This window comes from uncultured Dechloromonas sp., from assembly GCF_945957265.1.
Taxonomy (GTDB): domain Bacteria; phylum Pseudomonadota; class Gammaproteobacteria; order Burkholderiales; family Rhodocyclaceae; genus Azonexus.
In genome coordinates, this window is the sequence record NZ_CAMFKO010000030.1 from 1 (window position 1) to 51,656 (window position 51,656).

Annotated in this window: 45 protein-coding genes; 23 read left to right on the plus strand and 22 right to left on the minus strand. The window is 64.1% G+C overall.

Annotated elements, in window-relative coordinates; all coding sequences use genetic code 11:
• Window positions 1–723: DUF6538 domain-containing protein (locus tag Q0P59_RS14675; RefSeq protein WP_295007562.1), on the minus strand; the 723-nt coding region annotated here is incomplete at its 3' end.
• 754 nt (window positions 724–1,477) lie between these two features.
• Between Q0P59_RS14675 and Q0P59_RS14680 the strand changes: the two genes are divergently transcribed.
• Complete coding sequence (locus Q0P59_RS14680) at window positions 1,478–1,681, plus strand: hypothetical protein (protein ID WP_295007564.1); 204 nt, start codon at window positions 1,478–1,480, stop codon at window positions 1,679–1,681.
• Between the two features lie 92 nt (window positions 1,682–1,773).
• On the opposite strand, the gene Q0P59_RS14685 is transcribed toward Q0P59_RS14680, so the two are convergent.
• Window positions 1,774–2,577: an inositol monophosphatase family protein gene (locus Q0P59_RS14685; RefSeq protein ID WP_295007566.1), complete on the minus strand. Its 804-nt coding sequence runs from the start codon at window positions 2,575–2,577 to the stop codon at window positions 1,774–1,776.
• 65 nt (window positions 2,578–2,642) lie between these two features.
• Here Q0P59_RS14685 and Q0P59_RS14690 point away from each other — a divergent pair, with 65 nt between their 5' ends.
• Entirely contained in the window at window positions 2,643–3,401 is a 759-nt protein-coding gene (locus Q0P59_RS14690) for an RNA methyltransferase (RefSeq protein ID WP_295007568.1), read from the plus strand.
• A gap of 6 nt (window positions 3,402–3,407) precedes the next feature.
• Here the strand turns inward: Q0P59_RS14690 and Q0P59_RS14695 are convergent, their stop codons facing one another.
• The 12 genes from Q0P59_RS14695 to Q0P59_RS14750 form a co-directional block, all read right to left on the minus strand.
• Window positions 3,408–4,286, minus strand: coding sequence for an HDOD domain-containing protein (locus Q0P59_RS14695; RefSeq protein ID WP_295007570.1), 879 nt, complete (start codon window positions 4,284–4,286; stop codon window positions 3,408–3,410).
• Between the two features lie 114 nt (window positions 4,287–4,400).
• On the minus strand, window positions 4,401–6,536 hold the full coding sequence (locus Q0P59_RS14700; protein ID WP_295007572.1) for a TonB-dependent siderophore receptor: 2,136 nt from the start codon (window positions 6,534–6,536) through the stop codon (window positions 4,401–4,403).
• Window positions 6,537–6,701: 165 nt separating this feature from the next.
• A complete protein-coding gene (bioB, locus tag Q0P59_RS14705; RefSeq protein WP_295007574.1) occupies window positions 6,702–7,676 on the minus strand; it encodes a biotin synthase BioB in 975 nt (324 codons plus the stop codon).
• A gap of 114 nt (window positions 7,677–7,790) precedes the next feature.
• Window positions 7,791–8,153 (minus strand): metalloregulator ArsR/SmtB family transcription factor, encoded by a 363-nt coding sequence (locus tag Q0P59_RS14710; RefSeq protein ID WP_295007576.1) that lies wholly within the window; start codon window positions 8,151–8,153, stop codon window positions 7,791–7,793.
• The gene (locus Q0P59_RS14715) at window positions 8,153–8,455 is read right to left on the minus strand and encodes a hypothetical protein (protein ID WP_295007578.1); all 303 of its coding nucleotides are present in this window, start codon (window positions 8,453–8,455) and stop codon (window positions 8,153–8,155) included. The genes Q0P59_RS14710 and Q0P59_RS14715 overlap by 1 nt, the downstream gene beginning before the upstream one ends.
• Entirely contained in the window at window positions 8,455–8,880 is a 426-nt protein-coding gene (locus Q0P59_RS14720; protein ID WP_295007580.1) for a hemerythrin family protein, read from the minus strand. Before Q0P59_RS14720 ends, Q0P59_RS14715 begins: the two co-directional genes overlap by 1 nt.
• Window positions 8,881–8,889: 9 nt before the next feature.
• Complete coding sequence (locus Q0P59_RS14725; protein WP_295007582.1) at window positions 8,890–9,135, minus strand: hypothetical protein; 246 nt, start codon at window positions 9,133–9,135, stop codon at window positions 8,890–8,892.
• Between the two features lie 67 nt (window positions 9,136–9,202).
• Complete coding sequence (locus tag Q0P59_RS14730) at window positions 9,203–9,994, minus strand: cytochrome b/b6 domain-containing protein (RefSeq protein ID WP_295007584.1); 792 nt, start codon at window positions 9,992–9,994, stop codon at window positions 9,203–9,205.
• Window positions 9,995–10,006: 12 nt separating this feature from the next.
• Window positions 10,007–11,650, minus strand: a complete 1,644-nt coding sequence (locus tag Q0P59_RS14735; RefSeq protein ID WP_295007586.1) for a methyl-accepting chemotaxis protein — start codon at window positions 11,648–11,650, stop codon at window positions 10,007–10,009.
• Window positions 11,651–11,672: 22 nt separating this feature from the next.
• Window positions 11,673–13,823 (minus strand): MtrB/PioB family decaheme-associated outer membrane protein, encoded by a 2,151-nt coding sequence (locus tag Q0P59_RS14740; protein WP_295007588.1) that lies wholly within the window; start codon window positions 13,821–13,823, stop codon window positions 11,673–11,675.
• 13 nt (window positions 13,824–13,836) lie between these two features.
• Window positions 13,837–14,745, minus strand: a complete 909-nt coding sequence (locus Q0P59_RS14745; protein ID WP_295007590.1) for a DmsE family decaheme c-type cytochrome — start codon at window positions 14,743–14,745, stop codon at window positions 13,837–13,839.
• Window positions 14,746–14,871: 126 nt separating this feature from the next.
• Entirely contained in the window at window positions 14,872–15,198 is a 327-nt protein-coding gene (locus Q0P59_RS14750) for a c-type cytochrome (protein ID WP_295007592.1), read from the minus strand.
• Between the two features lie 212 nt (window positions 15,199–15,410).
• On the opposite strand from Q0P59_RS14750, the gene Q0P59_RS14755 reads away from it, so the two are divergent.
• Window positions 15,411–17,294 (plus strand): ATP-binding protein, encoded by a 1,884-nt coding sequence (locus Q0P59_RS14755; protein ID WP_295007594.1) that lies wholly within the window; start codon window positions 15,411–15,413, stop codon window positions 17,292–17,294.
• Window positions 17,295–17,336: 42 nt separating this feature from the next.
• On the opposite strand, the gene Q0P59_RS14760 is transcribed toward Q0P59_RS14755, so the two are convergent.
• Both Q0P59_RS14760 and Q0P59_RS14765 read right to left on the minus strand, forming a co-directional pair.
• Window positions 17,337–18,833, minus strand: a complete 1,497-nt coding sequence (locus Q0P59_RS14760) for a hypothetical protein (protein WP_295007596.1) — start codon at window positions 18,831–18,833, stop codon at window positions 17,337–17,339.
• A gap of 244 nt (window positions 18,834–19,077) precedes the next feature.
• Entirely contained in the window at window positions 19,078–19,320 is a 243-nt protein-coding gene (locus tag Q0P59_RS14765) for a high-potential iron-sulfur protein (RefSeq protein WP_295007598.1), read from the minus strand.
• A 239-nt stretch (window positions 19,321–19,559) separates the two neighbouring features.
• Here Q0P59_RS14765 and Q0P59_RS14770 point away from each other — a divergent pair, with 239 nt between their 5' ends.
• Window positions 19,560–21,974, plus strand: a complete 2,415-nt coding sequence (locus tag Q0P59_RS14770) for an EAL domain-containing protein (protein ID WP_295007600.1) — start codon at window positions 19,560–19,562, stop codon at window positions 21,972–21,974.
• A gap of 45 nt (window positions 21,975–22,019) precedes the next feature.
• Here Q0P59_RS14770 and Q0P59_RS14775 read toward each other — a convergent pair whose 3' ends face one another.
• The 3 genes from Q0P59_RS14775 to Q0P59_RS14785 are packed head-to-tail and all read right to left on the minus strand — an operon-like array spanning window position 22,020 to window position 25,221.
• The gene (locus tag Q0P59_RS14775; RefSeq protein ID WP_295007602.1) at window positions 22,020–22,649 is read right to left on the minus strand and encodes a c(7)-type cytochrome triheme domain-containing protein; all 630 of its coding nucleotides are present in this window, start codon (window positions 22,647–22,649) and stop codon (window positions 22,020–22,022) included.
• Window positions 22,646–23,668: a response regulator gene (locus Q0P59_RS14780; protein WP_295007604.1), complete on the minus strand. Its 1,023-nt coding sequence runs from the start codon at window positions 23,666–23,668 to the stop codon at window positions 22,646–22,648. Before Q0P59_RS14780 ends, Q0P59_RS14775 begins: the two co-directional genes overlap by 4 nt.
• Before the next feature lie 17 nt (window positions 23,669–23,685).
• On the minus strand, window positions 23,686–25,221 hold the full coding sequence (locus Q0P59_RS14785; RefSeq protein ID WP_295007606.1) for a HAMP domain-containing sensor histidine kinase: 1,536 nt from the start codon (window positions 25,219–25,221) through the stop codon (window positions 23,686–23,688).
• A gap of 143 nt (window positions 25,222–25,364) precedes the next feature.
• Between Q0P59_RS14785 and Q0P59_RS14790 the strand changes: the two genes are divergently transcribed.
• Entirely contained in the window at window positions 25,365–26,219 is an 855-nt protein-coding gene (locus Q0P59_RS14790) for a CHASE domain-containing protein (RefSeq protein ID WP_295007608.1), read from the plus strand.
• Window positions 26,220–26,222: 3 nt separating this feature from the next.
• On the opposite strand, the gene Q0P59_RS14795 is transcribed toward Q0P59_RS14790, so the two are convergent.
• The 3 genes from Q0P59_RS14795 to Q0P59_RS14805 form a co-directional block, all read right to left on the minus strand.
• Window positions 26,223–30,158: an EAL domain-containing protein gene (locus tag Q0P59_RS14795; RefSeq protein ID WP_295007610.1), complete on the minus strand. Its 3,936-nt coding sequence runs from the start codon at window positions 30,156–30,158 to the stop codon at window positions 26,223–26,225.
• Between the two features lie 98 nt (window positions 30,159–30,256).
• Window positions 30,257–31,255, minus strand: coding sequence for a c-type cytochrome (locus Q0P59_RS14800; protein WP_295007612.1), 999 nt, complete (start codon window positions 31,253–31,255; stop codon window positions 30,257–30,259).
• A gap of 3 nt (window positions 31,256–31,258) precedes the next feature.
• Window positions 31,259–32,290, minus strand: coding sequence for a c-type cytochrome (locus tag Q0P59_RS14805; RefSeq protein WP_295007614.1), 1,032 nt, complete (start codon window positions 32,288–32,290; stop codon window positions 31,259–31,261).
• A 154-nt stretch (window positions 32,291–32,444) separates the two neighbouring features.
• Here Q0P59_RS14805 and Q0P59_RS14810 point away from each other — a divergent pair, with 154 nt between their 5' ends.
• From Q0P59_RS14810 to Q0P59_RS14895, 18 genes are all read left to right on the plus strand, one after another.
• On the plus strand, window positions 32,445–32,783 hold the full coding sequence (locus tag Q0P59_RS14810) for a c-type cytochrome (protein WP_295007616.1): 339 nt from the start codon (window positions 32,445–32,447) through the stop codon (window positions 32,781–32,783).
• Between the two features lie 150 nt (window positions 32,784–32,933).
• Window positions 32,934–33,632, plus strand: coding sequence for a cytochrome c3 family protein (locus tag Q0P59_RS14815; protein WP_295007649.1), 699 nt, complete (start codon window positions 32,934–32,936; stop codon window positions 33,630–33,632).
• Window positions 33,633–33,650: 18 nt separating this feature from the next.
• Entirely contained in the window at window positions 33,651–34,763 is a 1,113-nt protein-coding gene (locus tag Q0P59_RS14820; RefSeq protein ID WP_295007618.1) for a 6-bladed beta-propeller, read from the plus strand.
• Window positions 34,764–35,009: 246 nt separating this feature from the next.
• Window positions 35,010–35,888, plus strand: coding sequence for a cytochrome c3 family protein (locus Q0P59_RS14825; protein WP_295007620.1), 879 nt, complete (start codon window positions 35,010–35,012; stop codon window positions 35,886–35,888).
• 85 nt (window positions 35,889–35,973) lie between these two features.
• Window positions 35,974–37,023 (plus strand): peptidyl-prolyl cis-trans isomerase, encoded by a 1,050-nt coding sequence (locus Q0P59_RS14830; protein ID WP_295007621.1) that lies wholly within the window; start codon window positions 35,974–35,976, stop codon window positions 37,021–37,023.
• A gap of 98 nt (window positions 37,024–37,121) precedes the next feature.
• Window positions 37,122–39,440 (plus strand): hypothetical protein, encoded by a 2,319-nt coding sequence (locus Q0P59_RS14835; protein ID WP_295007623.1) that lies wholly within the window; start codon window positions 37,122–37,124, stop codon window positions 39,438–39,440.
• A gap of 53 nt (window positions 39,441–39,493) precedes the next feature.
• On the plus strand, window positions 39,494–39,910 hold the full coding sequence (locus tag Q0P59_RS14840; RefSeq protein WP_295007625.1) for a c(7)-type cytochrome triheme domain-containing protein: 417 nt from the start codon (window positions 39,494–39,496) through the stop codon (window positions 39,908–39,910).
• 11 nt (window positions 39,911–39,921) lie between these two features.
• On the plus strand, window positions 39,922–40,947 hold the full coding sequence (locus Q0P59_RS14845) for a c(7)-type cytochrome triheme domain-containing protein (protein ID WP_295007627.1): 1,026 nt from the start codon (window positions 39,922–39,924) through the stop codon (window positions 40,945–40,947).
• A gap of 51 nt (window positions 40,948–40,998) precedes the next feature.
• Entirely contained in the window at window positions 40,999–41,916 is a 918-nt protein-coding gene (locus Q0P59_RS14850; RefSeq protein WP_295007629.1) for a hypothetical protein, read from the plus strand.
• A 76-nt stretch (window positions 41,917–41,992) separates the two neighbouring features.
• Window positions 41,993–42,523, plus strand: a complete 531-nt coding sequence (locus tag Q0P59_RS14855) for a c(7)-type cytochrome triheme domain-containing protein (protein ID WP_295007631.1) — start codon at window positions 41,993–41,995, stop codon at window positions 42,521–42,523.
• The gene (locus tag Q0P59_RS14860; RefSeq protein WP_295007633.1) at window positions 42,520–42,918 is read left to right on the plus strand and encodes a c(7)-type cytochrome triheme domain-containing protein; all 399 of its coding nucleotides are present in this window, start codon (window positions 42,520–42,522) and stop codon (window positions 42,916–42,918) included. The genes Q0P59_RS14855 and Q0P59_RS14860 overlap by 4 nt, the downstream gene beginning before the upstream one ends.
• The gene (locus tag Q0P59_RS14865) at window positions 42,884–43,870 is read left to right on the plus strand and encodes a hypothetical protein (protein ID WP_295007635.1); all 987 of its coding nucleotides are present in this window, start codon (window positions 42,884–42,886) and stop codon (window positions 43,868–43,870) included. Before Q0P59_RS14860 ends, Q0P59_RS14865 begins: the two co-directional genes overlap by 35 nt.
• Window positions 43,867–44,949, plus strand: a complete 1,083-nt coding sequence (locus Q0P59_RS14870) for a 6-bladed beta-propeller (protein ID WP_295007637.1) — start codon at window positions 43,867–43,869, stop codon at window positions 44,947–44,949. The genes Q0P59_RS14865 and Q0P59_RS14870 overlap by 4 nt, the downstream gene beginning before the upstream one ends.
• A complete protein-coding gene (locus Q0P59_RS14875) occupies window positions 44,936–47,713 on the plus strand; it encodes a cytochrome c3 family protein (RefSeq protein WP_295007639.1) in 2,778 nt (925 codons plus the stop codon). Before Q0P59_RS14870 ends, Q0P59_RS14875 begins: the two co-directional genes overlap by 14 nt.
• Window positions 47,692–48,693, plus strand: a complete 1,002-nt coding sequence (locus Q0P59_RS14880) for a hypothetical protein (protein ID WP_295007641.1) — start codon at window positions 47,692–47,694, stop codon at window positions 48,691–48,693. Before Q0P59_RS14875 ends, Q0P59_RS14880 begins: the two co-directional genes overlap by 22 nt.
• Window positions 48,694–48,772: 79 nt before the next feature.
• Window positions 48,773–49,591 carry a cytochrome c biogenesis protein CcsA gene (gene ccsA, locus Q0P59_RS14885; RefSeq protein ID WP_295007643.1) on the plus strand — a complete coding sequence of 273 codons (819 nt, stop codon included), beginning with the start codon at window positions 48,773–48,775 and terminating at the stop codon, window positions 49,589–49,591.
• 4 nt (window positions 49,592–49,595) lie between these two features.
• Window positions 49,596–50,978: a cbb3-type cytochrome c oxidase subunit I gene (locus Q0P59_RS14890; RefSeq protein ID WP_295007645.1), complete on the plus strand. Its 1,383-nt coding sequence runs from the start codon at window positions 49,596–49,598 to the stop codon at window positions 50,976–50,978.
• Window positions 50,979–51,593, plus strand: coding sequence for a tetratricopeptide repeat protein (locus Q0P59_RS14895; RefSeq protein ID WP_295007647.1), 615 nt, complete (start codon window positions 50,979–50,981; stop codon window positions 51,591–51,593).
• The last annotated feature ends 63 nt before the right edge of the window (window positions 51,594–51,656 follow it).

Here is a 51,656-nt window from a genome sequence, read left to right on the forward strand (position 1 = left end):
ATTTACTTGAGTGCCGCCAGCCGTGTTCACGGGGCGGTATTTCAGCAGCCTGTTAAAGGCTTCAGAGCGTGCTTCTCGTTCTTCTAACGCGCACATGCCGATGGACTCCTTTTCTACAGCGTCGTATCGCTTCACATACTTCCAGTAGTTGCGACAGAAGGAGAGGATGCGGCGGATTGATGCGTCCCCTTTGCCATTCTCTTGTAGCTTATCAATCCAGCGTCTTGCTGAGGCCTTATGAATTGACTGGAGGGTGGAAAACTCGCCTATCAGAAGACCGACATCTTTAACCATCTGGTCCTTGGTCTTAGCAACCAGCTTGATCTGGTCCTTCCAACTTTCAAAGTATTGATTGCTAGGCGTAGATATACCTGCTGCTAGGTCACGAAATTCCTGCGCAGCTTCATAGCCCTTGGCCTCTGCTATTGCTTCTACCTTGTCCCCCAGGACCTGTTCCCAGGTATCCAGCGTGTCCTCATCAGGGGCCTGCCTAAGGGCCTGTTTCCAGCGCAAAGCCTCGTTTGCTACTGCATTGGTAGAGCCTCTGGCTTGCTTTATCTGGGCCTTCCAGTGGGCCACAATGGGGGCAGCTAGGTGGATGGCTTCCCGCCTGTTAGCTGTCCCAAGAGACTGCTTGAAGCGAGTCTTGCCAAGGGACTCCCGAACGTCTTTGGGGACAAGCAAAGAGGCATGCCAGATGCGACCAATAAGCTCTATATTCATGGTGGAAAATCGCGGGTTCGAATACTATTAACCCATAGATTAACCCAATAATTAACCCAACTACAATGCCTTGTAAGTGCCGTGTTTCAATGATTTCAGTGGCTTATGCTGCATTTGGCGGAATGTCCCGCCCTCTCCGCCAGGATTCACTAAAAAAGCGCCCTCCGGGGCGCTTTTTTGTTGCTGTCGTTCCTGAAAATACCTTGTCAGGGAGCCCCATGAGAAGCATGGCCTTGATGGCGCTATTGGCCATGGCGGGATGTTCGCTTCTCCAGCCCGCCTGGCATTGGTCGAGGTCGATGGCACGGCGACCTATGCCAGCGTGCGTCGCGTCCATGGGTGCATGGAACGCCGTGGCTGGCGCAAGGTCCAAAATGAGTGACGAAAAGGGCAAACGAGGTGCTATCTCGGACGACGGATCGTGCCCGTATGCGTGGATGCCGCTTGCGTTTGTCATGTCGAGGCGCTAAGGTCGCGTTGTGTCATGACGCATGGGTTTTTTATGAATAAGGATCGTAGAGTACGCGTTGATCGCCGGTTGAGGGACGTTGGCCCTCCCGGCGGGTGTTGCGAGCGGCGTCGGCGTGCCGAGCGGCGTCTTGCATATGTCGAGGATGCGGCGCTTTCCGAGGATGAGTTTGCGAGTTATTTCGGCTCGCTTGCCCGGGATGGCAGCCAATCGAGTCAATTTGACGAAGCGTCCGAGGTTTTGGCCAGGGCGCGCGACCGCTATTGACGGATGTTGGGGTGAGCGATGACCGATAGCCAGATTCGGGAGTTCATCAGGTCGGGATGGCCGTTTTTTGGTGTGACGTCGAAGGGCGATGTCATGGCCCGGTATGTTGTCTACGGTCCGGTGTTCCGGTGGCAGCGCAATCAGATGGTCCCCATGCCCTTGCAGGCGGGCGATTTGCTGTGGTGGCTGCAGGCGTCGGACGAAGATGACGACGAGGGTTAGTCGTTGCGCCGGCCCTGGCTAGGGATGGTGTGTTTGCTGGAGCCAACAAAAAAGCGCCTGTAGGCGCTTTTTTGTTTTGCCGGGCGCTGTGTTCAGCCGCGAACCGTGTCGGGCAGGTGCCCGTCGATCAGCTTCAGCAAGGGAGCGAATACCTTGGGGGTGCCGGCGATCAGGTTGCCGGTTTCCAGGTAGTTGGCATCGCCACGCAGGTCGCTGACCAGGCCGCCGGCTTCCGAGATGAGCAGGGCGCCTGCCGCCATGTCCCACGGGGAGAGGCCGAATTCCCAGAAGCCGTCGTAACGGCCGCAGGCGACATAGGCGAGGTCGAGCGAGGCGGCGCCGGGGCGGCGCTGGCCGGCCGTCTTTTCGGCCAGTTCCTTGAAGATGGCCAGGTAGAGGTCGATCTTGTCGAACATGCGATAGGGGAAGCCGGTGCCGAGCAGTGCTTCGCCGAGGCGGGTGCGACGGGAGACGCGGATGCGCCGTTCGTTGAGGAATGCGCCGGCGCCCTTGCTGGCGGTAAACAGTTCGTTGCGATTCGGGTCGAAAACGACGGCTTGCTCGACGATGCCGGATTTGGCGAGGGCGATGGAGACGGCATACTGCGGCATGCCGTGGATGAAGTTGGTCGTCCCGTCGAGCGGGTCGATGATCCATTGGTACTCGGAGTCCTGGCCCGCGGAGATGCCGGACTCCTCTGCTAGAATGCCGTACCCCGGGTATGCCTCCTGCAGTGTTTCGATGATGGCCTTCTCGGCGGCTTTGTCGACTTCGGTGACGAAGTCGTTGGGCTGCTTCGAGGCGACCTTGAGCAGGTCGATGTCGTTCGACGCACGATTGATGATCTGGCCGGCGCGGCGCGCCGCCTTGATAGCGATATTCAGGGCTGGATGCATGGGCTTAAAGAGCTAACGGGCAGCCAAGGCCACCCGATATATTTTGAAAGTACGAATTTTACACCATGAACCCGGAAGTCCTGCTTTCCCGCATCAGAGTCGTGCTTTGTCGTCCCAGCCATCCCGGAAACATCGGTGCTGCCGCGCGGGCGATGAAGACCATGGGGCTGTCGCGTCTTTACCTGGTCGAGCCGAAGCAGTTTCCCGACCCCGAGGCGGATACGCGGGCGACCGGCGCCGTGGATGTGCTGGCCAATGCCAGGGTGGTTGGTAGTCTTGGCGAGGCGCTGGCCGGGGCGTCGTTTGCTGTCGCGCTCTCGGCACGCCAACGCGATATCGGACCGGTGCTCGGTGCTCCTCGCGAGACGGTGGCGCGCCTGATGGCCGAGGCCGCAGAGGGTGAAGTGGCCTTGGTGTTCGGTAACGAAACGGTCGGTTTGAGCAACGAGGAAATCCTGCATTGCCAGGCGGCGGTGACAATACCGACCAATCCGGATTTCAGTTCGCTGAACCTGGGTTCGGCGGTGCAGGTACTGTGCTACGAGTGCCGCATGACGGCCTTTGCCGGCCAGCCTCCGGCGGCGCAGGTGGCCACGCCGTTTGCCTCTCCTGCTGCAACGAACGACGAGGTGGAGGGCTTGTATGCCCATCTTGAGCACGTCATGACCGAGACCGGCTTCTTCAATCCAGAACAACCGGGGCGGCTTCTACCCAAATTGCGTCGCTTGTTCGGCCGGGTTCGGCTGGAGCGGGACGAAATCAACATCCTGCGCGGCATCCTGGCGTCGACCCAGGTCAGGACCGGCCACGGGCGGAAGGGCTGAACCCGCTTACTTGAGGTTGCCGCGCAACTCGGCGGTCAGGGCATCGATGGCCGGTCTGAGGTGGCCGTACTGTTGTTCGAGCTGGGCGATGGCGTCGGTCATCCCGGGTTGGTCCTGCATCACCCATTCGATATGGCCGCCGCTCAGCATGTTGGCGACGTAGATGATGTCCGAAAGGCTGCGGATGGTCGATGGCTGGCCGCGCAGGTGGTCGTGGTCTATCGTCGCCTCGACGATCTCTTCCGGCAGGCCCAGCGCGTTGAGCAGCGAAACGCCGATGCTTTCGTGCCATTGCACGATCAGATACCGGATCGTGTCGGGGCGGTGGCGCAGTTCCTCGTACTGGGATGCGCGATACAGCATGTAGAACGCGCCCAGGTCGTGGATCAGCCCGGCCAGCATGGCTTCGTCCTTGTTGATCCGGCTGCTCTCCCCGGCCAGCACATGGGCGGCGGCGGAGGTCTGTATCGAATGCTCCCACAGCGCATGGGTGGTGTCGGCGAACTCGGCCATGCCCTTGGCACGCATCAGCTGGGTCATGACGATGGCGAGTGCCGCCGTATGGACGACGCTCAGGCCGAGGCGGACGATGGCCGACTTGAGATCGACGATATCCTTGCCTTCGGGGTTGTAGGCGACCGAATTGGCGAGGTGGAGCAGCTTGGCTGAAATCAGCGGTTCGGCCGAGACGGCGTGCGCGATGTTGGCGATGCTCTGGTTGGGGTCGTTCAAGACCTTGCGCAGGCGCAGGACGGCGTCGAAATAGGTCGGGAATACGACCTCGCCGGAAAATTCCCTGGCGATATCCTCCAGCATCTGGAAGCGCTGGGCCTTGAGTTCGTTTCCGGTCTTGTCCGGGTCGATGGAGGCGACTGAGGTGCTCATGACATTATTATCAAGCAAAACCCCGCCGGGTGGGCGGGGTTCCGTGTTTTCCCCAGGGGGGAAACCGCTTCGAATGAAGCGGCTGTCGAGCGCAGACCTTGAAATGACGGCGGTTTAGAAACTGGTGTTCAAGGTCAGGCGAACGGTGCGCGGGGCGCCCGGGGAGATGTTGTTGTCGCCGTCGGCGGTGGGGTAGTAGTTCTTGTCGAACAGGTTCTCCACGTTGAGCGCGAGGCGGCTCTTCAGTTCCTTGATGGTGTAGTACAGCGCGCCATCGAAGCGGGTGAAGCCGGGCAGCTTGACGCTGTTGCTGATCGACGCGTACGACGACGACTGGTGGATGACGCCCAGGCCGGCACCCCACTGTTCGCTCAGATTGACGCGGTTCCACAGCGAGAACATGTTCTCGGGGACGAGGCCGATCTTGCGGCCGACGGGAATGGCGGCGGCGCTGGCGTCGGTGCCGGTGCTCAGTGCCTTGCTGACGCGGGCGTTGAGGTTGGCGTAACCGGCATAAACCTGCCAGTTTCGGGTCACCTCGCCCTGCACGCCGACTTCGACGCCGGTCGTCCGCTGCTGGCCGGTCTTCACGAAGAGGCCGCTGCCGGACGGGTCTTTGGACCGGACGTCATCCTTGTCGAGCTGGAAGGCGGCCAGCGACATCGACAGCCTCGGCAGCAGGTCCCAGCGGGCGCCGAGTTCGTAATTGGTCGATTTTTCCGGAGCCAGGTCGGCGGTCGAGGTGGCGAGGCCCAACTGTTCGCCGGACGGGAGGAAGGCGTAGCTGTAGCTGGCGTAGTAGGTCGACCCGGCGGTCGGGCTCCAGATCAGGCCGAGGCGGGGGCTGAACTGCTTGTCGGTGCGTTGCAGGTCGGTCTGGGTCGTGGTGGTGCGACGGTCGTCGAAGCCCACCTTGAAGTAGTCGTAGCGCAGGCCGGCGAGCACCTTCCAGTTGGCGGAGAGGCTGACCTGGTCCTGAACGTAGAGTGCCGCGGTATCCGAGCTGACGTAGTTGTTGGCATCGGTGGTGCGGAAATCGAAGCGGGTGGCCGTTGCGGTCGGGTTGGCCGCGGAGATGCTGCCGATGGTGCTTGCCGTGGCACCGAAGTAGCCGGTCTTGCGCTGGTTCCAGCTATCCTGGTGGCCAACCTCCAGGCCGGTGAGCAGGGTGTGCTGCAGGCCGCCGGTGGTGAAGCTGGTCGTCAGGTCGGTCTGGTTGAAGATGTTGGTCCGGTCGTTCGCATTGTTGTAGGCCGAAATCGACATCGTGTTGCTGCCGCTGACGGCGCTGCCCGGATAGATGTTCTGGTAGAACTTGTCGTAATGGGTGACGCGGAAGCTGTTCCTGAGCTGGGCGCCGTTGCCCAGGTTGTGTTCCAGCGTGGCGGCGAAACTGTCTACCGTTGCGCGTGCATTGCTCTGGTCGGCGTTGCCGAAGAAGCGGGCGTTATCGGTCTGGTAGGGCCGGCCGAACTGGGAGGGCAGGCCGCGATCGGCCGTGCGATCGTCCTTCACGTGTTCGTAGGAGAGGGTCAGCGACGTGGCTGGCCCGAGGAGCAGGGTGACCGTGGGGTTGATCGCGTAGCGGCGCAGCTCGACGTCGCGGCGGAAGCTGTCGGCCTCTTCGAACATCGCGTTCATGCGGACGGCAACGCCGTCGGCCACTTTCTCGCCGACATCCAGGGCGGTGCGGCGCTGGTTGTAGCTGCCCAGCGTCAGGGCGAACTCGCCGATGTGGCCGAATACCGGTTTCTTGGTGACGCGGTTGACGACGCCACCGGCGCCGCCGCGGCCGAAGGTCATGCCGCCCGGCCCCTTGAGGATTTCGACGCGCTCGAGGTTGTAGAGGTCGCGGAAGATCTGGGCATCGTCGCGGATGCCGTCGATGAAGAAATCGGCGGTCGTGCTGTTGCCGCGCAGCACGACCTGGTCGCGGTTGCCTTCGCCCTGATGGGCGCTGGCGCCGGGAACGTAGCGCAGCACGTCGGCCATGCTCTGCATCGCCTGGTCCTTGATCAGGTCGGCGGGAACGACGGTGACGGACGCGGGGACGTCCTTGAGCGGGGTGTCGGTCTTGGTGAAGGTGGCGGAGCGGGTGGCGCGGTAACCCTGTACCGGCCCGTCCGCCCGCTCGGCCCGTTCCTGGACCGTGATCGGCTTCAGGAGCGCGTCGTCGGCCTGGACGTGGGGGATGCCTGCGGCCGTCAGCACGGCCAGTGCGGATAGTTTGAGTTTGAAATGGCAAGCCATCGTGTAATTTCTCCCTGTGTGTGGCTGGCTGGGAAAATCACCTGGCTTGCCGAATGAAAAAATTGCTCCCGAGCTGGGATCGGGTGCCAATCTACATGAGAATGGTTCTCAAGTGTAAGAATCTGTAAGGATTTGCAACTAAATGTGAGCGATGCGGGGCCCGACCTAGTTCGCGATCACCCCGAGCCGCGCAAAGAGGGCGTCGTCGCAAGCCGGGGCGCTGTTTTCCGTGGTCAGCAGTTCGCTGCCGTAGAAAACGGAATTGGCGCCGGCGAGGAAGCACAGGGCCTGCTGCTCGTCGCTCATTTCCTGGCGGCCGGCCGAGAGGCGGACGAAGGATTGGGGCATCAGGATGCGCGCGACGGCGACGGTCCGGATGAATTCGAAATTGTCGAGCCTGGGCAAGTCGGCGAAAGGGCTGCCCGGAATGGCGACCAGATGGTTGATCGGGACGGAGGCCGGCGGCGTGGCCATGTTGGCGAATTGCACCAGCAGGCCGGCGCGATGGCGTCGCGTTTCCCCCATGCCGACGATGCCGCCCGAGCAGATCCTGATGCCGGCTTCTCTGACCTGATCGAGCGTATCCAGGCGGTCCTGATAACCGTGGGTGGAGACGATTTCCGCGTAGTACTCGGGGGCGGTGTCCAGGTTGTGGTTGTAGAAATCCAGGCCGGCTTCCTTGAGGCGCTCGGCCTGGCCGGGCTTGAGCATGCCGAGGGTGAGGCAGGTTTCCAGCCCCAGCGCCTTGACCGCGGACACCATGTCGATCACGGCATCGAGATCCTTGTCCTTCGGGTTGCGCCAGGCGGCACCCATGCAGAAGCGCGATGCGCCTTTTTCCCTGGCTTCGCGCGCAGCGGCGAGCACGACGGCGAGCGGCTTGAGCGGTTCGCGTTCGACGGCGGTGTCGTGTCGCGCCGACTGCGAGCAGTATTTGCAGTCTTCGGAGCAGCCGCCGGTCTTGATTGAGAAGAGCGCGGAGCGCTGCACGCGGTTGGCGTCGAAGTGCTCGCGATGCACCTGCTGGGCATGCCAGAGCAGATCCATGAAGGGTTTTTCGAACAGTTCCAGCGTTTCCTCGACGGACCATAGTTTGCGGGCATAGAGGGAGACGGCGCTGGCGGTGGCGTGAGTGTGCATGGTGGCGAAACGGGAGAAGGTTGGGTGGCGGGGAGGCGGCAACTGGCGACGACGGGCAGGCCTTGGGCTGCCGGCTCAAGGCCGGGGCAAGCCTTGGCTGCGCGGCGGCGGGAGTCAGCTGCCCGGCGTCGGAATCATGGTGGCCAGGGCGCCCAGGCGTCGGTCGGTCAGGGCGTAGAACATGCGGCTGGCGTCCTTGCGGGCGGAGATCAGGTTGCGGCTGTGCAGGATCCACAGATGGTGCGAAATATTGGGCTGGGAGCTCCAGAGCTGCTCGCAGAGTTCGCTGACCGAGCGTTCGCCTTGCGCGAGCAGGGAAACGATCGACAGCCTGAGCGGATGGGCCAGCGCCGAGATGGCATGGGCGGTGTGCTCCAGGTCGGCATTGGTCCAGGCGCCCGAAGCGTCGGCCGGCGCGCGCTCCCAGGCGCCGAGGGCGGCCTTGATCCGGGTTTTGGGAGGGGATCGGCGGCGCATCATTTTTCCCAGCGGTTGTGGCCGACGTATTCTTCCCAGCTCAGAAACCCGTCATGGTTGGTGTCGCGTTCGGAAAACTTCTCCGCCAGATAGGGCGAGTCCTTGGCGGCTTCCTGTTGAGAAAGGCGGCCATCCTTGTCGGCGTCCGCCGCAGTGAAGCGCTCCACGGCCTTTTGCCGCGCCAGTCGGGCAACGTCTCCCTTGCGACCTTCCTGGTCGAGCTTGGGAACCATGGTCTGGGCGGTGGCCGCGTTGCATGCCGCGCAGCCGACGAGGAGGACGAGCAGGGTGTTGCGGATCATCAGCCGACCTCCGAGAGCGCCTGCAGGCAGGGCTTGTACTTCATGTCTTCAAGCAGGATGTGGTTGCGCCACCAGCGGGTCAGGTAGCTGAACAGTTCCTTGGCGCTGATCACGCCCAGCGTCGCGCCGTAGCAGATTTCAGCGACCACTTCGCAGAAGTGCAGGTGTTCCTGCCGATGGGACTCGAGATGATCGTAGGCTGCTTCCGCCATCAATTCTTCCTCGTGGCGGAAGTGATATTCGGCGTATTTGATGAGCGCCGAGAGGATGTCGACCATCTCTTCGGATTTCAGGTTGTCGGACTCGCGGCCGCTCAACTGGTTGATCAGGTGGGCAAGATGCTGGTGATGCTTGTCGAGCGTCGGTTCGCCGACACTCAGGGCTTCGTTCCAGAAGATCGGGGTAATGTTGTCGTGATCGGTCATGGCGATTCCTTAGCGGGATGCCTTGTCGGCATTCCCGAGGATGGGAGACCTGTTTCCCGAAGCTGAGTCCTGGCTGCGGCGGTGCAAGGCGCCGATCGAACGCAGCGCGGCGGCGGCGCGCCCGAGGCTGCGTTCGGAACTGCGCTGGTTGGCGGCGATGACGGCCAGCTTCCCGTGCAGTTGGCTGACGCTTGCGACGTAGTCGCCAAGGTGATCAACGCTGGCGTTGGCGGGCGCGCTTTGTGGGTTGTGCATCGGATTTCCCAATTCGGTTGCTATAACTAAAGCAATAGCAAGACGCAGGCCACCCGAAAAATGACGTTCAGTAGGCGGGCAGCAGCTTGTTGATGCCGACGAGGAAATGGATGATCGGCCATACCAGCGCGCCGGCGATCAGCGCCATGAGGAGCAGGGTGCCGACGAAGGGGCGCTTGAAATTGAGCCAGGCGAGCAGATTCCGGATGAAACCCGGCGCCATTCTCGGCTTCTCGGGGTGCTTGGCGCCAGCCGGCAGCGGAATCGCCCGGGGAATCCGGCGCAGTCCGGTCAGCATGGCGAGGACATAGTTCTCGCGATGCAGCCACGAGGCCCAGACGACGCCGCCGAGGTGGCCGACGACCAGGACGGCAAGGAGGTGTCCGCCCAGCCGGTGGGCGTGGATCAGGTTGTCTTCCCAGTCATCGGGCATCAGGGCGCCGAACGGCCCGAGTTGCTGGCTGGCGCTGTAGGAGAGCAGGCCGAGCACGCAGGTGGCGAAGAGCACGACGAGGAGGGCGTACACCATGGCGGCCCCCATCGGGTTGTGGCTGTAGTAGTAGCTGGCCTTGCCGGACAGGGCGTCGCGGCAGTAAGCGAGCATTTCGCCCGGCCGGTACGCGAAGGCCGAAAAGCGCGCGGCACCCTGGCTGACGAACCCCCAGACGATGCGTGCGCTGACCAGGATGCAGATCAGGTAGCCGGCGTAGGGGTGGAGGGGAAATTTCCTGTATTCGAGATAGGCAGTCGCAAAGGCGAGAACGAGCAGCCAATGATGAACGCGAACGAAGCGGTCCCAAACCTTGACTTCGGGGTCGCGACGCTTGCGCCGTTCGACGGGCTCCAGTTTGTTTGTCAATGTATGTCCTGGTCAGGTTTTGAAGCGGCTCAATTCGTGTTCGAGCGTATGGGCCAGTTGATTGAGTTCCTGCATCGATTCGTTCATGGCCTGGATGGCATTGCCGTTTTCCCGGGCCAGGCTGGCGATCGAGTCGACCTGGGCGGAAACCAGGCCGGAGGCGACTTGCTGTTGCTCGGTCGCATCGTTGACCTCGGTCATGCCCTTGGCCACCTGGTTGACCGTGGCGGCGGCATTGTCGAGGACGTTGGCGACGGCGGACATCGAGCCATGGCTGGCGGCCAGCACTTCCAGCCCGCTGTTGAGGGCATTGCGTACCTGCCCCGATTCGTTGCCCAGGGCGCTGGTCAGCTTGTCGATCTCGACGGCGGAACGGTTCGATTTCTCGGCCAGCTTGCGGACTTCGTCGGCGACGACCGCGAAGCCGCGCCCCATCTCGCCGGCGCGCGCCGCCTCGATGGCCGCATTGAGCGCGAGCAGGTTGGTCTGGTCGGCGATGTCCTTGACCTCCTGGGTCATCTTGGTGATCGATATGGTGCTGGCGACGAAGCTTTCGACTTTCTCGGCGATGTTGCCGACCGCGTTCTCGACCAGCGTGATCTGGTGCTGCAGCTGGTGCAGGCTGCTCTGCCCCTCGTGCGTCTGTTTCTGGCTCTCCAGCGTCAGCTGGTGCACCTGGGCGCAGGACTGGTTGACGCTGACCACGGCGGCGGCGATCTCGTCGAGCGCCGAGGCGGCGTTTTCCGACTCGCGGGCCTGGGCTTCCGAACCCTTGGCCACGTTGTCGGTTCGCGAGCGCAATTCCCCGGCCGAATTGGCCACACGCGACGCGATGCAGTTGATCTGCGAGATCAGGGCATGCAGTTTTTCCATCATCGCATTGAAGGCCATCGACGCTTCGCCGACTTCGTCGTTGCCCTTGATCGGCAGGCGGCTGCGCAGATCGCCCTCGCCGCTGGCGATGCCTTGCAGGTTGTGGGCCATGGCCGCCAGCGGAACGGTGACGAAGCTGCGCACGAAGATGAAGACGAAGAGCAGCAGGGGAACCGAGATCATCAACGTCGCCATGATCATGCCCATGCGGGATTCGGTGACCGACTCGTCCAGATCCTCCAGCGACACCTTCATCGATACCGCGCCGAGGATGTTGCCGTCCTTGACCTCTTCGTGGCACTCCATGCAGTCGCGGCCGAGATAGTTCTTCGACGCGATGGCCGGGAAAATGGCGATCAGGACATGGCCGTGCTTGGGGTCCTGGGCTTCCTGGAACAGCGTCTTGCCGCTCGCCATGACCTGCTTTTCCAGTTCATCCGGATTCATGGCGATTTCGTCGCCATCGCCCATTTCGTGAATGACCAGTTCGCCGCGCAGGACGCGCAGATCCTTGATCGCTTCCGACTGGCGCACCTGGTCGTAGTAGATCTGGCGTTTCTTGATGGTCTTGGTCACCTTCATGAACAACAGGTTGGCCATGGTCATCTGATTGACGCTCATCGCCAGGTCGCGCGCCTGATGGAGCGCCATGTTGCGTTGCTGGTAGGCAGTCCAGTAAATGATGCTGCCCCAGGCCAGGCTGAGCATCGCGGCGATCGAGACGACCAGGCGTATCCAGATCTTGACGTTGTACAGGCTGCGCAGCGGGGGGCGCTCAGCCATGGCATTGAAGGGGTTCATGGGATTAACGGAAGGCGAAGTTGTAGGTCAGACCGATGAAGTGGATCTTCTGGTTCGGGTCCTGATAGATCCAGCTGCCATCGGTGTACACGTAGGCGCCGGACGAGCCCGCACCATTCCAGGTCCAGTCGTTCGTCTTGCGGTGGTCAAAGACGAGGTCGAGCCGGACGTTGCTGTCCTTGTCCAGCGCGTAGCGACCGAAGAACTTCAGCGTCGTCTGGTCGTAGCGGATGTCGGGAATCTGCGAATTGGCCGCTGCGGCGGCCTGCTTGTACTCGCTGCTGTCGCGACCGAGCATGGCATCGGCACCGATGTCGATGGTCCCGGTCAGCCGGCCGCGCAAGCCGACGCCGACGGTATCGGTGCGGTTGATCAGCGAAGCGGTCCACAGCGTCGCGACAGAGTTGCCGTCGGCCTGGTCCATGCGCGTCACGCTGCGCGACAGCCAGCCGTTGAGGCGCCATTTCTCGCTGATCGTCCAGGAAGCATCGAGCGAGAGCAGTTGAGCATTGCCGCGGCGAACGCCGATGTCCAGGTAGTTGCGGCCCGCGCCGTAGTTATCCTCGGCGCTTTCGAACGCCAGCTGGAGATTGAGCGGTTCCAGCGGCGTCCAGTCGGTGAACAGGCGCAGCTTATTTCGGATGCGGTCGGCCATGTAGATCGGTTGCATGCCGTTGGAGTAGGAAGCGCCGGGGTTGAAGTTCCCGGTCGTCGCGTTCCAGGTCTGCAGCATGCCGTAGGCAGAGCCGCTGCGGTCGCTGTGGATGTAGGCGATCGAGCCGTTGAGGTCTTCGGAGAGCGATTTCTTGAGTTCGATACGCTCGGAGATTTCCTCCGTACGTCCCCGGTAGCCGACGACGCGGACGCCGTTGACCGAGCGTTCCTTCTCTTCGTAGTCCACGCCGCCGGTAACGCGATAGCCGGCCGGCAATTGATAGCTGGCTTCGAACTTGCCATTCAGCGTGCTCAGGGAGCGTGGTTCGTTGTAACCGTCGGTGGATGAAGTCGTACTGGTGATATTGATGTAACGGGTGACCGCCGTGTTGTCCTTGCGATCCTCGTAGCGCACGTTGGCCAGCAAGGACAGCTTGCTCGTCGGGCGTGAGGTCAGGCCAAGGTTGACCAGGGTCGTATCGACACGCCCGCCCAGTTCGCCGCGTCCGGACATGTTGAGTCCTCCCGTCGGCGGTGCGCCGGTCGGGGAGGGAATGGCCACGAAGGCATCCCGCTGCGAAGCAAGGGTACGTGCCACCTTGAAGGTGCCGCGTGTCTTGTCGGCGAACTGGTAGGCACCGGTCAGGTGAAACTGGTGGGCGATGTTGTCCGGCGGCAAGGACATGACGGAAAACGGGATGTTCGGGCTGGCTGCCGAGCGCAGCGCTGCATCGCCACCGTTGATGTTCAACTGGTTGTTGGCATTCTGGAACAGGGAGCCGTAATAGCCGCCGGAAAGCTGCAGCTTGTTTCCGGTGTAGTTCAGCACCAGATCGAGCTGGCGGGTGACCCAGTCGATCGGCTCGACCAGGAACTCCTGGACGCTGGGAGTGCCGCGCCCGAACGGACGCTGCCCTTTCTTCTCGGTATTCTGGAAGTTGACCCGGAACTCCAGTTCGGGGCTGAACAGGTAATTGCCTCCCAGGCGCACATTCTGTCGCTCAAGGTTCATGTCGACCAGTTTGACGTTGCTCGCCGCCTGCGCGCCGGTGGTGTTCGGGTAGGTCAGCGAATTGGTGCCGACACCCTGCAGCTTGCTATAGAAGGTATAGGGCGAGTAGCGGGTCGATTGGTCGTATTCGACAAAATATTGCCAACGGCCTTGCCGCTCGTGTTCGACGCGCAATTCGGCTTGCGGGATGCCGAGGTTGCGGCCTGCGGCGCGGAGCCATGTGCCGGTGCTATCGTCGCGGCGCACGAAGGAGAACTCGCCGATGCCGAATACCCCCGAGTCGTGCTGCCCGTTGTACATCCCGTAGCGCTGACTGTCTCCGCTGACCGAGCCGAGGCCGAGACTGACCGAGCTTTCCGGCTTGATCAGGCGAAGGACTTCGGGATCGAGATCGTCGTCGGCGGCCAGGGCGCCGCTAGAGAAGGCGATCAGGATGGCGGCGACGCTGGCCTTGAGCGGCAGCGGGAGGATGGCGTGATAGTGATTCATGTCTGTCTCTCGCTTAGCGGCGGAAAGTCCGCTCGTTGCCCACGTTGGCCGGGTTGTTCGAGCCATGGATGTTGGTATGGCAATTCAGGCAGGCGCGTCCCATGGTGATGCCCTTGGTCCGCGTGCCGGTGCCGGTGCCGCTGTTGAAGCCCGGAATGCCGCCCTGGTGGCTCTGCGGCTCGTGACATTGCTGGCACAAGTAAGGCGGGCGCGTCTTCAGCAGATTGTCGACAGACGATCCATGCGGGTTGTGACAGATGGTGCAGTCCTCTGCTGGCTCATGCTTGCGAACGAAGGGGCCGCGCTTTTCCATGTGGCAGGTGAAGCAGGTGTCGGCAATGCTGTCGCGCTGCATCAGTTTCGGGCCGGCCGAACCGTGGGAGGCGTGACAATCGGAGCAGGCGACCTTGCCCTCGACGATCGGATGGTGCGACTGCTTGTTGACCAGGCTGCGCTGTTCCTTGTGGCAGGTGAAGCAGACTTCAGGTTGCGTGCGCTTGTCCTTGACCTTGTCGTGTGCGGTGTGCAGCTGGTGGCAGGACGTGCAGGCAACGTCGCGCGCCGAGTGGGCGCTGCTCTGCCAATGGATGAACTTGCCGCCCTTGTGGCAGCTTGCGCAAACCTCGTTGTGGCCGCTGATGTCGTTCAGGGTCTGCTTGCCGAACGGGAAGGTCGGTTTCGGACGTTCCTTCTTGCCTTCCGGCTTGTTGACGTGGGTGTCGCTCTCGCCGTGGCAGCCGACACAACTGGGCAGGCGACCGTCGGCGCGGGTGCCGTGGCGGGTTTTTCCAATGCTGAGAACGGGGTTGCTTTCGTTCTCGTCGTGACATTTTGTGCACTTGGCGTCATCGTTGAAAATGATGCCGTTTTTTATTTGTGCTTTGTTTTCAGTGGCATGGCTGAGTTGCGAGGTCGCCAGCAAGGCGGCTGCAATAATCCATACGGCGTAAATTATGACTTTGGTAATAATTTGGATTCCCGAAACCGGGAATTTGGCCTGTGCGGCCTGTCGTGAATTAGCGTTCATGTTTCCCCCGAGACATGCCGCTTAGCGGCTCAAAATCCATTGGACGACATTCTTCACGTCGGCCGGGTCCTTGCTCTTCAGTTGTTCGTGGTCTTCTTCCTTGCCGTCGATCTTGACCTTCGGCGAGGTGGTGACGTGCGTGGTGAGTTTCTGTTCGGCGTCGCCCTTGCCCTTCCATTTGCCCGCAATTTCCTTGTATGGCGGGCCGTCCTTCTTCTTGTCGATGGCATGGCATTTGAAACAGCCGCTCTTGCGCGCCAGGCTTTCCGCCGCGGCTTCGTCGACGGCAAAGGCGCTGGATGCCAGGCTGAGCAGGCTGAAGAGGGTGATGGTTGATAAGGTGCGCATTGATCTGCTCCGTTGCGTTCTGGTTATGAGGCGTCATGCCTGGGTGAGCAGATAGCGTGCCAGTTCAAGATTGGATAATAACCATATGAAATAAATGGTTTTTCGGGCGTGGGTTTTGCTTTTGTGTCGCCATGGCGGCCAAACCAGAACCCTCTGCATCTCCCCGGAGCGACGATCAGCGCGTCCGGCTTTTCTCTCATGCCCAGGAGGCCATGCGTCGCCTCTACCTGAAGGTCGGGTTGGTGTTTTTCGTCTGCCTGCTCCTCGGCGCAGGAGTCATCCTGTGGATCGACCGCAGCGAGGTCGAGGAGCACAAGCGCGAAGCGGTTACCGCCGCCCGGGTGCATGCGCATCTGCTCGAGCAGCAGCTGGTCCGCTCCCTGTCCGCCACCTACGCGCTGGCGGCCGTCCTGCGCCAGGGGAATGGGAACATCGAGGATTTCGAGGAGTTGGCCACGCAGATGCTGGAGATGTACGGCGGTTTGAGCGCCCTGCAACTGGCGCCCAACGGCATCATCCGGCAGATCGTTCCCCGGGCCGGCCACGAGGCGGCTATCGGCCATGATCTGCTGGAGGATCCGGAGCGAAGCAAGGAGGCCTTCCTGGCGCTCAAGTCGCGGGCGCTGACGCTGGCGGGGCCGTTCGAGTTGCGCCAGGGCGGGCAGGCCGTGGTGGGGCGTCTGCCGGTTTTTCTCGATGTCGGGAAAAGGCAGGAGCGGTTCTGGGGGTTCGCCACGGCGCTGATCCGCATTCCGGACCTGCTGCGGGCCAGCGCCCTGACCGGCGACGGGGCGCAGGGCCACGAGTTCGTCCTGGCCCGCGTTCGCCACGGCAGCGATGAACTGCAGGTGATCTGGCAATCGACGCCGAACCCGATGGTCGATCCGGTGGACATCCACGTCAACGTTCCCAACGGGGCGTGGACATTGTCGGTGGTTCGTTCCGGCGGGTGGCACACGCCCACCCTGACCCTGATCGGACTGGCGCTGGCCGTCCTGGGCGCCAGCGTCCTGGCGGCGCTGCTGGCCTATCACCTGCTGCGCCGGCCCTTGCTGCTGGCGCAGGAGGTGGCGCGGCAGACGGCGGCGCTGAACGAGGCCAACGACAGCCTGCAGACGGAGATATTCCAGCACTGGCAGACCGAACTCGCCTTGCGGGAGAGCGAGCGCGCCCTCGAGTTGCGGGTGCAGGCGCGGACCCAGGAGCTGGAGCAGGCGAACGAAGCCTTGCAGGGCGAGCGCGCCGAGCAGCAGCGCCTGATCGACAAGCTGGACGATACCCGCAGCCAGCTGGTGCAGTCCCGGATGATGGCGGCGGTCGGCCAGCTGGCGGCCGGGGTGGCTCATGAAATCAACAATCCGCTGGGTTTCATCGTGTCGAATATGTCGGTGATGCAAGGCCATGTCGATGCGCTGCTCGACGGACTGAACGCGCAGTCGCAACTGCTGCCCGAGCATCTGGCGGATCGCCCAGTGCTGCTGGAAAGGTTGCGCGACATCGAGACGAAGATGGACCTGCGCTCGCTTCGCGAGGATTTGCCGCCCCTGTTCAGGGATTCGCTCGACGGGCTGTCGCGAATCTGGCGGATCGTTCAGGATTTGCGCGAGTTTTCCTGCGTCGACCAGAGCGACTGGCAAGCGGCCGATATCAACAAGTGCCTGGACAACACCCTGGCCTTCATGTCCGACGACTTCGCCGGGCGGATCGAGGTTGTCCGCGACTTTGGCGAACTGCCCTTGTTGATGTGCCATGCGCCGCAGATCAGTCAGGTGTTCCGGAGCGTGCTGCTGAATGCCGTCGAGGCCATCGACGGCGCGGGCCGGATCAGCATTGCGACGCGCGTGGCGGAGAAGGCCGTGGAAATAGCGATTGCCGATACCGGCCACGGCATTCCCGCCGACAACCTGGAGCGCATATTCGACCCCTTCTTTTCAACCCGCGATGTCGGGAAGGGAATGGGCCTCGGGCTGGCCATGGCCTACCAGGTGATGAAGCGCCACGGCGGGGATATCACCGTGACCAGCGAAAGCGGCCAGGGCGCCGTTTTCCTGCTGCGACTGCCCCTCGAGGTCGAGGAGCCGGCTGACAAGGCCTGAGCCGCTACCCGGGCCGCGCCTGGCACGCCCGGGCGAAACCTTTCAGGGCTGCTTGGCCAGTGCCTGGTGCGGGCAGATTTCGCACAGGCGGCCGGCCTTCTCGCCGCGAGCGACGCGTTGCCGAACCATGCGGAAAGGCTGGTTTTTCCAGGCGTCGGTAAAAGTCGTATGGGTCAGGTCGGCAGTGAATGAATAGCCGGAATGATCCAGGGCGCAGGCGACCAGGTGCCCGTTGGTGCGGATGTGGGCTTCGATGAAGGGCGACAGGCAATGGCACTGGCCGCGCGCCGCGGCATCCTGGGGCTTGATGCCGGGCGGCAGGACGATCTCCGCGTAGTCGACCAGGCCGGGCAGGTGCTCGACGTCCTTGAATTGCGCCGCCATCGAATGGCCGGCCCGATGCGAGGTGTGGGCGACGGACAGGTCGCAGCGCTGCCCGGATGCGGCGCAGTGCTGGTCGCGGAAGGCGATCAGGCGGCTCAGCTCGCGGCGGAAGTAATCCGGGTCGGCGGCGCTGACCTGCTGGGCCTGGGCCCGCCATTTGCCGCTCGCCTGGTTCAGGTAGATGACCAGGTGGTCGACGCCTTCGCGGATGCACTGGACAAGCAATTCCTCAGGGGCGCTGAGCAGGTCGACCTGCAGCGTCAGCTTGTTGAAGCGGCAGTTGCTCCGGATGAAGCGGATGCCCGCGGGGAGCCAGTTGCATTGCGCGCTGTCGCCCAGGCTCGACAGGATCAGTTCGCTGATGTGCTGATTGCTCAGTTCCTTGGTCAGGCAGCGGAACAGGCCGTGGTCCATGATGCCGCCCTCCTCGAAACCGCCGCGGGCGGAGCGCAGGGCGCTCGGCGTGCTGATGTCGAGGCGGACGGATTGGGGTAGCGGCGGCTGCTCGGAGATGAAGGGGGCGATCTTGACCGACGCCTGGCGGGGCGCTGCCGCTTGCACGGGCCGGTCGTGCTTGAGCGCGAAGATCTGATCGACCGTTGCGCGCACCTTGCTGGCGCCCGGGTTGCCGCTGTGCGCGACGTGATGCGCCCACACATCGTCGGCGCTGTTGCTGTGGCCCAGCGCCATCTGGTCGCCGCGTGAAATCAGGTCCATGGCGTCGCCCAGGCGGACGCCGAGCATGGGTGCCGCTTCCTGGGCGCGCAGGATGAGGTTGGTCTTGGCCAGGAACATCAGTTCGCGGGCGACGCTGAACGGAAAGCCGGCCCGGCTGCCATCGCGCGAGTCCATCAGCAAATGCGAAATGAAGGTGTTCAGATCGCGGCTGTTCCACAGCGCCTGAATCTTGTTCAGCAGGTGCGGCATGCTCTCCAGCGCCGCCGTCGGATCGATCGGCGTGTCGGCGCTGGTCGAGCGCCGAACTTCCCGGCGGGATGCCGGATGATCGTCGTCGATGAACGACGGGTCGATGGTCGGCAGCGGGGTATGGAAACCCTTGTCGACGGCCGCCGGTTCGTCGGCGCGTGTGGCGCCATCCTGCTTGCTGCGCTCCGGGAGACTCTCAGGATCGAATCTGAGCACGTTGGTTCTCACGAAAAGACTCCTTGCTGCAGCGTTGCTGAAGGCTCCAGGAAACCGGTTTGCCCGATGGAGCAGGAGGCGGCGCCGCAATATATGGGAAGGTCTGGTTTGCTTCGGGGTGACTGGCAGGCATGGCACATGAAGCTCATGGGTTGCCGTCAGCTGTCAAAATTCTTGAAAATGGTAAAAATTACTTTCCTGATTCCCGGTTCCGGCAGAGCAAGGCATGGCCTCGCTCCCGGAATTCGTTTCGCGCTTACTTCTTGACCCAGGCTACGCAATAGCCCTTCGGGGAGATCTCGGTATCGCCCGGGAAGATCTTGCAGGCATTCGGCGCGACGAACTGAACGCAGCCCGAGCACTCCTTGTCGCCTTCCGGAGAGTCCTTGTACTTCATGCTGGAGCGCATGCCGTCGTTTTTGGCGGCGATGGCGACAATCGGGATCATGGCCAGGGAAAGACCACCGTACTTGAGCAGGTTGCGGCGAGACGGATTCATGTTTTTAAACTCCTTTGTGCTAACCCCGCTTGGGGCTGGATTGATTCGGTGCGTTCGGGATAACGCACCGCCAGCAAGCCCTGCCTTCACATGGCACGGCGCCGGGTATCTTTTAGCAAGCAGCGGGCCAGGCCTGCGCAATGCGGCAAGACGCTCGCCTCGCTTGCCTCGGCGCATGAAAGCGTTGCATCATGGGCAGACAAACCATGCCCATTCCTGCAGAGCGCAGCTTCCCGCGAATGAAAAGAACGAAAATCTGGGTTCGTCTGGTGATCTCGATACTGATCGCCGTCCTCCTCTCCGGCGCCGGACTGATTCACTGGGCGACCCTGGAGCAGAAGAACCTCGCCATCGAGCAGTCGAAGGATTTCGCGATGAGCGTCCACCAGATGACGCTGGCCGGCCTGACCGGGATGATGATCACGGGAACGGTCGGCCTGCGCACCATCTTCCTGGACCAGATCAAGGAAACCAACCACATCGAAGCGCTCAAGGTGTTCCGGGGCGACGGCGTGATCAAGCAGTACGGCCTCGGTTTCGACGGCGAATCGGCCTCCGACGCCCTGGAAACACGGGTTCTGGTGACTGGCGATGCCTATTTCAACGTTGTTCGCAACAAGGATGGCGAGGAGCGCCTGAAGGCGATCATCCCGGTCAAGGCGGCGGAAAACTACCTGGGCAAGAACTGCCTGTTCTGCCACGAGGTGCCGGCCGGAACCGTCCTCGGCGCCGTGAGCATGGAGGTTTCCCTGTCGCGGGCCAGCGAAACGGCGCACACCTTCGGCATGCGCGCCTTGCTGGTCGGGGCGCTGGTGTGCCTGCCGCTGGCGGCCTTTATCTGGCTGTTCATTTCACGACTGGTGACGCGCCCGCTCAAGGAAATGACCGACGGCCTGAACCGCGTCGCCGACGAGGATATCGAGCGGGCCAGGCCGCTGCCCGTCCTGCGGGCCGACGAAGTGGGCGATGCGACGCAGGCCTTCAACCGGGTCATGGAAAAATCCGGCGAGCTATTCCAGCAACAGCGCATGGCGCGTATCGTTTTCGAGAATTCGCTGGAGGGCATCACGGTAACCGACGCCCATTCGCGGATCCAGCTGGTCAACAAGGCCTTCACCGACACCACCGGCTACACCGCCGACGAGGTGATGGGCAAGACACCGGGCATTCTCAAGTCCGGGAAGCAGGGCGACGATTTCTACGCGGCGTTCTGGACGGCGCTGCAGCGCGACGGCGAATGGCGGGGCGAGATCTGGAACAAGCGCAAGAACGGCTCGGTGTACGCCGAATGGCTCAATGTCAGCGCGGTGCGCAACAGCGCGGGCGAGGTCGAGCACTACGTCGCCATCTTCTCCGACATCACCGAGCGCAAGGAGCGCGAGGAAGCCATCACCTTCCAGGCTTTCCACGACGCCCTGACCGGCCTGCCCAACCGCCTGCTCTACAAGGACCGGCTCGACCAGGCGCTGTCGCAGGCCAAGCGGACCAAGGGGCGGCGGCCGGTGGTGATGTTCCTCGATCTCGACAAGTTCAAGCAGATCAACGACCAGTTGGGCCACGACGTGGGCGACCTGCTGCTCAAGGAGGTTGCCGCGCGCCTGAAGGGCTGCGTCCGCGCCGCCGATACGGTGGCGCGCTTTGCCGGCGACGAGTTCACCGTACTGCTGCCGGAAGCGGCCGGCCAGGAGGATGCCGAGGCGGTGGCCGCCAAGATTCTCGCCGCCATGCAGGTGCCGATCAGGCTGGGCAGCGAGGATCGCGTGGTGACGACCAGCATCGGCATCAGCCTCTATCCGGACGACGGGCGCGACGGCGAAACCCTGATGAAGGCGGCCGATGCCGCCATGTACCAGGTGAAGCGCGCCGGGCGCGCCGGGCGCTGCTTCTTCGCGCCGGAGATGATCGATTCGCCGACGCGCCGGGCCGACCTCGAGGCGCGCCTGAAGGATGCCTTCATCAACCGCGAATTCCTGCTCCACTACCAGCCGATCGTCGATCTGCAGAGCGGCGTCGTGCATGGCAAGGAGGCGCTGATCCGCTGGCAGTCCGGCGAGCAGCTGCTGATGCCGGAGGATTTCATCGGGCTGGCCGAAGAGGTCGGGCTGATGACCCGTCTGGGCGAATGGGTGCTCGAAACGGCGTGCATCCAGGCCCGCATGTGGCAGCTGGAAGATCACCCGGTGCGCGTCGCGGTCAATCTGTCGGCCAGCGAGTTCAAGCGCCCGGACCTGGTCGGCGTCATTCGCGATATCCTCCGCCGGGCCGGTTTGTCGCCGGCACTGCTCGAACTCGAGGTGGCGGAATCCATCGTGATGCACGATGCCGAGTATTCGCAGCGCGTTTTCAGGGAGCTGGCCGATCTGGGCGTCATGCTCGGCCTGGGTAATTTCGGCACCGGCTTCGTCAGCCTCGGCCTGCTCAACAGCCTGCCGCTCCATACGGTCAAGGTCGACCGCAGCCTGATCCGCCAGCATCTGAACGACACCGGTGACAAGCGCATCCTCGAAGCCATTTTCGGCCTGGCCAACGCGCTGGGCATCAAGGCGGTGGCCGAGGGGCTGGAGAACCTCGACCAGCTGGTCCTGCTGCACAGCTATCCGTGCGAGCGGGCGCAGGGATTCGCCATCGCCAAGCCGGAGCCGGCCAGGGACTGACGGGGTTTTCCCCTTCCGGAAAGCGCGCCGGCCGGGCGCGGCGAATCAGGGTTTCGGCGCGCTCTTCTGCGGCTGGCTATGGCAGCGGTCGCAGGAGAAGAAGGTGACGAAGGCCACCCGGTCGTGGCATTTGCCGCAGAACTGGCCGCGAAAGATGTTGGCCATCCGGATTTCCGAGCTGCCAGCCCGGGGCAGGAAGGGGTCGGGGTGGCAGTTCGAGCAGGCCAGCCACTCGGTGTGCGAGCGGTGCGGAAATTTCACGAAGGGCATTTCCTTGGTGTTGCGCATCACGATGTCGAGATCGAGCACCTCCATCCGGTCTTTTTCGTTGAGGCCGGCCCGGGGCTTGATCAGCCCCCTGTTCAGCGCCTTCATCCAGTCGGGAAAGCCGTTGGCGTCGTAGGGCAGGTGGCGGGTCGCCTCGTCGATGCGCTGCAGGCGCTGGCGGTCCGGATTGTTCCCGTCGAGGAAATCGACCGCGTCGATGGCCTTGCGGGCCGCCGGAATCTCCGGCTCGGCCTGGCCATGGCCGGGGTCGCCATCCGACTGTATCTGGCCGGGGGCGGCGCGCAGGAAGGCAAGCTGCAGGACGTTGTCACCCGCCTGGGCGAGCGGACCGAACAGGATGGCGGCAAGCGCGATGCCGGCCAGGCGTGCGTTGAGTGAAATCTTCAAGCTCCGAACAGCCGGCGGAAGAATCTGCCAAACAGGCTGGTTTCAGGTTGCAGGGTTTGGAAGGCCGGGTCGGGGTCCTGCGCCGATTCGGTGCGCAGGCTCTTCTGCAGATCGTCGGTTTCCCGGGGGCTCAGCGTGCCGACCTGGTGGCGCTCGCCGAGCAGGGGATTGTCGAGGAGCTCGCTGCGCTTGGCGATGGCCGACTTGAGCGCGAGCCGCAAATTGCCGGCCTTGAGCGGCTTGGGGATGAAGCGATGAATCTGCCCCTGGTTGATCATCCGGCAGATGAGGTTGCTGTCTTCGGACTCGGTCACCACCATGCTGACGATCTGCGGGTGCTTGCGTTTCAGGAGGCAGAGGAGGTGAGTCAGGTCCATGGTGCCCAGGGTGCGTTCCGAGAGGATGATGCCCACTTCCTCGTCCTCGAGCATCTTGAAGGCATCGACGGGGCTGGTGACATGGATGATCTGCGCCAGGTCGCCGGCGCTCATCTCGACAACGGAATGGGTGGCCTCGTCTTCGTCGAGCACCAGTATCTTGGGCAGGCGTATGCCGGCAACTTCCGGATGCGGGGTTTCCGCCCGCGGCAGGACGATTTCCTGGCGGCGCGCGATTTCGGCCGCCTGGGCCACGAGCATCGGCAGTTCCACGACATCCCAGGGTTTGCTGACGAAGCGGAAGACCTCCGAATGATTGACCGACTGGATCACCGCCTGCATGTCGGAGTAGCCGGTGAGCAGAATGCGCATGGCGCGCGGGGCCAGCGTCTTGACCTGGGCCAGGAACTCGACGCCGCTCATGCCGGGCATGCGGTTGTCGCTGATCACGACATCGAAATCGCCGTTGCGGATGAGGTCCAGCGCTTCGCTGCCGCTTTCGGCGGTGACCACCTGGAAATCCTTGCGCAGGAGCCAGGAAAGGGCGCGCAGGATGTTGGGTTCGTCGTCGACGCAAAGGACTCGGCCCTTGAGCTTGTCCAGCGGATTGGGTGGGGGCATGGTGAAGGTGCTTGCGTTCATCGGGTGGTGTTCCGGAATTAGTAGGCCAGGACGGTATCGGGGGCCTGGAGCGGAAGCGTGATGCTGAAGGTGGTGCCGTGCGCCGGCCGGCTGCTGACATGGATGCGGCCGCCGTGGTTGTTGACGATGTCGCGGGCGATGGACAGGCCGAGCCCGGTGCCGATGCCGCGCGGCTTGGTGGTGTAGAAACTGTCGAAGATGTGGGGCAGCACATCGGGGGCGATGCCGCTTCCGGTATCGACGATGTCGATCACCACCTCAGAACCCTCGGCATGGGTGCGTACCGTGATGCTGCCTTCGTCCGGGATGGCCTGCGCGGCATTGGTGATCAGGTTGAGGAAGACCTGGTTGAGCTGCGAGGTGTTACAGGCCACCTGGGGGAGGGCGCCGAAATCCTCGACGATCCGGATGCGCGTCGGGATCGTGCTCCGCGCGATGTAGATCACCGTTTTCAGCGCGCCGTTGATGTCGGCGTCGGCCACCTTGCTGCGATCCAGGCGGGTGAAGTCGCGCAGGTTGGCAACCAGCTCGCGCATCTGCTCCAGGCCGCCCAGTACGTCGCCGAGCATCAGCATCAGGTCCTTGATCTCGTCGCCCTGGAAAGACAGATTCCCCAGCGCCTGGCGCGAGGTGCCGAGGTCCAGGGTGACCTGGCTGCTTTCCGGGGGGAGGCGCCTGACCAGCTGGCTGAGCTTGGCCGCCACCATGAGCGGGGTGCTCAGCTCCTTGAGATACGAAATCGCCAGGCTGACGTTGTTGTGCGAGAAGCCGATGGGCGTGTTCAGCTGGTGCGTGACGCCGGCCACGAGCTGGCCGAGCGACGACATCTTTTCGGACTGCGCGAGGTGTTGCTGGGTATTCAGCTTTTCCAGAGATTGCTGGCGAATGATGTTCTGGGCGCGGCGGACGATCAGGTAAAGGGCGCCGAAGAGCAGGGCGAGGGCGCCGGCGACGATCAGGCCGAGCTGAATCTCGGTGCTGCGCATCTTGGCCAGGAAGGGCGTGGCATCCGAGTAGATCTCGAACACCCCGCTCGGCGTCGACGCCCCCGGGGCATATTGCGGAATGTAGCTCTGGATCAGGTCGCGGTTTTCGACGACCTGCTCGAAGGCGCTGAACTTGGCCTTGTGCACCAGTTCGGTTTGCGTCGAGCCGTTCATGGCGCCGATGAAGCCGGGATTGGCGCTCTTGTCCTCGCCGATCTGCGCCAGTTCGGATGAATAGACGGTCCGCCCGGCCGGATCGTAGACCTTGATCTTGTAGGTTGTGCTGCCGCGCATCAGGGCGACGACATCGGCGTGGATTTCCTGGATTCGGGAATTGTTTTTCAGTTCCGGGGAATTTTTTCCTGCCGACTCCTCGAGCAGGCGCGCAAAATGCCGTTGCCAAAGCGAATTGGCGAAGACCGTCGTCAGGTTGATGTTGCCGGTTTCCTGCTGCTGCAGCATGCGCGAGAGGGCCATGTCGCGGTAGTAGTAGCCCAGTGCTCCGCCCACGGCGAGAAAGAAGACCAGGCTGGTCAGGACAAAGTGGCGAACAAGTGGAAATGGCATTTTTGCAACAAAAAAGAACATAGTTAATAAAAACAACGCCAAGGTGGAACTATAATTTACGCCTTTGGTCATACCCGAGATTTCGTATATGCATCGTTTGTGCCTGAATTGCACGAAGCGTCGCGGGCGCAGGGGGAGAGGGTATGAATTGGCTTAAGCCGCGCAGGACGATCGCCATGGTGGGTGCTGCCTGCCTGATGTCGCTCGTCGTTTTCTGCTTTCTCAAGTACGTCGAGTTCGAGCGTCGCAGCGAGGCGCGCGAACTCGGCCAGCGCTTCGCCCTGAGATTGGTGGAGCGGATCAGCGAAACCTCGGCCGGCGTGTACATGCTGACCGCCGCGGTCGATCGCCAGACCGGGAAGGTCAGCCGCTTCGACGAGCTGGCCGACGAATTGCTCGCCAACTTCCCGCTCATGCGCGTTCTCGAGCTGGCCCCGGGTGGGGTGATCTGGCACGTGCATCCGCTGCGCGGCAACGAGGTTGTCGTCGGGCACGACCTGCTGCTCGACAAGACGCGCAACCGGGAGGTGCACCTGGCGGTCACGCGCCGGCAGATGGCCATCGCCGGCCCGCTGGTGTTGCGCCAGGGCGGGGTCGGCATTCTCGCCCGCTATCCGCTATTCACCGTGGGGCCCGATGGACGCAGCCGATTCTGGGGCTTGTCGATCGGCGTCATCGATTTTCCCTCCCTGCTCCTGATGGCCGGCGAAGGCGAATTCGCGCAGCGCGGCTACGGCTACGAGATCTGCTGGAAACCGCTGGGTTCCGAGCATTGCCGGAATCTCAACGGGGAGCCGGTGGTGGTGTCAAGCATGGCCGAGAACATGGACATCGGTTTGTCGCAGGCGGAGTGGCATCTCGCAGTGTCGCGGCCCGGCGGCTGGCTGTCTGTCCTGGAGCTGTCGATCGGCCTGCTGGTCGTGGTTGCCGGCACGCTCGGCGCCGGCTTCCTCGTCCGGCCGTCGGACGAAGGCGTGCCCGCGCCGCAGGACGCCTGAGCCTCAGCGGCGTCCCCCGCTGATCGAGATCAACGCATTGGCGGCTGGCTGGCCGGCCGGCGGCGGGAGGGGGTAGGCCTCGGTGCGCGCCACCAGCTCCTCGAATTCGATGGCAGGAACGGGGCGCGAGAAGAAGTAACCCTGCAGGATGTCCACCCCATGCTCGCGGAGCAGCGCGAGTTGTTCGACGTCCTCGACGCCCTCGGCGATGATTTCGAAGCCCAGCGTATGTCCCATGGCCACGATGGCCTTGATGATGGCCTGGGCATTCTGGTCCGCCGCGGCATTCATGACGAAACTGCGATCGATCTTCAGGGTGTCGAGCGGGAAGCTGTTCAGGTAGCTGAGGCTGGAATAGCCCGTCCCGAAATCGTCGATCGACAGGCGGATGCCGAGATCCTTCAGCCGGTTCAGCGTGCGGATGCCCAGTTCGCTGTCGTGCATGATCGAACTTTCGGTCAGTTCGATTTCCAGGTAGCGCGGATCGCAGCCGGTGTCGGCGAGAATCTGCCGGATATCGTTGACCAGGTTGTCGTCGGCCAGCTGGACGGCGGACAGGTTGACGGCGACGAACATGTCGCGGCCGGTGCGCTTGCGCCAGCGCTTGTTTTCGAGGCAGGACTTGCGCAGCACCCATTTGCCGACATGGCGGATGAGCTGCGTGTCCTCGAGCAGGGGCACGAAGACGCTCGGGCCGACGGCGCCCAGTTCCTCGTTATGCCAGCGGAGCAGGGCTTCGGCGCCGTCGATGCGGCCGCTGTTGGCGCCGACCAGGGGCTGGAAATGCACCGAGAATTCGCCGCGTTCGAGGGCGTGGTGAAGCAGGGACTCGATGCGCATGCGCTCCGCCGAGCGGGCGTTCATCTCGGCCTGGAAGAAGCGGAAGGTGTTGCCGCCATGCTCGATGGCCGCGTACATGGCGGAGTCGGCGCAGGTGACCAGGCCTTCGACGGTCTGGGCATCGTCCGGGAAAATGCTGATGCCGATGCTCGCCGACAGGTGGATTTCATGGCTGTTCATCTGGATCGCCTTGCGCAGCCGCGTCTGGCAGACCACCGCGATGGCCGAGGCATCGCTGTTCGATTCGATGTGGTTGAGAATGATGGCGAACTCGTCGCCGCCCAGCCGGCACAGGGTGTCGCCCGGCGTCAGGCTGCCCTTCAGGCGGGTGGCGACTTCGATCAGGATGCTGTCGCCGGCGTCATGCCCCAGCGTGTCGTTGATCAGCTGGAAGCGGTCGATGTCCAGCGTCAGCAGGGCGAGCTTGGAATGCCGGCCGGCGTCGGTGGCGATGGCGCGCTCGAGCTGGTCGTGGAAATGGGTCCGGTTGGGCAGGGCCGTCAGCGTGTCGAAATGCGACAGGAACTGGATGCGCTGCTCGATTTCCTTGCGGTTGGTCAGGTCGGAGAAAACGGCGACGTAGTTGCTGATCGAACCGTCGGGCTGGCGCACGACGCTGATGTTCAGCCATTCCGGATAGAGTTCGCCATCCTTGCGCCGATTCTCGATTTCGCCGTGCCATTCGCCGGTTCGGTGCAGCGTTTCCCACATCGCCCGGTAGAAGCTGGGCGCCTGGCGCCCGGAACTGAGCAGGTTGGGGTTCTGGCCGATGACCTCGTGGGGGTCGTATTGGGTGACCTTGGAGAAGGTCTGGTTGACCAGCAGTATGCGGTTGCCGGCATCGGTGATCATGATGCCCTCGGCGCTGTTCTCGAAGACCCGGGCGGCCAGCTGGAGCTGCTCTTCCGACGAGCGTTTCTGGGCTTCCGCGGCGATCCGCTCCAGCGCCTGGGAGACGTTGTTGGCGAGATCCTCCAGCAACTGCCTTTCCTGGTTCGAGAGGCCGCTTTCCTGGTCGTCGATGATCCCGATCACGGCTGCGCTGGCCGTCTGCTGGCCGATCGGCAGTAGCGCGAGATTGCGCAGGTTGCGGCCGGCGGCATCGGCCGGCAGGTGGATGCCGGCCAGCTCGGAGAGCATGGCATAGCTGGCGGCCGTCGGTTTGGCGTTGTCCTCCGCCAGGCAGGCGCCGAGGATTTCCCGGATCAACGGGGCGTCCTCCTGGCAACGCTCGCAGATCAGCAGCTGCGGGTCGTCGCCCTGCTGTATCCACGAAACGGGGAAGCTGCCGCTGCTGCAGAGCAGTTCGGAAACCTGGGCGAGCAACTGCCCGGCATCCCCGGTTCTGACGATCAGCTCGTTGACGTCGCTGAGCACGGTGAGGAAGCGGTTGATGCGGCCGACCTGTTGCTCGGCCTGCTTGCGTTCGGTGATGTCGAGCATGATGCCGACGATGCCGCCCTTGTCACCGTCGGTCTGGTGAAAGACGGCCTTGTGGAACATCACGTCGCGCTCGGCGCCGTGCGCGTCCTTGACCATGGTTTCGTAAACCTGGCTCCCGCCTTTGGCCAGCAGCTCCATGTCGGCGCGGTTGTACATGCGCGCCATGGCCGGCGGCGAGATGTCGAACACCGTCTTGCCGATGATCTCCTCGCGGGCGATGCCCATGTAGCGTTCGAAAGCGTGGTTCACGCTGATGTAGTGGCCTTTGACGTCCTTGAAGAAGAGGGGACTGGGAATCGCATCGACCAGCTGCTCGAGGAAGTGGAGGTGTTCGCGCAGGCGAAGATCCAGTTTCTCCTGTTCGGTCACGTCGCGTCCGAACTCGAGGATGTATTCCGGCTGGCTGTCCTCGCCGAGCAGGACGGTCTTGCGGACGCTGAGCCAGCGCGGGGGCAGGCCGGGCATCGCATATTGCTCGACCGGCAGTTCGACGGCTTCGCGCGAAGCCAGGACTTCGTTGTCGGAGTGGTTGAGGCGGTCGGCCAGGTCGGGTTCGTAGATTTCGTCGTTGCTGCGCCCGATCAGGGTATGGCGGCTGCGCGAGAAGATTTCCTCGCCGGAGCGGTTGATGCGGACGATCCGCTTGTCGCTCGCCCGTTTCAGAATGATCATGCCCGGAATGTGCTCGAAGATGCTGTCGAGCAGGCGATGCGAGCGTTCGAGCATTTTCTCGGCTTCCAGGCGTACGGCGATTTCGTCCTGCAGTGCGTATTTTTCGTCCTCAAGCAGCTCGTTGGCGATCCGGATGCGCTGCTGCAGCACGGCCGGGCGTTTCAGGGCGAACAGCACGAGCGAGAACAGCGCGGCGCTGGCCACCAGCAGGAAGATCAGGTCGCTGCCGATGGCCGGCGAGCCCGATTTGCTGGCGATTGCGAAGTGCAGCTCGGTGGAGCCGGGGAAGCGTATGGTCTTTTCGGCGATTTCCGCCACGCCTTCGGGGAAGGAGTCAAACAGCGGGATTTCGGCGGCGCTGGCGGATGCCCGGTATTTGGCCCGGATGACAAAGGCTTCGGAGGCCAGCTGGTTGAGCTGGGCCGTTTTCGCCAGCGCCGAAAAGGGCTGGCCGATGATCACGTAGCCCCAGAAGCGGGTGCGCCCCTCGGGGGAGCGATTGACCAGGGCCTGGGTGACGATGACTTGCTGGTCGTGCACGCTGACCACGGGATCGCCGAGGGGAACCGGGGCTTTCCAGGTTTCCCCGGGCGTCCGGCTGGGGATCGCGAACTGGCTCGGCGGCGCGTTGTGGGCGGCGATCAGGATGGGCTGGCCGCCCTCGGGCCGGATCTCCATGTGGGCGCTGGCGCCGATGATGCGCAGGATGTTGGCCGAGGTGCGCGACAGCAGCTCGGCATTGCCCTGGTCGAAACCGTCGGCCAGCACGGCGGTTGCCGTGACCGTCTGGTCGAGGGCGCGGGCGACCGAGTTGGCGACGGCGTCGATGCGCAGCGAAGCCAGTTCGCGCGCCGACCTGGCCGCTTCCTGCTGCTGGAAATAAAGATTGAGCGCAACCGGCGCCGCAAAACCCAGCGTAATCAGTGCCGCCGTCAGCTGGCTTGCTTCCTTGGCCCGGACAAGCAGGCGCTGCCATCCAATCATCGAATCCCCCGATTGATTCCGGAAAATGTCCGGAACCTAGTCGGAGTTACTCAGCAAAAATAGCGCCAGCTTGCGGGGCCTTGTCCGGGGCGGGCGCCTCAGCGCTTCGCGGCATCCTCGTTGACGGGGTGGAAGGCGCGATTGATGTAGGTGATGATCGACTGGATCTCCGCTTCCTTGAGGACGGACTTCCAGGCCGGCATCGAGGTGTTGGGCAGGCCTTCGCGAATGGCGTGGGACAGGGTGGCGCGCGAGGCGTCGCGCATGAAGGCCGGATCGCGCAGGTTGCGGGGGTGCGGTTCCATGAACTTGCCGATCCAGTTCTGGCCGCTGCCGTCGGCACCATGGCAGAAGGCGCAGTTAACCTGGAAGAGCTTTTCGCCGCGGCGCTCCCGGCTGGTCATCCGGGCGATCTTGGGCGGGATGTCGTGCAGGGCGTAGGGGCTGGCGCTGGTCATCGCGTCGATCTTCGGCGCCGGTGCGGCCAGCGAGAAGTTGTTACGCGGGTAGGAGAGGGGGCGCGAATCCCAGGCGATGTCGTCCTCGGTCGCCGCGCCGCGGTCGTGGCAGCTGACGCAGCTCGACAGGTAGAGGCGCTTGCCTTGCGATTCCCGTTCGCTCAGATTTTCCCACGGACGGGAAAGTGGAATCTCGCCTTTGGCAAAAGGGAAGGCATCCCGGTAGCGGTCGTGATCCGGCCAGCCGTTCTCGACCGTGTGGTAACGGGTGTTTTCCGCCTTGCGCCGGACGAATTCGTCGACCACGAATTCGGCGACCGCCTGCATCTCGCGGGTCGAGATGATGCCGGCGAACGGCTTCATCGCCGTCCCCGCCTTTCCCTCCTGCAGCGCGGCCATGACCCGGGCGGTGGTGAAGCTCGCCGGTTCGGCCTGCTGGAAGTTGGTCGGCTTCGGATTCAGGTAGGTGGCGGCGAGCGTTTGCCCGTTGCCGGAGTAGCCGTGGCAGAAGTAGCAGCGGAAATTGTAGACCGCGCGACCTTCCTCGATCAGCGGTGAAGCGGCGCTTGCCGGGCTGAGCAGCGAGATTCCGGCAAGCAGGGCGGTGGTGAGGCGAATGAGCATGCGACGGGACGACAAGGGTTATTTGCTGGATTCCCCGCGGCCCTGGACGAAGCGACGGAAGACGAACTCGCTGACGTCGGTCATTTCCTGTTCGCTCAAGACCTTGCTCCAGGCCGGCATTTCGGCCCCCAGACGGCCGTCGTGGACGGCGGTGTAGATTGCGGGGCGATTAAACGCGAGCCGGAAGTTTTTGTCGATGAAATTCCGCGGCTTCGGGTTGATGAAGTAGGCGCGCGGCCCCTGGCCGTCACCCTTGTAGCCATGGCAGGTGGCGCAGTTGGCCATGTACAGCTTTTCGCCCTTGGCGACATTGCCGGTCAGGTTGTTGGCGAACGGCATGTTCATGCCTTCGCCGCCCTGCTGTTCCTTGCGCCCGGCGTGGGCGTTGGTGCCCGAAATGCCGCCGGTGGCGGGCAGCATCAGGCCGGCGCGCACGTAGTCGACGACGGCTTCGATGTCCGCGGCCGGCAGGCGGCCGGAGAAGGCGGCCATGGCCGTGTTGGGGCGGCCGTTGGTGACGGCGCTGACCATGCGTTCGCGGGTCAGTTCGGCCCTGGCCTGCGGCGTCGTGAAATCGCGGGCCGGGATCAGCCCGGCCGCGCCCGGCGCGCCCTGGCCGCGGTCGCCGTGGCAGACCATGCAGTTCTGGGCGTAGACGACACGGCCGCGCTGCAGCTTCGGGTCCAGCGATACCTGCATGAAGGTGGCGCGGATGTAGTCGGCGAGGGCGGCGATTTCCCTGTCGTCGAGCTGGGTTTTCCAGCCGGTCATGGCCGTGCCGGACTTGCCGTGGGTGATGATGGTGATCATCGTGTCGCGCGTCAGTTCCGGCGAGCGGGTGAAGTCCTTCGGCGGCGGCACCAGGCTGTTCTTGGCGCGGCTGTTGCCGTCGCCGCGGTCGCCGTGGCAGACCGAGCAGTAGTTGTGATAAAGCACGTCGGGCTTCGCGGCGCCGTTTTTCAGGGGGCGCTCGCCCGCGCCGGCGTTTGAGCCGAGTGAAACCAGGAAGGCAAATAGCAGGGTGCTGGCAAGGTGGATATGCCGGGTCATCGTGTCACGTTCTCCGAAACGCCTGTGTCGTTAATGATCAAGTCGGAAAGGACTAGCAATATTCAGGCCGGCCGCCCGATTCGATGGCACGCCAATTGCTTTTGTTTCAGCCAGGAAGTTTGTCGCTTTCTCTTCGATAACTGTCTGGAGGTTCATGAATCAGTCCCTGGTGCTCGCGATCGCGTTGTCACTGTCTTTTGGGGCGCAGGCAGCGGATGTGCGGGACCGGGTTGTGGATCGGGTCAGCCAGCCATTGAAGGGGCGAGAGGTTTACATGCAGTCCTGTGCCATGTGTCACAGCCCGGGTACCGGCGGCGCGCCGCGACCGGGGGTGAGCGAGGACTGGGCTGAGCGAGCGAGGAAAGGGCCTGCAGAATTGATGATCTCCGTATTGCGTGGCAAGGGTGCCATGCCGCCGAAGGGCGGGAATGCGTCGTTGAGCCGTACCGAGGCTTACCTGGCGCTCGACTACATGCTGAACGGGGATAAATAGTTCCAGACAGGCTACCGGGCAAAAGTACATTCCCTAGTACTTGATCACCTCCCTGAACGATTGTTCCGGTAGCCATTTGCCCGCAACCCGAGCAATCGGGTTGCGTTTTTTTTGGAGTGGAGTCTGTCGATACGAATTGCCCTGTTGCCGGTGTTGCTGGTCGTTGGCCTGCTGCTCGGGCGCACGCTGGAGGCGGCCGATATCCGGACCACGCCGCACAACCTTTCACGCCAGGGGGTCCAGGTCGAACCCGAGGAGGTGTGCGTGTTCTGCCATACGCCGCAACTGACCCCGGGCGACCTGACGCGCAGCGGCATCAACATGCAGCCGGCGTGGCAGCCGTCGCTGTCGAACGAGCATTCGTTCGTGATGTACGACGACATCGGGCGCCTGCAGTTCGGCGACAAGCCGGCCGTCGGCTCGCAGTCCATCGCCTGCCTGTCCTGCCACGACGCCAACCAGGCCTTTTCGGTCCAGTCGGCCGAAACGGATCACCCCTTCGGCATTCCCTATCGCGGTTTTTCCCGCGGGCGGGAACGCAGCCCGGCCGAGCTGGCCGCGGCCGAGGGGCTGCCTTCCCGGTCGGCCAAGGAATTGAAGGGACTCGACGATTTTCGGCTGCCCAGTCGCGGGGTGGTCGATAACCGGACCGTGTGGTGGGTTTCGGCGTCGGGCGTGACGCCCTTCCGGACGCGGGCGGACCTGCCGCTCTATGCGCGCCCGGCGGCCACGGGCGAGGTGCCTTTCGTCGAGTGCAGCAGTTGCCACGATCCGCACATCGCCACGCGATTGTTTCTCCGAGTTGACAATGCCGGCAGTCGTTTATGCCTGACGTGCCATGACAAGTAATCAGGAAGGGGTAAGACCATGAACATGCCCAATCGTAAATTCGCGTTTTTGGGAAAGCTCCTGCTGGCGGCCGTCGTTGCCACCCTGGCCGGCTGCGCCCCGGTCCAGGAGCGCGCCGATGCCGACAAGCCGCGGCTGCTGATCTATCCGCCGCCGCCGGACGAGCCGCGCTATGCCTACGAGCGGACGATCTACGGCAGCGCCGACGTCACGCCGAGGAAGAACGATGCCGCCCTGAAGCGGGCGTTGACCGGCGAACTGGAGCGTTCCGAGGGGCTGGTCAAGCCCTATGCGGTTGCCGTGCATCGCGGCCGGATCTTCGTCAGCGATTCGGCTGATCGCTTCGTCAAGGTGTTCGACGTTCCCGAAGGGCGCTATTTCAAGATCGGCGACGACGACCTCGGGCCGTTGACCAAGCCGCTGGGCATCGATGTCGATAGCCAGGGGAATCTCTATGTCGCCGACGGCACGGCCCGGGCCATCATGGTCTATACCCGCGACGGCAAGTTCCTGCGCAAGATCGGCGGTCCCAAGGTGTTCGAGCGCCTTTCCAGCGTCACCGTCGATGCGCCGGGTCAGCGCGTGTTCGTCACCGACATCGGCGGCGTTTCATCCGACCAGCACAAGGTCCGGGTCTTCGACTCCAATACCGGGGCGCATCTGTTCGACCTTGGCAAGCGCGGCATCGGTCCGGGCGAGTTCAATCTGCCGCGCGACGTGGCGATCGGCGTCAACGGCCAGATCTACGTTGTCGATGGCGGCAACTTCCGGGTCCAGGTGTTCGACCGGACGGGGCGCTATCTCAACAGCTTCGGCTCGGTCGGCAAGCAGATGGGCAATTTTGCGCGACCCAAGGAAATCGCCACCGATGCGTCCGGAAACGTCTATGTGGTCGACGCCGCCTTCGGGAATTTCCAGATATTCAACGCCGAGGGCGATTTGCTGATGTTCATCGGCGAGCGTTCGGAAACCGACGGGCCGGCGCGCTACATGCTGCCGTCGGGGATTTATGTCGATGAAGACGGGCGCGTCTATATGGTCGATCAATGGTTCAAGAAGATCGATGTCTATCGTCCGCATGCGCTGGGGGCGGATACGGGCTTCCTGGCCAAGCGGGCGCCGGTCAAGTGATTTTCCGATGGCGGGCGGGCCGGGCACCTTCCCGCACTTGAGAAGCGGAGCTTCCCAGGGACGGGAAATTCCTTTTTCCGAGTGTGGTTTTATTCACGGTTTTTTTTGATATTTGCGAAAAAATATCTGTTAAGTGTTTGATTTTGTGTGACGGTTTGATTCTGGCATGACATGTGCTTTGTATTAACCGTCCGGGCCGTTTGGCTCGCATACTTGATCAATTCTTTACGGGTCGGGAGTCAAACTATGTTCAATCACACTATGGAAAAGCGAAGCCTTTCCGGGCGCGTGGCCAGGCTGTTGGCGGTGGCCGTTCTTGCGCTGGGCGCGGCCGGGGCGCATGCCGGCATCGCCAATACCAAGCACAACCTTGGCGCCAACAACGCCGCCAACGAAAACTACATGACCACGGGTACGACGGAAATCTGCGTCTTCTGTCACACGCCGCACGCCTCGAACACCAACGTCAAGGCGCCGTTGTGGAACAAGCCGGTGGCCGCGGGTAGCTCCTACACCACCTACACCACGGCAGTTTCCGCCACCATCGACGGCTCGGTCGACATGTCCGGCATCTCGCTGGCCTGCCTGTCCTGCCACGACGGCACGCAAGCCATGGATACGATGATCAACAAGCCGGGTTCGGGCGGTTACGCCGCTGGCGGTTCGGTCATTTCCGGCGGCGTGTGGACGGGTACCCGTCAGGACGGCTCCGGCAAGATGATCAATGCCGCCGACTTCATCTCGATGCTCGGCACCGACCTGACCAACGATCACCCGGTCGGTATCCAGTACTGCGGCGGCGGTGTCAGCACCGGCGGCGCCTCGACCACGGCCGCTTCTTCCGGCAGCTGCCGCGACGGCGACTTCAACGCACCGCAGGACGGCCTGATCGGCGGCCATCGCGCCTGGTGGGTCGATACCTCGGTCGGTACCGCCGGTACCCGTCAGAAGACCGACATGATCCTCTACGCCCGTGCGCCGACGCTGACCGGTGATGCGACCTCCGGCCAGCACCAGCCGTTCGTCGAATGCGCCAGCTGCCACGATCCCCACTCCGAGAACGCCACCTTCCTGCGCATCCCGAATACTCAGAGCGCGGTCTGCCTGGCATGTCATAACAAGTAAGGCCTGCGGTCAACCGACAGTGTCCTTTGAAGCGGGCCGGCACGCAGTGTGTTCGGCCCGTTTTCCTTTTCTGGAGAATGGTCAAGTGAAAACGAAATCCCGAGCCAAGCTTCGCCTCGCCGTCGCCTTGACGGTGGGACTGGCCGGTTTGCCGGCCGCATGGGCGCAGGCCGCGACGGCACCTGCCGCCGAGTCGGAACAATCCGCGGCAGTCGCCCGCAAGGAAATGCACGATCGCGTGTTTGCCGTGATCAACGGTCGGGCGATCCCCACGTCGGACTACGAGGCGGCATTTACCACGCTGATTCGCCAGCGTTTCTATCATGGCCAGATTCCCGAGAACGAGCTGGCCGGCGTGCGCGAGGAGATCAAGAGCAAGCTGGTCCAGCGCGTCGTGCTTCTCGAGGAGGCCGAGCGCCGCAATATCGCGCCGGACATGGCGCAGATCGACGAGACGCTGGCCGGTTATGAGAAGCGCTATACCAACAGCCCGCAATGGCAGCAGAACCGCGAAATGGTATTGCCGGAACTGAGAAAGCAGCTCGCCGAGCAAAGCCGGATCGCGCTGCTCGACAAGCAGGTCAGGGATCTCCCGGAGCCGACCGAGGCCGAGGTCCGCGCTTATTACGACAAGAATCCCGGCTTGTTTACCGAGCCGGAAAAGCTCCGCCTGGCGGTGATCCTGCTCGCCGTGGACCCGTCGTCGCCGGCCACCGCCTGGCAGGGCAGCCGCGACGAGGCGCGGGCGATCTACGGCCGCCTGGAGAACGGCGCCGACTTCGAGGAGGCGGCGCGCCTGCATTCCAGCGTCTATGCGGAAAAGAGCGGCGACATGGGCTACCTCCATCGCGGCATGCTGCCGGAGAACATCCAGCAGAAGATCGACAAGTTCGAGATCGGCAAGCTCAACGAGCCGATCGACACGCTGGAGGGCGTGGCGATCTTCCGTCTGCTCGACCGGCTGCCGGCGAAGCAGCGCGATTTTGCCGATGTCTCGGCGCGAGCACGGGATTTGCTGGTGCGTGAACGTCAGGACGCAGCCTGGAAGTCGCTGATCGACCGATTGGTGGCCAAGGCCGACGTCAAGTTCATGCATGCTGTCTCGACGGAGCAGCGTGAAGGTGGAAAGAAGTAATCGACTTGGTTTCATAGAAGGTGGGCAAGCACGGCACTCGCGCGCGTATTTCCGGCTCCAGGTACCTGATCGCAGGTCTGGCGGGCGGCGCATTGTCGGTGTCGTCGTGCGTCCTGGCCGTCGAGTCCGCCGTGCCGGAGGCACTGCCTCCGGTTCGTGAAACGGCGATGGTCGGCGCCGTCCAGGCGGCGCTGGCCGATATCGTCCAGACGGAGCGGGAAGACGGCTTCCTGCTGCGCCACAGCGATACCCTGCTCGGCACCCTGGTCGGCCAGGACAGGCCGGTGCGCGACATGGCGGACGACGGCCTGGCGCTGCGCCCGAGCTCGATGCTCGGCCGGGCGCGCGAGGCCTGGCCGGCCGACGTCGAGCTGCCGCTGCGCCTGAGCCAGATGATGACGACCCTGCCGCCGGGCCGGCCCGAGCCGCGCTGGATGACCATGCCGGACCAGCCCGGGCAACTTCGCCAGTCCCGGGAATTGTTCCTGCCCATGCCCGGCGCCGCCGGGGTCGGGCAACCGGCGCCCGCGGGGGCATCCTTCCCGGGGCAGGCGGGGGCGGGTTTTCCGTCGGCCGGCGCCACGCCGTCGGGTGTCGGCGGCGCGCCATTGGCCCAGTCGACGGCCGCCCCGGGCGGCGCCGAGGCGGCGCAACCCAGTTCGTTCGGCGCATTCGGCTGGGAGATTCCGCCCATCCGTTGGGGCGGCAGCCTGGGCTACACGCACCAGAGAAGCTCCTCCAACACCGGCTATACCTCCTCGTCGCAAGGGGTGTTCGCCAACCTGTCGGCCTCCAGCTACCTCTACGCCCCGTGGTTCGCCCGGGTCAGCGCGCGGCTCGGCATCACCACCTCGTCGTCGGAAAGCTCCAGCACCGTCGGCGGCGTCGCCGAAAGCAACCGCAGCAGCAACCTGGTCGGCGGCGGCGAGGTCAACATGTTCTCGAGCAGCCGCTACCCCTTCCGCGCCTATTTCGACCGGACCGACAGCCGCGCCAGCGGCGTCCTGGTGACCAACGACTACGTCAGCAACCGCTTCGGGATGACCCAGAATTTCCGTTCCGAGGACGGGAACAGCGGCGGCAACCTCATTTTCGACCGCAGCGAGATCAATACCTCGAACGGGAAGCGCGACGAGGTCACGGCGCTGTCGGGGGGGTATTCGACCCAGCTCGGCATCGTCCAGAACTCCTTCAATGGGCGTTATTCGCTCGGCGAGCGAAGCGGGACGGGGGATCACGCCCGCCTGATCGGGCTCAATTCATCGCATATCGCCAATATCAGCGACACCCTGAACTGGGGTGCGACGATGAACTATACCGACAGCGACATCCGCACCTCGAGCGGCCTCGGCAACGCCACCTCCACGCACGGGCGCTACCTGCAGCTCTATACCTACGGGTCGTGGCTGCCCGATTTCGAAGACCTCGATGACCTGCCGCTGACCCTGAGCGGCGGCCTGCGCTATACCGCGCAGGATAGCCAGTTCGGGGGCGAGGGTTTTACCGCCAATACCCTGGGCGGGAATCTCTCCGCCCTGTACCGCTACTCGAACAACCTCTCGTTTTCGCTCAACGGGGCGATGAACCAGTTGAACCAGTCGCAGGGGGCGAGCCAGACGATTACCCAACTCGGCAGCTCGGTCAACTACACCGGGAATCCTCTCAGTATTGGGAAATTTTCTTATAACTGGAACACCGGAGCCAACGCCAACTGGCAAAGCGGGTACGGACCGACGCCGGCCAATTCGGTGACCAGCGGCCAGGCGGGCCACAACCTGTCGCGGATTTTCACGCTCTCGCCGGGGCAGACGCTGTCGTTCAACGGCTCGCAGTCGATCAATGTCATCAACAGCGCGCTGGTCGGAACGACCCAGTCGCTGACCCATACGCTGTCGGCGAACCTCGGGATGACCTCGGCCGAGCGCTTCTCGGGCTCGGTCAGCACCATGCTCTCCGACGTGCGGACGACCGGCTACCTGGAGCAGGGCTATCGCGTGCTGAATGTCGGTTTCTTCGGCCAGGGCCAGCTTTCCCAGATCTCGTCGGCCAACGTCAACCTGATGTTCAACTGGTCGGACCAAAGCTTCAAGACCGTTGATTCCTTTGGTATTCCGGTCACCCAGAATGCCCAGCACATGACGCTCAACGGCTCGGCCTCGTACAACCATCTGCGCTTCGCCGGCGTGCGCGGCCTGCGCTACACGCTGAGCTTCGCGGCCGATACCCGCCTGCGCGACGACCGCCTGTACGGCAACGCCAACGGCGAAATCGACCGGGCCCGTTTCACCCTGAGCAATCGCCTCGAATACCGCATCGGTCTGCTCGATTTCCGCCTCTCGCTGGTCAACAACGAAGTAGGTGGCAAGAAAAATGCATTGCTCTTTTTCCAGGTAGCCCGGCAAATCGGTTCCTTCTGATTCTGTTGCGCCGGGCAGGCTGATCAGTGCATATAAAACCAAGAGGTCGTTCAATGAAAATACTCTCGAAACTGAGGGCAAGTATCGCAGTCGCTGCGGTCCTGATCCTGTCCGCAGTCATGTTCGTGGACATCAACGATGCCCAGGCCGAGTACGGCGATGTGGTCATCAACAACTACTCCGACGGCGCCGGCATGCGCCCGGTCGTGTTTCCGCACTGGTTCCACCGGGTGCGCTTCCGCTGCAAGGTGTGCCACGCCGATCTCGGCTTCAAGTTCCAGGCTGGCGGCAACGAGATCAACATGGTCAAGATCATCGACGGCCAGTTCTGCGGCGCTTGCCATAACGGCGACATCGCCTGGTCCGTGGAAAACTGCAACCTGTGCCATTCCGGCAAGCCGGGTACGCCGACGCAGGTTCATGAAAGCACCGTTCAGAAACTGGCGCAGCCCTCTGGCGCGAAGAAGTGAGGGAGACAGCCATGAAAATCTCGAATCGTATTTCCGTCATCGTCGCCGGTCTCGTCCTGGCCCTTCCGGTATTCGCCCAGCAGTCCGGCAAGGATGTCTACACCAAGGTGTGCTCCACCTGTCACGCCACCGGCCTGGCCGGCGCGCCGCGCCTGGGTAATGGCGGCGACTGGGCGCCGCGTGCGGCCAGGGGCGTCGCCAGCCTCTATCAAAGCGCGCTGACCGGCACGCCGAAGGGCATGCCGGCCAAGGGCGGGCACATGACCTTGCCGGATGCCGAAGTCAAGGCCGCGGTGGATTACATGCTGGGTTCGGTCAAGGATGCCGTGAAGGCCGCCAAGGCCGAAGCGGAGCCCAAGAAGGAAGAAGCGAAGAAGGAAGAGCCGAAGAAAGCCGAAGCCAGGAAGGAAGAGCCGAAGAAGGTCGAAGCCAAGCCGGCTCCGGCCCCGGTCGCGGCGGCCCCCGCAGCGGCCCCCGCGCCGGTCGCCAGCGTCGCGCCGACCGAGGTCTCGGCGGGCGATATCAACTCCTTCAACCGCCTCCTGAAGCCGGCGAGCAAGCGCAACCTGCCGCCGCCCGAAGACGGCATCCACGATCCGGCGAACGACGGCACGCATGCGCTACAGCCGCCGCTCACCGCTTTCGGCGCCTTGCCCAAGAGCAATGCCGGCAATCGGGTGAACTGGGTCGAAGCCATCGGGCAGAAGAAGATCAATCCGCGCTACGACCGGAACGATCCGAAGGCCGAGCCGATCGTCATGGACCTGAACATCGTCCGCGAAGTGAAGGGCTCGATGCCGGATGTCGTCTATCCGCACAAGCAGCACACCGAGTGGCTGGACTGCTCGAACTGCCATCCGGCCATCTTCGTGCCGCAGAAGGGCGCCAACGCGATCAGCATGGCCTCCATCCTGCTCGGCGAGAAGTGCGGCGTCTGCCATGGCAAGGTGGCCTTCCCGGTTTCCGAGTGCCGCAACTGCCATTCGAAGAAGAAGGACATTGCGAAGGCGCCGGCTCCGGCTGCCGCCGCCAAGTGATTTAACCAGCGGGGAGCGCCCGGTGCGCTCCCCCGGCAAAGGAAAAACAGTATGGATAAATTCGTGCTCAAGGCCGGTCTGCTTGCCGCAGCCCTTTCCGTCGGCCAGGCGGGCCTGGTTCCGGCGGCGCTGGCCCAGGAAAGCGCCGCCACCCGTCTGTCGGCGGGCAAGGTCGACAAGGACCAGTTGCAGTTCAACCTCGAATCGGTCGGCAAGTTGCTCGAGTCCTCGTCCGCCGCCCGCCAGATCGAGAGCAGCAAGGCGCCCGAGGCCACGGCGCGCCGCGACAAGGCCCGCGAAATCTACAAGTCGGCCAAGGCGTCGTTCGCCGCCGGTGACCTGGACAAGGCCAACGGCCAGCTGGCCGAAGTGCGCGCCGCGTTCTTCGAGGCCGTGCGCCTGGCCGCCCCGGAAGAGGTGACGGCCAAGAAGCTGGAAGCCGACTACCGGGCGCGCCTCGACAGCGTCAACGCGCTGCTCGGCGCCTACCGCCGCGTGGCCAGCGAGAAGGGAAGCTCCTCGAAGACCGTCGGCGATACCGTGGCGCAGATCGACAAGTCGGTCGCCGAGGCGGGGCGCCTGGCGCAAGCCGGCAAGTACAAGGAAGGCCGCGCCGAACTCGACCGCGCCTACCTGGTCGCCAAGGCCGGCATCAGCTCGCTGCGCAGCGGCGACACGCTGGTCCGTTCGCTCAACTTCGCCAGCAAGGAAGAGGAATACCACTACGAAATCGACCGCAACGACACGCACCAGATGCTGATCAAGGTGCTGGTCGAGGAAAAGCGTGCCGGCAATCCGGCGCTCGACCAGCAGGTCCAGGGGTTTGTCGCCAAGGCGAAGGAACTGCGTTCGGCTGCCGAATCGGCCGCCGCCAAGCGCGATCACGCACAGGCCGTGAAGTTGCTCGAAGAATCGACCGTCGAATTGGTCAGAGCGATACGGAATGCCGGTATCTACATTCCGGGCTGAGTTTCTCGACACCGTTTCTGGCCTGGCCCGGGGAGCAGCAAGCCCCGGGCTTGCGCTTTTTCTGTGGCTGCTGTGCGTGGGCGCCGCCTGGGCGGGTGAATGGCTGCCGCTGGCCAACGACGGCATCCACGACCCCCGCTCGCGCGCCGTCAAGATCCTGCAGCAGCCGCGCGAGGCGCTGCAGGGGCTGACGCCGGACCACGCCGGCAACCAGGTGCGCTGGGTGCAGGTGCTGGAAAAGGGCGAAATCCGGCCGCGCGAGAAACTCTTTCCGCAGACGGTCGTGCAGAAGCTCGACCTGGATGTGATTCTCGATGCCAAGGGCGGCATGCCGGCCGTGCGCTTTCCGCATCGCCCGCATACCGAATGGCTCGATTGCGTCAATTGCCACGATGGCCTGTTCGCCAAGAGCGTGGGCCAGAGCAAGATTTCGATGTTCAAGATACTGCAGGGCGAGCAGTGCGGGGTGTGCCACGGCGCGGTCGCCTTTCCGCTGACCGAGTGTGCGCGTTGCCACAGTATTCCCCGGCCGGGGCAGAGCAAGCCGGTGATCCCGGCCGGCATCGACCCGCGTATCCACCAGGCCATAGGGCAGGGGCAGAAATGAGCGGCTTGTTCGCGCCATCGAGGCGTCTCGGCGTGCTGTCGCTGGTTTGCGTGCTGCTGGCGGCGCTGCCGCTGGCGACGCAGGCCGAGTATGCCGACGTGGTGATCAATCGCCAGGCCGAAAAGAACGGCATGCGGCCGGTGGTCTTTCCCCACTGGTTCCACCGGATCCGATTCCGCTGCAAGGTCTGCCACGCTGAGCTAGGATTCAAGATGCGCGCCGGCAGCAACACCATCACGATGACCGACATCATCGAAGGAAAGTTCTGCGGCGCCTGCCATAACAATGATATTGCCTGGTCTCCCGAGAATTGCGATCTCTGCCATTCGGGCAAGCCGGGCCTGCCGACGGGGGTGTTTGGTGGACACGAGACTTCTGGACCGGGACGCTGGTAAGCCCGGCGCTGCGCAACGGCCGGCGCGCGCCGGCCGGCGGACCCTGCTCAAGGGATTGCTGGGCAGCCTCGCCCTGGGCGCCTCGCCGCTGAGCCTGGCCGAGGGCAGCCGGCATCTGGTCGCCGGCCAGTCCTACCCGGGCGGGCGCATCATCCAGCGCGCCAACGACGCCGGTTTTCCCGATCCGGCCATGGGCGGCGTGGGGGCCATGACCTTGTTCGTGTTTCCGGTCTCGGTGGCGGTCACGCCGATGCGCGACATCTTCATCGCCGATGCCGGCTTGCAGGCCATTTTCCGTTACGACCCGATGCTCGACGCCATGAACATGGTGCGCGGCCTGCGGGTGAACCAGCAGACGCGGCTGGCCGCCGCCCCCGACGGCTCGGTTGCCGTCGCCAACGGCATGAGCGCGCCGATGATCCGCATCAGCCGCACCGGGCGGGTCATGCAAACCATCGACGCCCAGCTCGGCGGCGGGGTGTTCTACGACGAAGTCGCCGTCGATGCGGCGAGCGGCCGTTACTACGGCCTCGACAAGGTCCAGCGTCGCCTCGAGGAAATCATGCCGCACGGCCGGGGCGGGATCGTCATGCCGCAGGGGCTGGTGCCGGAGCAGCCGGCGGCCATGGCCATGGACGGCAACAGCATCTATATCGCCGGCCGCGCCTGCCAGTGCATCGCGGCCATCGACCCGTTCGGCGGGCGCAACATGGAAGTCGTCGCCGACGATGTCGGCCAGGCGTCGGCGCTGGCCGCCGGCGACGGCTGGCTGGCGGTGGCCGACGTGCGCGAGCGCCAGATCCGGGTCTGGCGGCAGCGGGCCTTGCTGGTCGAGGCCGATTTCGCGTCGCTCGGCCTGCTCGACCCGCGCGGCATGGCCATCGCCCAGCAGACCCTGTACGTGGCCGATGGCGCCGGGCGGCGGGTGGCTTCCTTCAGGCTGCGTGCATGAGATTCGTCGTCGTTGCACTGCTTGCCTGCCTGCTGGCCGGCTGCGCCTCCGAACCGCTGGTCATGCGCTTCGATCCCGGCCAGGTCGCCGCCGGCAGGAAAATCTACTTCCCGCCGATCAGCGACGAGGAGGTTCCGCGCTACGTCTATGTCGGCGAGCTGACCGGCGAGCAGAATTTCGTCGAGCGCGAAGGCAAGAAGAAAAACGTCTTCATCGAAGCGCTGAAGTGGCTTGCCGGGCTGTTCGAAGGGCAGGAGGCGGTCGTCCTGCAGCGCCCGCAGTCCGGGGTCGTCGATGAAAACGGCAGGATCCTGGTGACCGATGTCAGCCGCTCGGCGGTCTTCGTCTTCGATCCGGCCAACGGACGCCTCGATGTCTGGGAATTCGCCCAGGGCTTCCGCCGCTTCGCGTCGCCGACCGGGATCGCGCTCGGGCCGGCCGGCCGGGTTTTCGTCGCCGATGCCGATCTCAAGCAGGTCTATTCGCTCGACGCCCAGGGCAAGGGAACGCTGGTGGTCGATAGCGCCCTGCTCGAACGCCCGAACGGCCTGGCCTGGGATGCCAGGGAAGGCCTGCTCTACGTCGCCGATACCCAGGCCCACCAGATCAAGGTCTTCGACATGACCGGCCGGCTGGTCCGCAGCATCGGCCAGCGCGGCGAGGCGCCGGGCGAGTTCAACTTCCCGACTTTCCTGTCGCTCTCCGGCGATCGGCTGGTCGTTTCGGATACGATGAACGCGCGGGTCCAGCTGATTCCGCTGGACGGCATCGGCAAGCCGCTCGTCGTCGGCGAGCGCGGTACCATGATGGGCAACCTGGTCCGCCCCAAGGGCGTGGCGGTCGATTCCGAAAACAATCTCTATGTGATCGAGTCCTACTACGATCATTTGCTGATTTTCGACGAGCGGGCGCGCTTTCTGCTTCCGATCGGGGGAGCCGGCAAGGCGGCAGGCAGTTTCTATCTCCCCGGCGGCGTGTGGATCGACCGGGGCAACCGGGTGTTCGTGGCAGATACCTTCAATGGGCGAATTGCAGTGTTTCAGTTTCTGGGTGGCGTAGGCGATCATGGCAGTGAGTGAGCAGGCGATGTCGTCTCGTATCGCGCGTATTGCGCTGGCGTTCTGCCTCGGCGTCTTCGTGCTCTTCCGTTACGGCCTGGATACGGTAGAGGCGGCGCGCGTCTCCGATATCCGCGGCACCAAGCACAACCTTTCCGCCGCCGCCGACGGTTCGGCCTATACAAACCCGACGGCCGGGGCGGGCAGCGTGCCGACCCGCAACATCAAGGCCAGCAGCGAAACCCAGGTCTGCGTGTTCTGCCATACGCCGCACGGCGGTTCGAGTTCGACGACGCCGCTGTGGAACCGCAAGGTGGCGGGCGCCGGCTATACCCAAAGCTACGTGATGTACGACTCCAGCACGCTCGACGCCAAGCAGGTCCAGAGCACCATGAACCAGCCGGGCGGCAGTTCCAAGCTGTGCCTGTCCTGCCACGACGGCACGGTCGCCGTCGGCAACGTCAATGTGCTGAACGGCCTGGACAAGACCCCGCAGGCCCAGGGCACGGCGGTCATCGCAACGAGCGGGGGCACCACCATGCCGACCGGCTCGGGAACCGACACCGGCTTTACCCGCTACCTCGGCACCGATCTCACCAACGACCATCCCATCTCGATCTCGTACAACGACACCCTGGCGGCACGCGACGGCGAATTGCGCACCCCGAGCACGAACACGACCCTGGTCGGCGTGCGGACGGGAACCGTCAAGCCCAAGCTCAAGCTGGAAAATACCGGCGAGGCGGGCAACAACCGGGCGCAGGTGCAATGCGCCACCTGCCACGACCCGCACATCCGCGAGACCGACAGCACGGTCGGCAACCAGAAATTCCTGCGCCTGAACCGCTTCCAGCACCAGGACCCGCCCAGCGTCAGCGGCTACAACAGCACCGACAATTCGGGCGACATCATCTGCCTGGCCTGCCACGACAAGGGCGGTTCGGCCTGGGCTTTCTCGGCGCACGCCAATTCGCTGGTCGCCGACGAGCTGTATAGCAACACCCACGCCGACCGCCGGGAATTCCCGCGCAACCTGCCGGTGTGGAAGGCGGCCTGCCTGAACTGTCACGATACCCATTCCGTGGCCGGCACGCGCCGACTGCTGCGCGAAGGCACGAACGAAGGCACGCTGACCAGCGCCGCGCCGAAACCCGGCGGCAGCAACACCGCGGCCCTGGAGGAGACCTGCTACCAGTGCCACGATGGCGGCGTGAACGGCACCCTGCAGGCGACGACCAACGTGCCCAACATCCGCTCCGACTTCCTGCTCGCCCGCCGCATGCCCATCACCACCGCGGCCCAGGGTACGACCGGGGGCGCCGGCGGCAACACGGCGGAAGTGCACGACATCAACGGCAGTTTCGGCAACGACTCGGCCTTCATCGATTGCTCCACCGCCGGCTCGAAGTGCGGCAAGGATTTCATCGAGCCGCGCAGCAAGCTCGGCGTCGGCAACCTCAACAATCGCCATGTCGAATGTACCGACTGCCACAATCCGCATCGCGTCATCCGCGCCCAGAACGGCCTGCCCGGCGCCCTGACCGCCGCCAACACGAAGGATACGGTCGCCGGACGGAATACCGGGGGCGGGGCGCATAAACATACCAACGCCAGCGGCTATACCCATACCAACATCATCTCCGGCGTCCTGCGCGGCGCCTGGGGGGTCGAGCCGAGCTACGGCAGCGCCTCCTTCCATGCCCTGCCGACCGGCTACACCGTCAAGCGCGGCGATCCCGGCGCCAGCAGCAGCACGCTGGCCAGCGAAGCCTACGTGACGCGCGAGTATCAGATCTGCCTCAAGTGCCACTCCGATTACGGCTACTCCGACAACAACAGCCACGTCAGCGCCGGCGGCAACCGCCCCTTGCTCAATTCGACCAGCGGCGGCACGCCGACGGCGACCAACGGGCTGACGATGTACACCAACCAGGCCAAGGAATTTCAGGCGCCCAATGCCCATGTCGGCGAGCCCCTGAGCGTCGGAACCGACGGCGGCTGCGTCGATGCCAACTGCAACAACAACAACCACCGCTCGTGGCACCCGGTGATCGGGGCGACCGGCCGGACGACGGCGGCGCGGGGCATGTCCGGCGGCAATCCCTGGCTGACACCGTGGAGCAATGCGGTGGGCACCCAGACCATGTATTGCACCGACTGCCACGGTTCCGGGGTGGCGGCCGGCCAGTCGGTCATCCCCGACGGCAGCAACCCGTGGGGGCCGCACGGTTCCAACAACAATTTCATCCTCAAGGGCGTGTGGAGCAGCGGCATGGGGGCGACCGGGCGCGACAGCGGCGAAACGGCCAACATGCTCTGCTTCAAGTGCCACGATTCGTCCAACTACACGACGCGCAACGATACCGGGCGCAAGTCCGGCTTCTATGGCGGCGGCAAGGGCAACCTGCACAACTACCATATCGACCGCATCCAGAAGCTGTACTGCACCTGGTGCCACGTCGCGGTGCCGCATGGCTGGAAGAACAAGGCGCTGCTGGTCAACCTCAACGACGTCGGCGAGGAGGCCGGGCTCGGCGCGGGGAGCAGCAAGGAAGTGGCGATCAACGGCAACGGCTCCTACTATTCGAAGGAACCGTACTACCTGTACGCCAAGCTGAAGGTGGCCACTTTCGCCGCCAGCGGCAGCTGGTCGGATACCAATTGCGGCTCGCGCGGGAAAACCGGCGCCAACCTGATTACCAGCGCCAACGGGGCCAGCGGCTCGAATACGACCGGAACGGGCAAGAACTGGATGACCAGCACGTGCAGCGGGCCGACCAATTGATGCCGGCCGGGCGGGGAATCCTGCCCATGCTGGCATCGCTCAAGCTGACGCTGGCCACCTTCGTGTTCCTCGGGGTCAGCATCGTGCTGGCCTATTTCAACGAGGTGCGGACCAGCCCCTGGCTGATCCTGTCGCTGTCGCTGCTGTCGCTCAACCTGCTGGCGGCGATCGCGACCAATCGCCATTTTCGCCGCCAGGCGCCGCTGATGATCTTCCACCTGGCCCTGCTCGCCATCGTGATCCTGATCGCCATCGGCCGCCTGACCTATTTCAAGGGGCGGGCCGAGGTGGTCGAGGGCGAATCATTCACCGGCGAATTCGTCGAGGTCGACGCCGGTCCGTGGCATCCATCGGGCGTCGAGCAGGCGGCCTTCACCAACCTGGGAACCCGTATCCGCTACGCCCCGGGGCCGGTCCGGCTGGGCACCGAGAACAATGTCGGCTGGGTGGACGAGAGCGGGAAACTGCAGCAGGCGGTGATCGGCGACCATACCCCGCTGATCCGCAACCATTACCGTTTCTACGCCAACTGGACCAAGGGCTTCGCCCTGATGTTCGGCTGGCAGCCGGCGCAGGGCGAGCCGATGCGCGGTTCGGTCAATCTGCCGAGCTACCCAGCCAATGCCCTGACCCAGGCGCGCCAGTGGTCGCTGCCGGGAAGCGCCGAGCCGGTCTGGGCGGCCCTCCAGTTCGACGACGAGCCGGTGCCCGAAGGGGGCGGCGAGTTCCGCCTGCCGGCCCGTTACGTCGTGGTCGTCCGCCAAGGCGAGCAGCGCTGGGAAATCCCGGGCGATCGGGGTATCGTCCATCTCGACCTGCCGGGCGGGCGCCTGACCTACCTGGGCTTGCGCACCTGGATGGGCTACCAGGTGGCCTGGGACAGGACCATGCACTGGCTGCTGGCGGCCGCGACAATCGCCGTGCTGGCCTTGGGCTGGCACTTCTGGCGCAAATTTACGGCCCGCCCCTGGAACGACTGAGTCGGCAGCGGGTGGGGGCGAGCTGGCATCGGGCTTGCATGGGTTGTCCTGTTTTTGAGAATTTTTCCAGGAGTGGGAATTGGATTTGATCGGAGAGTTGCGAGTCCTGTGGGTCGCGGTCGTTGCCTATGTCCTGGCCGGCAGCATGGCGATCTTCGGGGTGTTGTTGAAGAAACGCCCGGAACGCACGGTGCTCGGCCTGATGGCGCTCGGGCTGGTCCTGCACACCGCGGCCATCGGGCTGCGCTGGCAGCGCCTCGATCACGGGCCTTTCGTGACGATGTTCGAGATCCTGTCGAGCAACGTGTGGAGCCTGATGCTCGCCTTCTCGATCGCCTACTGGCGTTTGCCGGCGATTCGCCCGGTGGCGGCCATCGTCATGCCCATCCTGTTCACCATGATGGGCTGGCTGATGACGGTCAGCCCCGGCGAGACCCATCTGCCGCCGACCTATCACACGGTCTGGCTGTTCATCCATATCGGCTTCGGCAAGGTTTTCCTGGGCGCCGTGCTGGTCGCCGTCGGCCTCTCCGGCGTCATCCTGATCCGCCGCGACGGGCGTCCCGACGCGTGGTTCCATCGCCTGCCGGACAGCGCCCGCCTGAGCGAGCTGTCGTATCGCTGCATGGCCATCGGCTTCGTGTTCGAGACCTTGATGCTGATCGCCGGGGCCATCTGGGCGCAGGACGCCTGGGGGCGCTACTGGGATTGGGACCCGCTGGAAACCTGGGCCTTCATCACCTGGCTGATCGTCGGCATTTCGTTGCACGCGCGGCTGACCTTCGACCTCTCGCCGCGCCTCGGCGCCTGGCTGGTGATCGGTGTGTTCGTCGCCGCCTTCCTGACCTTCTTCGGCGTGCCTTTCCTGTCCCAGACGCCGCACCAGGGCGCGGTGTGATCTGATGCGCGCCAGTATTTCCTGTCCCCCGTCGGCGCTGGACCCGGCATGCACCGCGGCCGAGTACCCGGCCGTCGCATCGGGCAAGCTGTCGCGCGCCTGGTGGCTGCTGGCGGTGCTGGCCCTCGGGGCGTCGACGCTGTGCGCGGTGGTGCTGGTCGTCGCACGCACGCCATTTCTCGGCCTGGGGGCCGAGTTCTTCCGCAGCGCGCTGGTCCTCCACGTCGATCTGGCGGTGGTGGTGTGGTTCCTGGCGGTGGCGGCCGGCTTGTGGCTGCTGGCGATTCCGCTGGGCGGCGGCATCCTGTTGCGGATGGCGCGGGCCGGCGTCTGGCTGGCCGGGCTCGGCGTCGTCGCGATGTTGCTGTCGCCGCTCGACGGGCAGGGCGTGCCGGTGTTGGCCAACTACGTCCCGGTCCTCGATACGCCGTCGTTTTACGTCGGCTTGGGCGCTTTCCTGTCCGGCGTCGGGTTTTCCGGCGTGGCCTGCCTGCTGATGTTCGCCATCGAGGCGTCGGCGCGCGGCCCGCGCCATCCGGCCGCCGCCATGCGCTGCGTCATGGCGGCGGCCATCGTGGCCTTCCTCGCCGCGCTGGCGACCTTCCTGCTGGCCGCCCGGGTCGGGGGCGAGGCTTCGCTCGACACGCGGCTGTGGGGCGGCGGCCATGTGCTGCAGATCGTTCATACGCTGATGCTGATGGCGGCCTGGCTGCACCTCGGGCGCCTGCCGCTGGCGGAGGTCGCGTTTTCCCGGCGCTGGGTGCTCTGGATGGTCGCGCTGGAACTGCTCGCGGTCGGCCTCGACCTGCTCATCGCCGTGGCGCTGCCGGTGGATGGCGTCGCCTATCGGCGCGGCTTCACGCTGGTCATGCGCTGGCTGACCTGGCCGGCGCCGCTGGCGTTGGCGGTGTGGATCGTCTTCGGCCATGTCCGGATGGCTCGCCGGGGCCGCTTGCAAACGCTGGATGCCGGCCTGCTTGGCTCGATCGGGCTGTTTGTGCTCGGCTGCCTGGTCGGGGCCTTCATCCGCGGCGAAACGACAACGGTTCCGGCGCATTATCACGGCACGGTCGGCGCGGTGACGCTGGCTTACATGGCCTGGGCGCAAAGCCGCCTGCCGGGCGTCGCCCGGGCTGCGTGGGCCGGCTTGTGGCGCTGGCAGCCCCTGGTCTACGGCCTGGGGATCGGTTTGATGGTGATCGGACTGGCCTGGGCGGGGCAACTCGGGGTGCCGCGCAAGTCGCCGCACGCCGAGACGCTGATGGCCGACGGCGCGCATCATCTGGCCATGGGCCTGGCCGGCACCGGCGGCTTGCTGGCCACGGCAGGCGCCGCCATGTTCGTGGCGGCCATTCTGATGGGAATTTGCAGGAAGCGGATCGATTAAATGGAAACCACGGCATCGCCCGAACTCAAATCACGCCCGGCCGGCGAGCGCTGGGCCTTTCTGCTGCTCGGCGCGGCGCTTGCCGTCATCGCGCTGGCCTTGTTTCTCGGTTGGGAAAAGTCGCCGCTGAGCGGCAGGCTGCAGGCCGACAAGCATGTCGAGAACAAGGTCAGGAACGAGTTGGACCGGCGTTTCCGCGACGGTGTCGCGCTGCTCCAGGCCAAGCACTACGACCAGGCGCTGACGGCCTTTCACCGGGTCATCCAGTTGAGCCCGGAAATGCCGGAAGCCTATGTGAACGCCGGGTTTGCGCTGCTCGGCATGGGGCAGTACAAGGCGGCGGCGGACTTTTTCGATTCGGCGACGACCCTGCGGCCGAATCAGATGAACGCCTATTACGGACTGGGCGCCGCGCTGCAGGAAATGGGCGACAAGCAGGGTGCGCTGCAGGCGATGGAAACCTACCTGCACCGCAGCCCGCCGGACGATCCCTTCCGCCGTAAGGCCGAGTCGGCGACCTGGGAGCTGCGCGAGGAGCTGGCCAAGGAGCGGCCGCCGGTCAAGGCCGACCAGGTGCCGCATCGCCGCAACAAGGGCGGGGAGGGCAAGCCATGAGTGTCTATCGCTTCGCCTCCCCGGCCACGTTCTACCCGCTGGCCGGCAAGGCGATCCCGTGGT

Excerpts from the sequence above, each read along its gene's own strand:
- Q0P59_RS14680 (WP_295007564.1), top strand. The coding sequence starts at position 1,478 with ATGACCGATAGCCAGATTCGGGAGTTCATCAGGTCGGGATGGCCGTTT.
- Q0P59_RS14685 (WP_295007566.1), bottom strand. The coding sequence starts at position 2,577 with ATGCATCCAGCCCTGAATATCGCTATCAAGGCGGCGCGCCGCGCCGGC.
- Q0P59_RS14690 (WP_295007568.1), top strand. The coding sequence starts at position 2,643 with ATGAACCCGGAAGTCCTGCTTTCCCGCATCAGAGTCGTGCTTTGTCGT.
- Q0P59_RS14695 (WP_295007570.1), bottom strand. The coding sequence starts at position 4,286 with ATGAGCACCTCAGTCGCCTCCATCGACCCGGACAAGACCGGAAACGAA.
- Q0P59_RS14700 (WP_295007572.1), bottom strand. The coding sequence starts at position 6,536 with ATGGCTTGCCATTTCAAACTCAAACTATCCGCACTGGCCGTGCTGACG.
- bioB (WP_295007574.1), bottom strand. The coding sequence starts at position 7,676 with ATGCACACTCACGCCACCGCCAGCGCCGTCTCCCTCTATGCCCGCAAA.
- Q0P59_RS14710 (WP_295007576.1), bottom strand. The coding sequence starts at position 8,153 with ATGCGCCGCCGATCCCCTCCCAAAACCCGGATCAAGGCCGCCCTCGGC.
- Q0P59_RS14715 (WP_295007578.1), bottom strand. The coding sequence starts at position 8,455 with ATGATCCGCAACACCCTGCTCGTCCTCCTCGTCGGCTGCGCGGCATGC.
- Q0P59_RS14720 (WP_295007580.1), bottom strand. The coding sequence starts at position 8,880 with ATGACCGATCACGACAACATTACCCCGATCTTCTGGAACGAAGCCCTG.
- Q0P59_RS14725 (WP_295007582.1), bottom strand. The coding sequence starts at position 9,135 with ATGCACAACCCACAAAGCGCGCCCGCCAACGCCAGCGTTGATCACCTT.
- Q0P59_RS14735 (WP_295007586.1), bottom strand. The coding sequence starts at position 11,650 with ATGGCTGAGCGCCCCCCGCTGCGCAGCCTGTACAACGTCAAGATCTGG.
- Q0P59_RS14740 (WP_295007588.1), bottom strand. The coding sequence starts at position 13,823 with ATGAATCACTATCACGCCATCCTCCCGCTGCCGCTCAAGGCCAGCGTC.
- Q0P59_RS14750 (WP_295007592.1), bottom strand. The coding sequence starts at position 15,198 with ATGCGCACCTTATCAACCATCACCCTCTTCAGCCTGCTCAGCCTGGCA.
- Q0P59_RS14755 (WP_295007594.1), top strand. The coding sequence starts at position 15,411 with ATGCGTCGCCTCTACCTGAAGGTCGGGTTGGTGTTTTTCGTCTGCCTG.
- Q0P59_RS14765 (WP_295007598.1), bottom strand. The coding sequence starts at position 19,320 with ATGAATCCGTCTCGCCGCAACCTGCTCAAGTACGGTGGTCTTTCCCTG.
- Q0P59_RS14770 (WP_295007600.1), top strand. The coding sequence starts at position 19,560 with ATGAAAAGAACGAAAATCTGGGTTCGTCTGGTGATCTCGATACTGATC.
- Q0P59_RS14780 (WP_295007604.1), bottom strand. The coding sequence starts at position 23,668 with ATGAACGCAAGCACCTTCACCATGCCCCCACCCAATCCGCTGGACAAG.
- Q0P59_RS14785 (WP_295007606.1), bottom strand. The coding sequence starts at position 25,221 with ATGCCATTTCCACTTGTTCGCCACTTTGTCCTGACCAGCCTGGTCTTC.
- Q0P59_RS14790 (WP_295007608.1), top strand. The coding sequence starts at position 25,365 with ATGAATTGGCTTAAGCCGCGCAGGACGATCGCCATGGTGGGTGCTGCC.
- Q0P59_RS14795 (WP_295007610.1), bottom strand. The coding sequence starts at position 30,158 with ATGATTGGATGGCAGCGCCTGCTTGTCCGGGCCAAGGAAGCAAGCCAG.
- Q0P59_RS14805 (WP_295007614.1), bottom strand. The coding sequence starts at position 32,290 with ATGACCCGGCATATCCACCTTGCCAGCACCCTGCTATTTGCCTTCCTG.
- Q0P59_RS14810 (WP_295007616.1), top strand. The coding sequence starts at position 32,445 with ATGAATCAGTCCCTGGTGCTCGCGATCGCGTTGTCACTGTCTTTTGGG.
- Q0P59_RS14820 (WP_295007618.1), top strand. The coding sequence starts at position 33,651 with ATGAACATGCCCAATCGTAAATTCGCGTTTTTGGGAAAGCTCCTGCTG.
- Q0P59_RS14825 (WP_295007620.1), top strand. The coding sequence starts at position 35,010 with ATGTTCAATCACACTATGGAAAAGCGAAGCCTTTCCGGGCGCGTGGCC.
- Q0P59_RS14840 (WP_295007625.1), top strand. The coding sequence starts at position 39,494 with ATGAAAATACTCTCGAAACTGAGGGCAAGTATCGCAGTCGCTGCGGTC.
- Q0P59_RS14845 (WP_295007627.1), top strand. The coding sequence starts at position 39,922 with ATGAAAATCTCGAATCGTATTTCCGTCATCGTCGCCGGTCTCGTCCTG.
- Q0P59_RS14850 (WP_295007629.1), top strand. The coding sequence starts at position 40,999 with ATGGATAAATTCGTGCTCAAGGCCGGTCTGCTTGCCGCAGCCCTTTCC.
- Q0P59_RS14860 (WP_295007633.1), top strand. The coding sequence starts at position 42,520 with ATGAGCGGCTTGTTCGCGCCATCGAGGCGTCTCGGCGTGCTGTCGCTG.
- Q0P59_RS14870 (WP_295007637.1), top strand. The coding sequence starts at position 43,867 with ATGAGATTCGTCGTCGTTGCACTGCTTGCCTGCCTGCTGGCCGGCTGC.
- Q0P59_RS14875 (WP_295007639.1), top strand. The coding sequence starts at position 44,936 with ATGGCAGTGAGTGAGCAGGCGATGTCGTCTCGTATCGCGCGTATTGCG.
- Q0P59_RS14890 (WP_295007645.1), top strand. The coding sequence starts at position 49,596 with ATGCGCGCCAGTATTTCCTGTCCCCCGTCGGCGCTGGACCCGGCATGC.
- Q0P59_RS14895 (WP_295007647.1), top strand. The coding sequence starts at position 50,979 with ATGGAAACCACGGCATCGCCCGAACTCAAATCACGCCCGGCCGGCGAG.